The 54,687-nt window shown below is 66.2% G+C and carries 59 protein-coding genes (1 of these 59 only partly in view); 30 read left to right on the plus strand and 29 right to left on the minus strand.

Features of this window, described 5'->3' with window-relative positions:
• Positions 1-132 precede the first annotated feature (132 nt).
• Positions 133-309: a hypothetical protein gene (locus C491_RS23135; RefSeq protein WP_005554178.1), complete on the plus strand. Its 177-nt coding sequence runs from the start codon at positions 133-135 to the stop codon at positions 307-309.
• Here the strand turns inward: C491_RS23135 and C491_RS04710 are convergent.
• Positions 287-676, minus strand: a complete 390-nt coding sequence (locus C491_RS04710) for a DUF7522 family protein (protein ID WP_005554179.1) — start codon at positions 674-676, stop codon at positions 287-289. The two genes, C491_RS23135 and C491_RS04710, sit on opposite strands and share 23 nt — an antisense overlap.
• A 130-nt stretch (positions 677-806) precedes the next feature.
• Complete coding sequence (locus tag C491_RS04715) at positions 807-1,805, minus strand: DHH family phosphoesterase (protein ID WP_005554181.1); 999 nt, start codon at positions 1,803-1,805, stop codon at positions 807-809.
• Between the two features lie 158 nt (positions 1,806-1,963).
• On the opposite strand from C491_RS04715, the gene C491_RS04720 reads away from it, so the two are divergent.
• Positions 1,964-2,593, plus strand: coding sequence for a TetR/AcrR family transcriptional regulator (locus C491_RS04720; protein WP_005554183.1), 630 nt, complete (start codon positions 1,964-1,966; stop codon positions 2,591-2,593).
• Positions 2,594-2,635: 42 nt separating this feature from the next.
• On the opposite strand, the gene C491_RS04725 is transcribed toward C491_RS04720, so the two are convergent.
• The 4 genes from C491_RS04725 to gpmI all read right to left on the minus strand — a co-directional run bounded on the left by C491_RS04725 (position 2,636) and on the right by gpmI (position 6,904).
• On the minus strand, positions 2,636-2,884 hold the full coding sequence (locus tag C491_RS04725) for a hypothetical protein (protein ID WP_005554185.1): 249 nt from the start codon (positions 2,882-2,884) through the stop codon (positions 2,636-2,638).
• Between the two features lie 112 nt (positions 2,885-2,996).
• Positions 2,997-3,758, minus strand: coding sequence for a polyprenyl synthetase family protein (locus C491_RS04730; RefSeq protein WP_005554186.1), 762 nt, complete (start codon positions 3,756-3,758; stop codon positions 2,997-2,999).
• 245 nt (positions 3,759-4,003) lie between these two features.
• Positions 4,004-5,290 (minus strand): O-acetylhomoserine aminocarboxypropyltransferase/cysteine synthase family protein, encoded by a 1,287-nt coding sequence (locus tag C491_RS04735; RefSeq protein ID WP_005554188.1) that lies wholly within the window; start codon positions 5,288-5,290, stop codon positions 4,004-4,006.
• A gap of 90 nt (positions 5,291-5,380) precedes the next feature.
• Entirely contained in the window at positions 5,381-6,904 is a 1,524-nt protein-coding gene (gene gpmI / locus C491_RS04740) for a 2,3-bisphosphoglycerate-independent phosphoglycerate mutase (RefSeq protein WP_005554190.1), read from the minus strand.
• Positions 6,905-7,004: 100 nt separating this feature from the next.
• On the opposite strand from gpmI, the gene C491_RS04745 reads away from it, so the two are divergent.
• Positions 7,005-8,276, plus strand: coding sequence for a DNA double-strand break repair nuclease NurA (locus C491_RS04745; RefSeq protein ID WP_005554193.1), 1,272 nt, complete (start codon positions 7,005-7,007; stop codon positions 8,274-8,276).
• A gap of 44 nt (positions 8,277-8,320) precedes the next feature.
• On the plus strand, positions 8,321-9,118 hold the full coding sequence (locus C491_RS04750; protein ID WP_005554194.1) for an alpha/beta fold hydrolase: 798 nt from the start codon (positions 8,321-8,323) through the stop codon (positions 9,116-9,118).
• A 130-nt stretch (positions 9,119-9,248) separates the two neighbouring features.
• Here the strand turns inward: C491_RS04750 and C491_RS04755 are convergent, their stop codons facing one another.
• Positions 9,249-9,902, minus strand: a complete 654-nt coding sequence (locus C491_RS04755) for a ribonuclease HI family protein (RefSeq protein WP_005554196.1) — start codon at positions 9,900-9,902, stop codon at positions 9,249-9,251.
• A 349-nt stretch (positions 9,903-10,251) separates the two neighbouring features.
• A complete protein-coding gene (locus C491_RS04760; protein ID WP_005554198.1) occupies positions 10,252-10,581 on the minus strand; it encodes a DUF7113 family protein in 330 nt (109 codons plus the stop codon).
• Positions 10,582-10,811: 230 nt separating this feature from the next.
• Here C491_RS04760 and C491_RS04765 point away from each other — a divergent pair, with 230 nt between their 5' ends.
• Both C491_RS04765 and C491_RS04770 read left to right on the plus strand, forming a co-directional pair.
• Positions 10,812-11,414 (plus strand): DUF7344 domain-containing protein, encoded by a 603-nt coding sequence (locus tag C491_RS04765; protein WP_049891470.1) that lies wholly within the window; start codon positions 10,812-10,814, stop codon positions 11,412-11,414.
• Positions 11,415-11,495: 81 nt separating this feature from the next.
• Positions 11,496-13,301, plus strand: coding sequence for an ATP-binding protein (locus C491_RS04770; protein WP_005554201.1), 1,806 nt, complete (start codon positions 11,496-11,498; stop codon positions 13,299-13,301).
• Positions 13,302-13,323: 22 nt separating this feature from the next.
• Here C491_RS04770 and C491_RS04775 read toward each other — a convergent pair whose 3' ends face one another.
• The 3 genes from C491_RS04775 to C491_RS04785 all read right to left on the minus strand — a co-directional run bounded on the left by C491_RS04775 (position 13,324) and on the right by C491_RS04785 (position 15,802).
• A complete protein-coding gene (locus tag C491_RS04775; protein WP_005554202.1) occupies positions 13,324-14,118 on the minus strand; it encodes a polysaccharide deacetylase family protein in 795 nt (264 codons plus the stop codon).
• Complete coding sequence (locus C491_RS04780) at positions 14,111-14,872, minus strand: WbqC family protein (RefSeq protein WP_005554203.1); 762 nt, start codon at positions 14,870-14,872, stop codon at positions 14,111-14,113. The genes C491_RS04775 and C491_RS04780 overlap by 8 nt, the downstream gene beginning before the upstream one ends.
• A gap of 303 nt (positions 14,873-15,175) precedes the next feature.
• A complete protein-coding gene (locus C491_RS04785; RefSeq protein WP_049891471.1) occupies positions 15,176-15,802 on the minus strand; it encodes an alpha/beta hydrolase in 627 nt (208 codons plus the stop codon).
• Positions 15,803-15,988: 186 nt separating this feature from the next.
• Between C491_RS04785 and C491_RS04790 the strand changes: the two genes are divergently transcribed.
• Entirely contained in the window at positions 15,989-16,822 is an 834-nt protein-coding gene (locus tag C491_RS04790; RefSeq protein WP_005554206.1) for a PspA/IM30 family protein, read from the plus strand.
• 97 nt (positions 16,823-16,919) lie between these two features.
• The gene (locus C491_RS04795) at positions 16,920-17,252 is read left to right on the plus strand and encodes a Cdc6/Cdc18 family protein (RefSeq protein ID WP_005554207.1); all 333 of its coding nucleotides are present in this window, start codon (positions 16,920-16,922) and stop codon (positions 17,250-17,252) included.
• A 12-nt stretch (positions 17,253-17,264) separates the two neighbouring features.
• Here C491_RS04795 and C491_RS04800 read toward each other — a convergent pair whose 3' ends face one another.
• Positions 17,265-17,816, minus strand: coding sequence for an FxLYD domain-containing protein (locus tag C491_RS04800; RefSeq protein ID WP_005554209.1), 552 nt, complete (start codon positions 17,814-17,816; stop codon positions 17,265-17,267).
• A gap of 138 nt (positions 17,817-17,954) precedes the next feature.
• Positions 17,955-18,530 carry an HPP family protein gene (locus C491_RS04805; protein ID WP_005554211.1) on the minus strand — a complete coding sequence of 192 codons (576 nt, stop codon included), beginning with the start codon at positions 18,528-18,530 and terminating at the stop codon, positions 17,955-17,957.
• A 157-nt stretch (positions 18,531-18,687) separates the two neighbouring features.
• Here C491_RS04805 and C491_RS04810 point away from each other — a divergent pair, with 157 nt between their 5' ends.
• Positions 18,688-19,239, plus strand: coding sequence for a cupredoxin domain-containing protein (locus C491_RS04810; RefSeq protein ID WP_005554212.1), 552 nt, complete (start codon positions 18,688-18,690; stop codon positions 19,237-19,239).
• Between the two features lie 41 nt (positions 19,240-19,280).
• On the opposite strand, the gene C491_RS04815 is transcribed toward C491_RS04810, so the two are convergent.
• The gene (locus tag C491_RS04815; protein WP_049891506.1) at positions 19,281-19,775 is read right to left on the minus strand and encodes an FxLYD domain-containing protein; all 495 of its coding nucleotides are present in this window, start codon (positions 19,773-19,775) and stop codon (positions 19,281-19,283) included.
• 193 nt (positions 19,776-19,968) lie between these two features.
• Between C491_RS04815 and C491_RS04820 the strand changes: the two genes are divergently transcribed.
• From C491_RS04820 to C491_RS04830, 3 genes are all read left to right on the plus strand, one after another.
• Positions 19,969-21,051, plus strand: a complete 1,083-nt coding sequence (locus C491_RS04820; protein ID WP_005554216.1) for a hypothetical protein — start codon at positions 19,969-19,971, stop codon at positions 21,049-21,051.
• Positions 21,052-21,116: 65 nt separating this feature from the next.
• The gene (locus C491_RS04825) at positions 21,117-22,154 is read left to right on the plus strand and encodes a hypothetical protein (protein ID WP_005554218.1); all 1,038 of its coding nucleotides are present in this window, start codon (positions 21,117-21,119) and stop codon (positions 22,152-22,154) included.
• Between the two features lie 63 nt (positions 22,155-22,217).
• Entirely contained in the window at positions 22,218-22,706 is a 489-nt protein-coding gene (locus tag C491_RS04830) for an ATP-binding protein (protein ID WP_083909286.1), read from the plus strand.
• A gap of 12 nt (positions 22,707-22,718) precedes the next feature.
• Here C491_RS04830 and C491_RS04835 read toward each other — a convergent pair whose 3' ends face one another.
• Positions 22,719-23,729 carry a hypothetical protein gene (locus C491_RS04835; protein ID WP_005554221.1) on the minus strand — a complete coding sequence of 337 codons (1,011 nt, stop codon included), beginning with the start codon at positions 23,727-23,729 and terminating at the stop codon, positions 22,719-22,721.
• A gap of 117 nt (positions 23,730-23,846) precedes the next feature.
• Here C491_RS04835 and C491_RS04840 point away from each other — a divergent pair, with 117 nt between their 5' ends.
• The gene (locus C491_RS04840) at positions 23,847-24,620 is read left to right on the plus strand and encodes a sulfite exporter TauE/SafE family protein (protein WP_005554222.1); all 774 of its coding nucleotides are present in this window, start codon (positions 23,847-23,849) and stop codon (positions 24,618-24,620) included.
• 2 nt (positions 24,621-24,622) lie between these two features.
• Here C491_RS04840 and C491_RS04845 read toward each other — a convergent pair whose 3' ends face one another.
• The 5 genes from C491_RS04845 to C491_RS04865 all read right to left on the minus strand — a co-directional run bounded on the left by C491_RS04845 (position 24,623) and on the right by C491_RS04865 (position 29,489).
• Positions 24,623-25,603 carry a dipeptide epimerase gene (locus C491_RS04845; RefSeq protein ID WP_005554223.1) on the minus strand — a complete coding sequence of 327 codons (981 nt, stop codon included), beginning with the start codon at positions 25,601-25,603 and terminating at the stop codon, positions 24,623-24,625.
• Positions 25,600-26,613 (minus strand): DUF1611 domain-containing protein, encoded by a 1,014-nt coding sequence (locus C491_RS04850; protein WP_005554224.1) that lies wholly within the window; start codon positions 26,611-26,613, stop codon positions 25,600-25,602. The genes C491_RS04845 and C491_RS04850 overlap by 4 nt, the downstream gene beginning before the upstream one ends.
• A 171-nt stretch (positions 26,614-26,784) precedes the next feature.
• A complete protein-coding gene (gene udk / locus C491_RS04855; RefSeq protein WP_005554225.1) occupies positions 26,785-27,501 on the minus strand; it encodes a uridine kinase in 717 nt (238 codons plus the stop codon).
• 663 nt (positions 27,502-28,164) lie between these two features.
• Complete coding sequence (locus C491_RS04860; RefSeq protein WP_005554226.1) at positions 28,165-29,076, minus strand: Vms1/Ankzf1 family peptidyl-tRNA hydrolase; 912 nt, start codon at positions 29,074-29,076, stop codon at positions 28,165-28,167.
• Positions 29,077-29,105: 29 nt separating this feature from the next.
• Positions 29,106-29,489, minus strand: coding sequence for a DUF5802 family protein (locus C491_RS04865; protein WP_005554228.1), 384 nt, complete (start codon positions 29,487-29,489; stop codon positions 29,106-29,108).
• A 383-nt stretch (positions 29,490-29,872) separates the two neighbouring features.
• On the opposite strand from C491_RS04865, the gene C491_RS04870 reads away from it, so the two are divergent.
• Both C491_RS04870 and C491_RS04875 read left to right on the plus strand, forming a co-directional pair.
• Positions 29,873-30,490, plus strand: coding sequence for a hypothetical protein (locus tag C491_RS04870; protein WP_005554229.1), 618 nt, complete (start codon positions 29,873-29,875; stop codon positions 30,488-30,490).
• A gap of 73 nt (positions 30,491-30,563) precedes the next feature.
• Positions 30,564-31,232 (plus strand): ArsR/SmtB family transcription factor, encoded by a 669-nt coding sequence (locus C491_RS04875; protein WP_005554232.1) that lies wholly within the window; start codon positions 30,564-30,566, stop codon positions 31,230-31,232.
• A 55-nt stretch (positions 31,233-31,287) separates the two neighbouring features.
• Here C491_RS04875 and C491_RS04880 read toward each other — a convergent pair whose 3' ends face one another.
• On the minus strand, positions 31,288-31,476 hold the full coding sequence (locus tag C491_RS04880) for a hypothetical protein (RefSeq protein WP_005554234.1): 189 nt from the start codon (positions 31,474-31,476) through the stop codon (positions 31,288-31,290).
• A 116-nt stretch (positions 31,477-31,592) separates the two neighbouring features.
• The gene (locus C491_RS04885) at positions 31,593-32,165 is read right to left on the minus strand and encodes a hypothetical protein (RefSeq protein ID WP_049891508.1); all 573 of its coding nucleotides are present in this window, start codon (positions 32,163-32,165) and stop codon (positions 31,593-31,595) included.
• An 85-nt stretch (positions 32,166-32,250) separates the two neighbouring features.
• On the opposite strand from C491_RS04885, the gene C491_RS04890 reads away from it, so the two are divergent.
• Genes C491_RS04890 through C491_RS04900 form a run of 3 tightly spaced genes read left to right on the plus strand, consistent with a single transcriptional unit; the run spans position 32,251 to position 34,657 of the window.
• Positions 32,251-32,448 (plus strand): hypothetical protein, encoded by a 198-nt coding sequence (locus C491_RS04890; RefSeq protein WP_005554237.1) that lies wholly within the window; start codon positions 32,251-32,253, stop codon positions 32,446-32,448.
• 51 nt (positions 32,449-32,499) lie between these two features.
• Complete coding sequence (gatD, locus tag C491_RS04895) at positions 32,500-33,753, plus strand: Glu-tRNA(Gln) amidotransferase subunit GatD (RefSeq protein WP_005554238.1); 1,254 nt, start codon at positions 32,500-32,502, stop codon at positions 33,751-33,753.
• A 1-nt stretch (position 33,754) separates the two neighbouring features.
• Positions 33,755-34,657, plus strand: coding sequence for a GNAT family N-acetyltransferase (locus tag C491_RS04900; protein ID WP_005554239.1), 903 nt, complete (start codon positions 33,755-33,757; stop codon positions 34,655-34,657).
• Between the two features lie 664 nt (positions 34,658-35,321).
• On the opposite strand, the gene C491_RS04905 is transcribed toward C491_RS04900, so the two are convergent.
• From C491_RS04905 to C491_RS04920, 4 genes are read right to left on the minus strand one after another with little or no spacing between them, the layout of a single operon-like run.
• Entirely contained in the window at positions 35,322-35,858 is a 537-nt protein-coding gene (locus C491_RS04905; protein ID WP_005554240.1) for a GNAT family N-acetyltransferase, read from the minus strand.
• A complete protein-coding gene (locus C491_RS04910) occupies positions 35,858-36,136 on the minus strand; it encodes a ubiquitin-like small modifier protein 1 (protein WP_005554241.1) in 279 nt (92 codons plus the stop codon). Before C491_RS04910 ends, C491_RS04905 begins: the two co-directional genes overlap by 1 nt.
• A 31-nt stretch (positions 36,137-36,167) precedes the next feature.
• Positions 36,168-37,316, minus strand: coding sequence for a TrkA C-terminal domain-containing protein (locus C491_RS04915; RefSeq protein ID WP_005554243.1), 1,149 nt, complete (start codon positions 37,314-37,316; stop codon positions 36,168-36,170).
• Positions 37,317-37,353: 37 nt separating this feature from the next.
• Positions 37,354-38,628, minus strand: coding sequence for a TrkA C-terminal domain-containing protein (locus C491_RS04920; RefSeq protein WP_005554244.1), 1,275 nt, complete (start codon positions 38,626-38,628; stop codon positions 37,354-37,356).
• 97 nt (positions 38,629-38,725) lie between these two features.
• On the opposite strand from C491_RS04920, the gene C491_RS04925 reads away from it, so the two are divergent.
• The 6 genes from C491_RS04925 to C491_RS04950 all read left to right on the plus strand — a co-directional run bounded on the left by C491_RS04925 (position 38,726) and on the right by C491_RS04950 (position 47,586).
• Positions 38,726-39,715 carry a patatin-like phospholipase family protein gene (locus C491_RS04925; RefSeq protein ID WP_005554245.1) on the plus strand — a complete coding sequence of 330 codons (990 nt, stop codon included), beginning with the start codon at positions 38,726-38,728 and terminating at the stop codon, positions 39,713-39,715.
• A 24-nt stretch (positions 39,716-39,739) separates the two neighbouring features.
• Positions 39,740-40,921, plus strand: a complete 1,182-nt coding sequence (locus C491_RS04930) for an NAD-binding protein (protein WP_005554247.1) — start codon at positions 39,740-39,742, stop codon at positions 40,919-40,921.
• A 203-nt stretch (positions 40,922-41,124) separates the two neighbouring features.
• Positions 41,125-41,451: a hypothetical protein gene (locus C491_RS04935; RefSeq protein ID WP_005554249.1), complete on the plus strand. Its 327-nt coding sequence runs from the start codon at positions 41,125-41,127 to the stop codon at positions 41,449-41,451.
• A gap of 169 nt (positions 41,452-41,620) precedes the next feature.
• Entirely contained in the window at positions 41,621-43,486 is a 1,866-nt protein-coding gene (locus tag C491_RS04940) for a PQQ-binding-like beta-propeller repeat protein (RefSeq protein WP_005554251.1), read from the plus strand.
• A 144-nt stretch (positions 43,487-43,630) separates the two neighbouring features.
• A complete protein-coding gene (locus tag C491_RS04945; protein ID WP_049891477.1) occupies positions 43,631-45,508 on the plus strand; it encodes an outer membrane protein assembly factor BamB family protein in 1,878 nt (625 codons plus the stop codon).
• Positions 45,509-45,651: 143 nt separating this feature from the next.
• Positions 45,652-47,586 (plus strand): PQQ-binding-like beta-propeller repeat protein, encoded by a 1,935-nt coding sequence (locus tag C491_RS04950; protein WP_049891479.1) that lies wholly within the window; start codon positions 45,652-45,654, stop codon positions 47,584-47,586.
• A gap of 72 nt (positions 47,587-47,658) precedes the next feature.
• On the opposite strand, the gene deoC is transcribed toward C491_RS04950, so the two are convergent.
• Complete coding sequence (gene deoC, locus C491_RS04955; RefSeq protein ID WP_005554255.1) at positions 47,659-48,294, minus strand: deoxyribose-phosphate aldolase; 636 nt, start codon at positions 48,292-48,294, stop codon at positions 47,659-47,661.
• Positions 48,295-48,365: 71 nt separating this feature from the next.
• Here deoC and C491_RS04960 point away from each other — a divergent pair, with 71 nt between their 5' ends.
• Entirely contained in the window at positions 48,366-49,346 is a 981-nt protein-coding gene (locus C491_RS04960) for a ribose 1,5-bisphosphate isomerase (RefSeq protein ID WP_005554256.1), read from the plus strand.
• Between the two features lie 64 nt (positions 49,347-49,410).
• On the opposite strand, the gene C491_RS04965 is transcribed toward C491_RS04960, so the two are convergent.
• Positions 49,411-50,580, minus strand: a complete 1,170-nt coding sequence (locus C491_RS04965; RefSeq protein WP_005554257.1) for an RNA-guided endonuclease TnpB family protein — start codon at positions 50,578-50,580, stop codon at positions 49,411-49,413.
• A 2-nt stretch (positions 50,581-50,582) separates the two neighbouring features.
• Positions 50,583-50,972: an IS200/IS605 family transposase gene (tnpA, locus tag C491_RS04970; protein WP_005554258.1), complete on the minus strand. Its 390-nt coding sequence runs from the start codon at positions 50,970-50,972 to the stop codon at positions 50,583-50,585.
• Positions 50,973-51,135: 163 nt separating this feature from the next.
• Between tnpA and C491_RS04975 the strand changes: the two genes are divergently transcribed.
• The 5 genes from C491_RS04975 to C491_RS04995 all read left to right on the plus strand — a co-directional run.
• A complete protein-coding gene (locus tag C491_RS04975; RefSeq protein ID WP_160167140.1) occupies positions 51,136-51,897 on the plus strand; it encodes a cupin domain-containing protein in 762 nt (253 codons plus the stop codon).
• Positions 51,898-51,961: 64 nt separating this feature from the next.
• Entirely contained in the window at positions 51,962-52,774 is an 813-nt protein-coding gene (locus tag C491_RS04980) for a DUF63 family protein (protein ID WP_005554260.1), read from the plus strand.
• A gap of 37 nt (positions 52,775-52,811) precedes the next feature.
• Positions 52,812-53,705, plus strand: coding sequence for a carbohydrate kinase family protein (locus C491_RS04985; protein WP_005554263.1), 894 nt, complete (start codon positions 52,812-52,814; stop codon positions 53,703-53,705).
• A 187-nt stretch (positions 53,706-53,892) separates the two neighbouring features.
• On the plus strand, positions 53,893-54,189 hold the full coding sequence (locus C491_RS04990) for a HalOD1 output domain-containing protein (protein WP_005554265.1): 297 nt from the start codon (positions 53,893-53,895) through the stop codon (positions 54,187-54,189).
• 100 nt (positions 54,190-54,289) lie between these two features.
• On the plus strand, positions 54,290-54,687 hold the 5' portion of the coding sequence (locus C491_RS04995) for a nucleoside phosphorylase (RefSeq protein ID WP_005554267.1). The gene runs 331 nt beyond the window's last position; only the first 398 of its 729 coding nucleotides appear in the window; its start codon is at positions 54,290-54,292; its stop codon lies beyond the right edge, outside the window.

Genomic DNA, 54,687 nt, shown 5'->3' on the forward strand with positions numbered 1-54,687 from the left:
GATGTGTATAAGAGACAGGTCGAAAGGATGTTGCGTTTCTCGCGGGTTCATCGACCCGTTTCGCGACGAAGTCCGGCGTTTCCCGGAAAACGGTCCACATTACTATCCTCGACTCGCCCGTCGTAGCTCGGCATGAGTCTCGATAGACACGCCGCGGATCGACGACGGTTCGCTCGACTGCTCGGTCTCGACGAGCGCGACGGCCTGGGTCTGCCGATCGGTCTCGACCGATCCGTCGGCGACGAGCCCACGGATCCGACGCGGGCCGACGAGTCCGAACCTGACCCTACTGGATCGCGCGATCGCTGAGAACCGTCTCGACCGCGGTCGCGACCTCCTCGAAGTCCTTGATCGTGAGCCCGTCGGTGGTGACGAACACGCCCTCCCTGTCGCTCGTGACCCGGATCAAAAAGCCGTTGTCGAACACGCGGATCGTGTAGTTGTAATCACCGAGCTCGGACTGCTGGTAGGCCGTCTGGGCCGTCTTGAATCCGCGCCACTCGTGACCGATGAACGTCGAGAGGTCGGCGTCGCGCTCGAGATCCTCCCGGAGGTACAGCTGCTCGTAGTCGTCCCGCGTAAAGTAGGTGACCGAGCGGAGACTGTCGCCGATCGCCGTTCTGCAGGTCGTTTCGATCTGGTCCGCGATCTCTGCATTGAGGAGCCCCGTTGCCATATCCGAGCAGTGAACGCCCGATACCTTAACCCCGGGGGCTGGTGACAGGGTTCGGAGAGGTGATCCAGGACCGCACCCGGAGCGGCTGTAAGCAGTGGTTTCGGCCGAGGCCGGCGATCGTAGCTCCCGATTACGCGCTCGAGACCGCCTCGAGAAACTCGCGGCCGATCCGGTCTCGAACTTGGTCGACGAGCACCGCCTCATCTTCGGCCGTTCCCGCGACGGGGGTGAGCGGAAGCTGCCCCCCTGCCATGTCGTCGTGGCCGCCGACGTTCCCTCGGTCGTCGAACAGTTCGATGAGTGTTTCGCCGAGATCGAGATCCGGTCTGTTCGTCCGTCCGCTCAGGTGGATTTCCTCGCGGATGATTCCGCAGACGAGAACGGTGTCGACGCCGTCGATGTTCAGGAGGAAGTCGGCCCCCTGGGCCAGGGCGACCCTGTTCTCCAGGCGGCCGATACAGGAGGCCAGACAGGAACCCCACCGAACCCGGTTGTGGATTACGTCACCGAACGCGTCGACGCTGTCGGGGAGAAAGGACACGCCGTACAGCTCGCGGAGCCGGCTCGGATCCGACCGCTCGTGGAGGTAGTCGGCGACCGCGTACTCCCGGTCGGTCGGCTGGCGATAGAAGTCGAGCCGTTCCCGGTGGATCCCAAAGAGAAGCGCGGAGGCGATCCGCGGCGTGGGCTCGGTCGCCGACTCCCGAAAGTACTCCGCGAGGATCGTCGCCGTCGCCCCGTAGGACTCGCGGACGTCGACGACGTCGGCCGGGATCGGCCCGTCGGTGGGATGGTGATCGATCACGATGTCGACCGTCTCCTCCGGTGGGACCGAGTTGTGGTCGCCGGGAACGGAGTGGTCGACGAACGCGACGATGTCGTTCGCCTCGAGTTTCGCGTCGCTGTAGCGCTGTGGCGTGACGTCGAACAGTTCGACGAACGCGCGGTTCTGCTGGTGGACGATCGTCCCACCGTACAGGATGTCGACGGTGTCGACGCCGCGGGCTCGAGCGAGCGACTCGAGGGCGATCGCCGACGCCAGCGAGTCCGGATCCGGATCGTCGTGACAGACCACGGTAAGCGACGAGGCCGACCGCAGCCGGGTGAGCACCGCGGCAGCGTCCGACATAGACTGGAGTTTGCGCTACACCGGTGTTAACAATTGTCGTCTCTCTCCTGAGAGTCACGGCGATCTGATACCGGCGAGACGGCGCTGAACCGCCGCAACGCTCCGAAGCCGCGACGAGAGATCCTGAAGTATTTATGGGCTATAGACGATCGTTCGCTATGGGCGGAACCTCCGGCGAGGAACGGTCGACGACGCTCGGCGAGGATCTCGACGAGACGACCGCGGCGATCATGGACGCGGTGTACCGGGCGCTGTCACACAACGGCTACCCCGCGACGACGATGTCCGAGATCGCCGCCGAGTTCGAGAAGAGCAAGTCCCTGCTGTACTACCACTACGAGAGCAAGGAGGAGATCCTCAACGACTTCTTCACTCACCTCTGTGAGCGGCTCGAGGCGACGCTCGTCGAGGACCCCTACGACGACCCGCACGAACAGCTACTGGCTCTGATCGACCGACTGCTGCCCGCGGAGATGGACGACGAGTCGCTCCGATTCCGGCGGGCGTTCTTCGAGATTCGGTCGCAGGCCCCGCACAACCAGTCCTACCACGAACAGATCGAGCGCTCCGACGAGATCATCCTCGAGGCGCTGACCGAGACGGTCCGTCGAGGCGTCGACGAGGGTCGGTTCGCCGACGTCGACCCCGAACGGGAGGCCGAACTCCTCTTCTCGACGATCTACGGCATCATGGAACGGGGCGTCACCCTGGAGGACCGAGCGCTCATCGAGCGGAACAAGGAGACCCTCCACGACCGCATCGACCGCTGGCTGCTCGAGTCCGAGTAAGGCGGACCGTGCCGTATTCGGCGGAGCGCTCGGAGCCGCCCCTTAGAACACGAACAGCAGCCAGACCACCCACATGAGGAAGTTGACGGCGCCGAGGACGCCGATCATGACGCCGACCCACCGTCGCTCCATGATCTGAACCAGATTGTACCCGCTGTAGGCCGCAAGCGCACCGAGCAGCGGCACGAACAGCGAGGCGATCGCCGCACCGATACCGTTCCAGACGTGGAACTTCGACTCGTCGTGTGCTCGCCTGAGGTCGTCCGAGAGACTCGCCTTCGAGTTGCTCATGAAACGTTCGTCCTTCGCGCCGCACGCATATAAACTGACCGTTCAGTCAGGATTGGCAGGCGGCGTCGGTCGTGCTCGATGGCGAGCGCAGAAATCGCCCGGACAACGGGAGCTACGCGATCGGATCGGCCGGCTCCCGATCGATGCTAGCCTCGAGAACCGCCGATAGCTGCGTCCGAACCGCCGCTTTCGAATCCGGCGGACAGCACTCGACGATCGGCTCGAGCCACCGCGACCGGTCCGTGGGACAGTGCCGTCGATCGGTCGAAACACCGTTTCCGGGCCGGCGAGAGCGGGCGCAGTAGCCGAGCGTGTTGCCGTGCCGTGCCAGCTCCCGTCGCGGTTCGACGTCGGCGAGAAGCGCCGCGAGTTCGACCGCACAGCCAGTCAGCGAACCGATCCGGCGAACCGCGTCGGTCTCGAGAACCGACGACTGCGGCTCGGACGCGAGCGACGCTTCCCCCTCCTGGACGGCTCGCGTCGCCTCGGCCAGTGTCTCGAGACAGCGTTCGACAAGCGCCGGCTCGGCGTCGAACCTCGCCGTCAGCGCGAACGCCTTCGACTCGAGGAGATCCCCGAGCAGAACGTCGTCCGTCGGCTTGTGTCCGGTCCGTCGGCCGTACTCGGCGGCGCTGCGGTGGAGACGCACCTGCAGCGAGACGAGCTCCAGCGACGCGGCGATCGGCACCAGTTCCTCGAGCGGACGCTCGTCGCCGAGCCCGTCGGCCATCGCCAGGAACACCTGGCCGCGGGTCCGCGGCCGGCCGAGCTCAAGCAGTTCCTCGGGGGAGCGATCGAACGCACCCGCCTCGGGCAGATGCGTCCGGAGCGCGTCCTCGATCGCCGCTCGTCGCCGCGCGATCGTCCGTCTCATGGCCGTCCCCGCTGTGGGTTCCCTCGCAGGGGACGCTTCGAAGTGAGGTCGGTCCCGCCGACAGTTCGTTCCAGGATTCCAATCACGTGAGTACGTTTCTGTGGATCGAGTACGATCGACATCGGTTCTCCGCGCTGATCCCGACCGATACCGCCGTCGGTCGGCTCCTACTGACCGAACGGTTGTTCAGGAGGGAGGATAAGTATTGCGTCGTTCGATCGCCCCGGCGAAGGCACGAGTGGAACTCAGATCGACTCGATCGCCCGGTCGAGATCGGCGATCACGTCTTCGGGGTCCTCGATGCCGACCGAGAGCCGGACGAGGTCGTCGGTGACGCCGCTGGCGAGTTTCTCCTCCGCGGAGAGCTGCTGGTGGGTCGTGCTCGCGGGGTGGATGATCAGCGTCTTCGCGTCGCCGACGTTCGCCAGCAGGCTCGTCAGGTCGACCTCGTTACAGACGGTCTCGGCGGCGTCGTACCCGCCCTCGAGGCCGAACGTGATCATGCCGCCGTAGCCGCCGTCGAGATACTCGCTGGCGTGCTCGTGGGTCTCGTGGCTCTCGAGGCCGGGATAGGTGACCCAGTCGACCTCGGGGTGGCCCTCGAGGTACTCCGCGACGGCCATCGCGTTCTCGCAGTGTTTCTCCATTCGCAGCGGGAGGGACTCGAGTTTCTGCAGCGTGACCCAGGCGTCGAACGGCGACTGCTGGTTGCCCAGATCCCGCAGGCCGCGGGTGCGGGCGGCGATGGCGAACGCCTGCTCGCCGAACGTTTCGTGGAAATTGATGCCATGGTAGGCCGGGTTGGGTTCGGTGAGTTCGGGGTAGTCGCCCTCGTCCCAGGGGAACGTGCCACCGTCGACGAGCACGCCGCCGACGGTCGAGCCCGCGCCGTGGAGCCACTTCGTCGTCGAGTTCCAGACGAGGTCGGCGCCGTGTTCGATCGGCCGGCACAGATAGGGCGTCGCGAACGTGTTGTCGACAAAGAGCGGGACCCCGTGGTCGTGGGCGACATCGGCTACCCGCTCGATATCCGGGGTGACCAGCGCCGGGTTGCCGATCGTCTCGAGGTGGACGAACGCGGTGTCGTCGTCGATCGCCTCGGCGTAGGCGTCGTAGTCCAGCGTGTCGACGAACGTCGTCTCGATCCCACGCTTGGCGACGGTGTGGGTGAGGTAGGTGTAGGTGCCGCCGTACAGCGACGACGAGGAGACGATGTTGTCGCCGACGTCGGCGAGAATGAACGTCGCGAGGTCGAACGCGGCCATCCCCGACGAGGTGGCGAGTGCGCCGACGCCACCCTCGAGGGTCGCGATGCGCTCCTCGAGCATCGCGTTCGTCGGGTTCATAATCCGCGAGTAGATGTTGCCGAACTCCTCGAGGCCGAAGAGGGCGGCCGCGTGGTCGGTGTCCTCGAACTCGTAGGAGGTCGTCTGGTAGATCGGCGGCGCCCGCGCGCCCGTCGTCGGATCGGGGTCGTGGCCGGCGTGGACGCTGTTCGTTGCGAACCGTCGGTCGTCCTGCTCGTCGCTCATGGCTGTGACCTCTGTCCCGTAGCTAATAAAGTCACCAGTCGATTATGTTCGGGAAACCGACGGACGTGAACGGCTCGAGGGGTAAAAGGACTACTCGAGCAGCGGCTCGCCGGTCATCTCCGGGGGCTGGTCGAGCCCGATCAGCTCGAGGATCGTCGGGGAGATGTCGGCGAGGGTGCCGCCCTCCCGAACCGACCGTCCCCCGCCGGTTCCGTCGGGGGAAAGGTAGACGAACGGCACCTCGTTGTACGTGTGGGCGGTGTGGGGCTCCTCCTCGGTGCCCATGTCGTCGGCGTTGCCGTGGTCGGCCGTGATGAGGACGTGCGAGCCGGCCGCCTCGAGCGCGTCGACGAGTCGTCCGAGCTGGGTGTCGACGGCCTCGACGGCCTCGATCGCGGCCTCGTAGTTACCGGTGTGTCCGACCATGTCAGGGTTGGCGTAGTTGAGCACGAGTACGTTCGGATCGTCGGTCTCAGTGCCGTCGATCGCCGTCTCCGTCACCTCGGGTGCGCTCATCTGTGGCTGGCGGTCGTAGGTCGGAACGTCCGGGCTCTCGACGATCTTTCGAACTTCGCCGTCGAACTCGACCTCGCGGCCGCCGTTCAGAAAGTAGGTGACGTGGGCGTACTTTTCGGATTCGGCGATCCGGAGCTGGGTCTTCCCGTGATCGGCCAGCACCTCCCCCAGTACGTTCTCGGGCTGGTTCGGCGGGTAGGCGACGGGAAGGTCGAACGTCTCGTCGTACTGGGTGAGCATGACGACCTCGACGTCCGGCGGGTAGGTCTCGATCTCGTCGGTCCAGTCCTCGGACCGGATGTCCGCGAGCATCCGGGTGAGCTGGCGCGCGCGATCGGACCGGAAGTTGAACCAGACGACCGAGTCGCCGTCCTCGAGAGCGGGCTGGTCCGCTATCACCGTCGGATCGACGAACTCGTCGGTCTCGCCCCGGTCGTACGATTCTTCGACCGCCTCGAGCGCCGAGTCGGTCTCGTACTTTGCTCTGTGCTCGACGATGGCGTCGTAGGCTCGTTTGGTTCGCTCCCAGTTCTGGTCGCGGTCCATCGCGTAGTACCGACCCGAGACGGTGGCAACGTCCCCGGTGCCGTGCTCGTCGACGACGTCCTCGAGGGTCGCGAGGTACTCCCGGCCCCCGGTCGGCGACGTATCGCGGCCGTCGGTGATCGCGTGGGTGACGGCCTCGACCTCGCGGTCGCCGGCCAGCTCGATCAGTGCGTGGAGGTGTTCCTGGTCCGAGTGAACCCCGCCGTCGCTGACGAGGCCGACGAAGTGGACTCGACCGTCGTTCTCGCGAGCCTGCTCGAAGGCGGACTCGATCGCGGCGTTCTCGCGGAAGGAGCCGTCGGCGATCGAATCCGACACTCGAGTGTACTCCTGGTAGACGACCCGCCCGGCGCCGATGTTGAGGTGGCCGACCTCGCTGTTTCCCATCTGCCCGTCCGGCAGGCCGACCCGTCGGCCGGCGACCTCGAGGCGACCGCTGGCGCCCACCTCCGAGAGCCGATCGAACGCCGGCGTGTCGGCCGTTTTCACCGCGTCCCGTCCCGTGTCGTCGCCGAGCCCCCAGCCGTCGAGGATGATCAGCGCAGCGTCCATACCCGAGGGCTGCGCGGCCTCCCGTAACTAGCTGTCGCTGTCGGCCAACGTCGCGGCGCCGACCGCGAGATATTTGAAAGCGGGGCGAAAGGTCACTGCCATGACCCTCGATCCGGTCCACTTCGACGGCATCGCCGAGCTCGCGGGACGGATCGACCACGGCGCCGACGAGCGGGATCGGCGGGCCTTCGCCGAGACCGTCTGGGAGGAGTTCCTCGATCCGCTCCGTCAGAACGGCCGGATCGTCCTCGAGCCGATTGCCGAACAGTCCCGGCGGCTGGTCGACTGCGAGGACGTGGCGCTGACCGAGCGACCGTTCCCGACCGAGCACGGCCTCGACGCGGGAACGATCAACCCGACGACGTTCAAAAACGGCCTCGTCATCGACGTCGCCCAGGCGGCGATGAGCGCGACGCCCAGCGACCTCGAACTCCACCGCTCGCGAACCGCAGTGATGACGGTTCACTCGAGCGACGCGACTGCAAGCGTCGACAACGAGGACTGGGACCGCTTCGACGAGGAGACGAGCAGGCGGCGGGTGATCCGAATCGGCCGTCTGGATCGGTTCGCCGAGGGCGTCGTCCACGCGCTGGCGCTGTATCTCGCCGAGAGTGAACACGCCCACGAGCACGCCGACGCGGTGTCGGACCTGCTCGTCCTCGACGGGCCGCTCTACCCGCGCGGGCTGCTTCGCTGGGCCGACCAACACCCCGACCTCGCCGACTTCCTGCTCGAGGATCCCCGGCCGACCACGGTGCTCGAGAACTACGTCCGGCTCGTCGAGCGGTTCGTCGAGCGCGACGTCCCCCTCGTCGGGTTCGTCAAGAACCCGGCGACGAAGGCGATCACCCGGGCAGTCCGGGAGACGACCGACGCCAGCGCGCCCTGGACGAACGACGCCGCGATGTTCACCCGGCTGCTCGAGCGCGGCGAGTACGTCGACGACGTCGACGGCGAGCGCTGGGAGCGGGACACCTCGGCGCTGACGTACACGAACTGGTTTCGCTCCCGGGCCGGGGTCGACCGCCCGCTCTCGGTCGACGGCGACGCGCTCGGGATCGACCGCGAACTGCCGCCGGAGGCGTACGAGGTCACCTTCTTCGTCGTCTACGATCCACGTGACGACCTGCTGTACCGGATCGAGGCACCCTACGCCGTTACCCGCGACCGAGAGACCCGCGAACGGCTCGCGATCCAGCTGCTCCAGGACGTCGCCGTCGCCCACGGGCCGCCCACGATCGTCGGCAAGGCCGACGAGCTCGCCCGGATCAGCGCCCCCGAGAAGCGCTCGCTGCGCGAGACCCTCGAGAGCCGTTTCGAGACGAGTCAGGACCGCAGCTACGACGAGCACCGCTGGCTCGAGGACTACTGAGCGTCTTCTAGAAGCTATAACTCCAATCTACTACGACAACCAGTATGGCTGAATTCGAGGGCCGTATCGCCGGCCATCCAACCGTCCGCTTCGGAAACGGCGACCAACCGTTGGTTATCATTCCCGGGTTGAGTGATTCGCTGCAGGGTGACGAGACGTCTCGATTTACTCGACTGCTGCTGAAGCGATACTACATGCGGGCGTTCGCCGACGACTACGACGTCTACATCGTCAGTCGCCCACGCGAACTTCCGGACGATACGACGACCCGTAAACTCGCTGCGAACTACGCGGCGGTACTGGAGGAGATCGGTCAGGCGGCCGTCCTCGGCATGTCGATGGGCGGGCTCATCGCCCAGTACCTCGGTAGCGATCACCCCGCCAACGTACAGAAACTCGTCGTGTCCCTTGCGGGGCCACACCTGAGCGAGTCGGGAGCCGAGCACGTTTCGAAGTGGCTCGACAGCGCGCTCGAGGGGCGATGGAGCGAGGTCTACCTCGGATCCGTCGAAGCCACGTATTCGTCGACCGGAGCGCGTGCTGCCTACGGCACGCTGCTACAGCTTCCCGGGGTCGTGAGGCAACCGCCGTACCCGAACGATTTCATCGCGTCGGCGCAGGCTTGTCTCGATCACGACTCGACCGCAGTCCTCTCGTCGATCGAACCTGAAACCCTGGTTCTCGGTGGTGAACTGGACGTCCTCTTCGATGCCGACGACCTTCGATCGATGGGAGGGACGATTCCGAACGCCACCACCCGAATCCTCGAGGATACCGGACACGGAGCGTTCGAAGAGCGAAGAACGGCGTTCACCGAAGCGATCACCGCGTTCCTCCGGTAGATTCTCGAGAGAGCGTTCGGCGTCTGTACGTTCGGCTCGGAGAAGACGACCGCTCGAGCTTCCGGGCCGATGGGTAAGTCGTGGAAATTGCAACAGGAGCGCGGTTTGGATTTCGAGCGACGTAACTTCATTACCCCGGTCCGAACGCCGCGATATCGGCACCCACCGTCGCCAGCGCGTCGGCGGGGTTCGGATCGCTGTCGGCCAGGTGCGTGTAGCGGTGGTTCGGGACGCTCGAGAGCGCGTCCGCGACGGCCTCGCTGTACGTCCCGACGCCCGGCTCGGTCGGGTCCTCGCCGCCCCAGACGTCCCGGATGACCGTCATCGAGTCGATGCGCACCTCGAGCCTGTGCGGTTCGTAACGGGTCAACAGCTCGGACAGTCCGAGCTGGAGGGCGACGTACTCGGCGGTGTTGTTCCCGGCCCGGGAGCCGACGGGTCGGCCGAGACGGGCGAGTTGGTCCCCCGAGGTATCTAAGATGACGGCACCCGCACCCGCGGGACCAGGGTTGCCGCGGGAGCTGCCGTCGACGTAGAGGACGAAGGCGTCATCCGTGGGATCGGGAGTGGGTGGCGGGCTGAGCCCCGACGCCAGCAGGTCCTCGAGTGCGGAACGCAACTCGTCCCGGCTGGTCGCGGGATCGAACAGCCCGCCGTAGCCGGGGATGGCGTCGTCGACGGCGTCGGTGGCGGCCGCCACCTCGTAGCCGACCTCCGCGAGGACCTCGTCGACGAGCGCGGCGAGCGGCGGGAGGTGTTCGGCCGGGAGGGAGTCGTCGGTCACGTTGCACCCCACCGGACTCGGGCTTCAGTGCCCAAACGCTCATTTTCGGGCAGTCCCGTCGGCTGGTCGCACCACTGCATATCGGTCCTCGGTGGTCGAACGGGATAACCCCTTCAGGTGTCACCGGCAGCAAGCCGTTTCGAACCGGTCGGCTCCTCGAGCCCTCGGGAGCTCCCTCGAGTGATAGTAGAGACGGGTAACTGGTATCGTCGTACGTCCCGCGAAAGCCGCTGGCCTTCTCAGCCCTACCCAGGAGTGGATAGCCGAGGCTACGCACTCGAGGCCGGACGTTCCGTTCGAACTCCTCCGTGACGATCCGACGAACCCAGGTTCGACGTGATCAGGGCTATCAAGGGTCCCGTTCGACCTCGAGCTCGACCGACTCCGGGTCGACGCCGATCCGGGCGAACTGGGTGCGGACGTGTTCTTTCGCGGCCTCGAGGGCCTGTTCGCGGGTGTCGAACCCGCGGGGCATCGGCGACTCGAAGGCGAGGTTGACCTCCCGGCCGTCGACGACCTGGACGCTGCCGCCGCTGTCGACCTCGTAGAACTCGTCGCAGATCCAGACGTACGCGGCGTCCTCGTCGGGTGCACCCCGGAACGATGGGGGCCGTTCGCCCCGCTCGTACACCGTTCCGGTGAGTTCGGTTCCGCCCGCTCGACCGCGTACGATGAACATGCGTTCAGGTACGGCCCCAAGATGCAAAAAATACCCGTACTCGAGTCGCTTCACGCTCGAAACCCAGGCGGGTCCGATCGATGGCGTTTCGGTGCTGCCTCAGTCGGTGGGGTCGCCGTCTGTCGACGGCCAGCGGCGGGATTTCGCGTGATTATCGCAAAAGTATAATAATACTAACCCAAACTGTTTCGGGACCGGGTTTATTCCCGTAGCAGTACTGCCTTTGTATAATGAGCTCGGACGCACAGACTAGTGGCGACGGGGCACAAGGGGGATTGGCAGCCGTCTCGCGGGAGTGGTACGACGCACTCCGGCATCCGAAACGGATTCACCTGCTGGCAGCCCTCGAGAACGGGCCACACACCCTCGAGGAGCTCGTCGACACCATCGTAGCCCGGGAGCCGGTCGAGCGAGACGAGATCCGGATCGAGCTCGTCCACAACCACCTGCCGCGGCTGGCCGACCACGGAATCATCGAGTGGGACGGCGAGACCGCCTGTCGGACCGTCGAGCGATCGTTCCCGATCGCCGACCTCTCGGAGCTGCTCGAAGGCGGCGACCGGGTTGACGGACGAACGCTCGAGACGCTCGTCCATCCTGTCCGGACCCAGCTGTACGCGATGCTCGCGGAGCTGGATCGGGCAGTCTCGGTCGAGACGCTCGCCGCCGAACTGGTTGAGCGAGACATCGACTCGCTCTCGGAGGGCACCGAGGCCCGCCTCGCGCTCTACCACGTCCACCTCCCGGCGATGACAGACGTCGGCGCCGTCGAGTTCGATCCCCGATCCGGGATGGTTCGGGGTCCGAACCGATCGACGCCGTCGACAAACTGAACGACTCCCGGCGTCCGACTTTTCGAACCCGTTCGCGACCGGAGGGAAACGCGTTTGTAGACGGCCCCTCATGGGCGTGATATGACGGATCTGGGTGATTTCAACGAGTTCGATACCGACGCGGACGCCGATTCGACGGCCGACTCGAGTGTGTCGACGTCTGCGTCGGCGACTGACTCGAGCGGGTTCGAACCCGCGAACGTCGAACCGCGGGGCGAGGACGTCGGCATCGGAACAATCTGTGTCTCCCAGGGACTTCGCATCGCCGAGGACGAGGACGACACCTCGCTGCGGGCGTACGTCACCAGCGGCAACCGCTCGTCGGTCCGGATCGGCAGCTACCTAGTCGCGCCCTACCCCGACGGCGAGACGCTGTTCTGTCGGATCACCGGCCTCGAGTACGCCCAGCAGTACCACGCCGACGACGCGACGGAGATCCACGCCCGCCGCGCGATGCGTCAGGACGACGTCGACGAGGCCGACTACAAGTTCGTCGCCTCGCTCGAGCCCGTCGCCGTCCTCTACGACGACGACGGCGAACTCAAACGGCGGATGACCGACCGCGTCCCCAAGCCCCAGACGGTCGTCCGGCAGGCAAACGACACGACCGAGATCAAGACCGGGCTGAAGATGCCCGAGGACGGCGTCTTCCTGGGTCATCTCTCGGTCGGCGGCGAGAAGGTGCGGACCGCAGCCACCCCGCCGACGATCGACTACCGGCTGAAGGACGACTACGAGGCGGGCGATCCGCTCGTCTTCCGACACACGCTGGTCGCGGGCGGGACTGGCTCGGGAAAAACCCACGCCGCAAAGAACGTCCTCCGGCAGTACCTCGCCGACGAGCGCCGGTACCCGATGGAGGACGGCCGCACCGTCGGCCCCGCTGTCGTCCAGTTCGACCCTCAGGACGAGTACGCCCAGATGCACGACGACAACCCCGATCTCGACGACGAGTTCGCCCGTCGGCTCGAGCGCGAGGGCGTCGCCCACGGCGGCGTCTCGGACACCACGGCGTTCGTGCCGAAGGTCGGCGACGCCAGCTACTCCGCGGGCCACCACCGCGCCGAGTGCGTCGAGTTCACGATCCCCTTCTCGATGTGTCGAAGTCGTCCGTGGCTCGTCTCGGGCGGCTCGCTCAACGACAACCAGTACGGCGCGCTGACTTACCTCCTCGATCGCTTTTTCACGGAGGCCGGGAACGACGGCTCCTACGCGGGGTTCAAATCGTTCCTCGACGATCCCGCCCTGCGCGAGGAACTCGACGAGTCGGGTCGGGTCCACGAGGCGACCTACGACGCCGTTCGCCGCCGGGTGTTCGGCTTCGAGGACGTCTTCGACCAGGACGCCCGCCCGATCACGGAGCTGATCCACGAGTTCGTCCGCCCCGGCGGCCTCACCGTCGTCCCGACCTACCACGTCTCGAACACCCGCGCGACGGAGGCCGTCGTCCTCGCGCTCTCCTCGCTGCTGATCGACGAGAAACTCTCGAACGACCCGACCTACGACCGAATCAAGGAGACGCCCCTCGTTCTCGGGATGGACGAGGCCCACAACTTCCTCACCGACGCCGACAGCGTCCAGGCCCGGAAGGTAATCACGAAGTTCACCGAGGCCGCCAAACAGGGCCGCAAGGAACGGCTCGGCCTCTTCCTGATCACCCAGGACCCCCAGGACATCGACGACGCCGTCTTCAAGCAGATCAACACGACCGTCGTGCTCAACCTCGGTGACGAGGACGCCATCAAGAGCGTCAACATCCCCGCCAATCTCGAGTCGAAGGTCCCATACATGGAGAAAGGGCAGATGGTCGTCTACTCGCCGGATAATTCGGAGCCCGTCGAGCTGATCGGGCTCCCGAAGTGCGTCACTCGACACGGCCGGGACTGAGACGGGCCCCCTTCCGATCGCGTCAGACGAGGACCCGATCCGCGTCGATCCGCTCCCCGTAGGGCGGATAGATCGAGACGAGCTCCTCGTACGTTCGCGGGTCGCTCGCGTCGAACCGGTCGGCGACCGCGGCGAATCGCTCGAGGGGCGGCTCGTGCTCGGCCCCCCACCAGACCGGGTGGGTCAGCACCTGCAGTCGGTCGGCGTCAGCACTCTCGAGGATCGACTCGAGGGGGTCGCCCTCGCGCCACCGGCCGCTCGAGTCGGAGACGTACGCCGAGAGCAGATCCGGATTGTAGGCGTTCACCATCCCGGCGATCGTCCGCGGCCCCTCGAGCACTCGTTCGGACGGACGGTGAAAGGAGACAGAGGCGACCGAGTCGATTCCCACTGCTTCCAGGTGTCTTTTTGCCGCGTCGACCCGTCGGCGCTCGCTCGGCGTCAGTCCGTCCCGGTCGACGGGCTCGTCGGACTCGACATCGGAGAGATCGCAGTGCAGGGCGATCTCGTGACCGAACTCGTGGATGAGGTGGAGCAGGTCTCGCTCCTCCTCGAGATCGTACAGCGGGGTATTGGGAAGGACCATGTACGTCGATCGGACGCCGAGTTCGTACTCGAGTTCGGCCATCTCGACGGCCCGTCTGAGGCAGACGTCGACGTCGTGGCGGACGAACGCGACCCGGGCGCCCGCCGGGCGATCGGGTCGGTACTCCGAGAGCGTCCGGAGTTCGAAGGTCGCCCGCAGCGTCTCCAGTAGCGTCCGGTAGTAGTCGTAGCTGAAGTCCTCGGCCCACCCCTCGAGGTTGGCGTTACGCATCGCCGCTTGCCTCCTCCAGCAGCTCTCGCGTTCCCACGGCTCCGAGGTTCATGAGCGGGTCGACGATCGAGAGGTTCGACAGGAACTCCCCGAAGCGCTGCTCGTACCGGGGCGGATCGAACGACTGGTACTCGAGGGCGATCCCTGCGTCCTCGAACCGCGCGTGGTCGTTGTAGGATCGGGCACCCTCCCCCGAGTAGTACCGATCGGCGCCGAGTTCCTCGCAGAGCCGGACGATTCGCTCGCTCCCGGCGGCGTCGACCTCGAGGGTCGACGCGCGGACGAACTCACAGTCGAGCCCGAGTCGGTCGGCGAGCTGTCGAACGAGGTGGACGTTCAGCTCACACAGCGACTCCCAGGAGCGCGCGTAGGTCGCCGCGAAGAAGGCCGCGAACTCCTCGTAGTGGGCCGCGCCGCCATAGCTCGCCTGTAGACTCTTTCGGTGGGTCTCGCGCCAGCCGTCGTCGACGATCTCGACGTCCGCGATCGCCCCGCTCGTCCCTCGGACCGGGACGGTGAGCCACGTCCAGTCGTGTGGCGTCTTGATCCTGTTCCGGTTGATCCAGGACCCCGACGTGTACTCGGCGTCGTCGAGGAGGACGAAGACGTCGCTCCGCCGGATTTTCTCGAAGTAGCCGAGCCAGGGCAGGTAGTTCGGCTGGTGGATCGCGACGGTACACCCTCCCTCGCGGGCAGCCGACGCCGCAGCATCTGACTCGAACGCGTCCCTCGGTCGATCGAACGATTCGCTCACGACACACCACCCCACCGTTCCCTCCTCGGGACGACCCCGTCCGCTCGACGGGCGTCGAGTCCGACCGGGCCACGGTCCCGAAGTGTCTTCAGGTTCATTGATACACCAGGCGATCGGAACAGTCCCGGAACTATTGTTAAGCGCTCGAGGAAGACTCGCTTCTCGAGGGATGTGATAGCGTAACGTGGGGCGCGAACGCCTGAGCGGGTTTTCGCCCGCACGGGGGCCGAGCCGGCGAACGCCGTCGACGCAGACGGCGATTACTCGGCCGTAGTCGGTGGTTTCTCCCGTGCCGAGACCGGTTCAGGGTTCGGCGAGCAGGCGGCCGAAGAACTCGCCGACGCTCCGTGCGATCTCCTCGCGCGTCCCGAGGAAGAAGTGATCGGCCGGCAGCGCCACGGTCTCGTCGCCGCGCTCGCGGGCTCGGTCGACGACGGGCTCCCAGTCGACGGTAGTGTCGCGTTCGCCGTAGAGGATCAGGGTCGGCGCCTCGAGGGTCGACAGCGCGGCGACAGCGTCGAGGTCGTCCTCGCTCCCGTCGTCGCCCGTTCCCAGCGACGCGGTGGGCGCCAGCGAGGCGATCCCGAGGAGCGGTCGGTCGACGTCCCCGGCCGCCAGCAGCGCCTGGGACGCGCCGAAGCTGTAGCCGAAGACCCCGACCCGATCGTACCGGTCGTCGGCCCACCGGATCGCGTTGCGGACGTCCTCGCGCTCGCCGTCGCCGTCGTCCCACGGGCCGTAGTCGAAGCGCAGACAGGCGACGCCCGCCTCGCAGAGCGCCTCGCTCACCGCCACCAGTCGTCCGTCGCTGCGGGAGCCGCCGTGTTGGGGATGGGGCGGGCAGGCGACGACGACGGCTTCCGGTTCGCTGTCGGGCTCCTCGAGCGTTCCCCGGACGTCTCGAGCGCCGGGAACGAGTACGTCGGTCATAGTCGTCGGTCGTGTTCGGACCGTATAGTAGGTACTGCAGTCGACTCTCCCGCCCGCCCGAACGGCGGAGTTCGATCGGGTCGAGCGCCTCGAGAAATCGTCGGCGAGAAACCTCACACGGCGTCGATCTCCCGACGACTGTCGCCGATGTGATGTTTTTAAGGGCGGGGAACCATACGTAGGCGTATGGGCATCCTCTCTCGGACCTCCTACGTCATCCGCTCGAAGATCAACTCGGTGCTCAACCGGGCCGAGGACCCGACCGAGACGCTCGACTACTCCTACGAGCAGATGCGCGATCAGCTCCAGCAGGTCAAACGCGGGATCGCGGATCTGACGACGCAGAAAAAGCGCCTCGAGATGCAGAAAAAGCGCCTCGAGGAGAACGTCGAGAAACACAACGACCAGGCCCGGACCGCAGTTCAGCAGGACCGGGAGGATCTGGCCCGGCGCGCCCTCGAGAAGAAGAAGACGAAGATGAACCAGATCGAGGATCTGGAGCGCCAGATCTCGAAGCTCCAGAGCCAGCAGGACAGTCTGATCGACCAGAAAGACGAGCTCCAGAACCGCATCGAGGAGTTCCGCACGAAAAAGGAGACGATGAAGGCCCGTCACGAGGCCGCCAAGGCGAGCTCGACGGTCTCGGAGGCGATGACCGCTACCGGAGACGAGTTCGAGGACGTCGGCCGCGCCATCGAGCGCGCCGAGGAACAGACCGAGGACATGGAGGCCCGCGCCGCCGCGCTCGACGAACTGCAGGAGTCGGGTGCGTTCGAGGACGTCATGTCCGACAAGGACTCGATCGACCGCGAACTCGAGGAGCTCTCGACCGACAGCGGCGTCGAGGCCGAACTCGAGACGCTCAGATCGGAGGTCGGTGGCAGCGCCGAAACGGACGCCGAACCCGAGCCCGAACCCGAGTCGGTCGACGAGGAGGAACTCGAGGATCTCGAGACCGACGTCGACGACACCGAGATCGACGCCGAACTCGAGGAGCTACAGGAAGAAGAGAACGCCTAATCGACGGGCTTCGAGCGGAGTCCCGGTACGGAAGCCGTGTTTTCACGATCGTAGAGCAAGGGTAACTGCTACCATCTATCAGTTCATACGGCCGCGTATGGTGGCATCAGAAGCGATCGACTCGCTCTCGCTGACCGAACAGCTGGTACTGCTCGCCGTCGCCGACGCCCATCGAAACGACGAAACGCCCGCACAGACCCACGAGGTCCGTCGGAGCTGCCGGGAGCGGCTCGAGGACCTTGAGTCCGAGGTCGTCGGCACGGTCACGGAGGCCGACGTCATGCGATCGCTGTACCGACTCGAGGACGAGGGGATCGTCGAGGAGGTCGGGACCGGGGAACGGTCGCCGACGGGGAAGGGACGGCCGAGCTACGCGCTCTCCGGATCGGCGGAGACGGTCTACGAGGACGTTTCCGACCGGCTGTTGTAACTCGCCCTCGAGCTACGAGGGCGTCCCCAGCACCGCGATATCGTACTCGGCGATGTCCTCGGGTGACTCCAGCAAAATAACCTCGAACTCCCACTCCGAGCCGTCGTCGAGGTCGACGGTGCTATCGAGGTAGTGGCCGAGCCGCGCTCCGGCGTCGTCGTACACGCGGACCCGAACCTCGACGGTCTCGAGGCGGTTGTCCCGATTGTTCTCGACGGTCCCCTGCACGGTCGGTCCCCGGTAGTCGTCCTCGAGGACGAACTCGTGGTCCGCGATGACGAGGTTGTCCCGCGGCGCGACGTCCTCGTCGATTTCCTGGTCGGCGAACTGTTCGGCGATCGCCTGCTCCTCGTCGGTTCGTTCCTCGCCGTCGGCGTCGACCGTTCCGCTCTGGTACTCCGGATCGGTACCCCCTAACCCAACGCCGTCCACGAGGTCGACGCCGCCGACGTCGACGTCCTCGATCTCGTCGACGGCGTCGGCACAGCCGGCGAGGGATAGCGTGACCCCGGTTCCAAGCGACGCGAGCACGGTGCGTCGACTCGGTCGGCCCCGTTCGGTCATCGCGATGTCCTCCGGCGACGAACGCGCTCTCTACAGTTGCGACGGCTGCTCATGACAGAACGGAGGACACGGCCGCATTTCAACGTGGGCCTTGCTCGACCCGTCCTCGAGGCACTCGCGGACGGATCCCGACGGATCTCACTCCGCCCGGGCGTCTCGGGGGACGAAGCCGTATCGGTGGGCCAGCGGGGAGATGACTTTGTCGTGGAAGTACCACAGGATGGCGACGGCCACCACGATGATGACGCCGTCCTCGAGGCCCCCCATCAGCCCCAGCGCGACGATCAGCGTCGTCGCACACGCCGCGGCGTGATTCGTCTTCGTCACCAGCATCGCCGTCGTCGTCAGGATCATCGCGACCGTTCCGCTGGCCCAGAGGTAGACGACCTCCATGCTGAAGGCGGGATCGGGACGGGCGAACACTACGTACGCACTGACCTCGTTGCCGAACAGCGCGTAGGCGATCATGCCGCCGGCGACCGCGATCGCGTGGCCGCCGATGACGTGATACGGCCCTTCCGCGCGCGGCTGCTCGCCGGTCGCAATCAGGTACGCTGACGGACCCAGACTCGGAAACAGGAACGGACGACCCGACACCAGCGCGATCACGCCGAGGACGGTGAAGTGCAGGAAGACGTTAACCGTCGCGCTGTACTCGTCCTTGAGGTCCAGGACGTAGTCAGGGTCGTCCGGATCGAAGCTAAACCCCAGCAACGTACGCTGAGCAACGAAACGCACCACTAAAAGCACTCACTCTGCAGCTATTTTTCTACCTGGTAGGTGCGGATTTATTTGGGGCAGGCGGTCAGTCCGGGCAGCCGTAAGGCGGTAATCCGATGTCCTTTATCGTTTCGAGCCCGACGAGGCGGTAATGAGCGGACTGCAGTCGAGTCGGCGGCAGCTGTTGACGGCCGTCGGCGCGCTCTCCGCGATCGGGATCGCCGGTTGTATCGACGATGAGCTTGGGGTAGACGATCCCCTGATAGGCGACCCCGAGGCCCACGTGGAGGTCGAACTGGCGGACGAGGGCGGCGAGCCCCGTCTCGATCCGCCCATCGCCCACGTCGTCGACGGCGGCACCGTCGAGTGGATCGCCGAAAGCGGCGTCCACGATACGACGAGCTATCACCCGGAGACTCACCGTGATCAGCGACGGATTCCCGAGGACAGCGAGCCGTGGGCGAGCGAGGTCACGACGTCGAACCCGTTCGACCGGATCTTCGACGGCGAGGGTGTTTACAACTACGCGTGTACGGTCCACGAGCCGGAGGGCATGGTCGGAACGGTCCTGGTCGGTCTCCCGGATCCGGACGAACAGCCGGCTCTCGAGCCCGTCTCTATGGAGTATCCCGACGTCGTGCGCGAGGAACTCGAGTACCAGAACGATCGGGTTCGGGAGGTACTGACGGAGGCTCACGAGTAGCCGTTCGTCCGGTAGTCCATCCAGAGACGGCCGGGAAGGATCTACGCCGGGGTACCGATCGCGGCGACCTCGTACTCGTCGATGTCCGCCAGCGGTTCGAGGATGATGGCGGTAAACGACCAGCTGGCGCCGGGGTCGAGGTCGCCCCCGACGTCGAGGTACCGACCGACCTGTTCACCCTCGTCGTTGTACACCCGCACGCGGATCTCGACCAGCTGGATCCGGTCGTCGCCGGTGTTCTCGACGGTTCCCTGCACGGTTGCCCCCCGGTAGTCGTCCTCGAGGACGAACTCGTGGTCCTCGAGTGAGAGCGACTCGAGCGTCGTCACGCCCTCGTTGGGCTGGATTTCGGCGAGCGATTCGGCGGCGGTCATCTCCTCCGCCGATCGGTCCTCACCGTCGATATCGCCGATTTCGCCGGACTCGTAGTCCGGCGCGTCGCTCCCCGTAATGTCACCGCATCCCGCGAGGGCGGTCACGGCGCCCGCACCGACGGCGCCGAGCACGCGCCGTCGCGTCGATCGATTCCCGGTCATCGTCGGCAGCACCACGTTCGGGGACCCCCGTCGTAACTGATCATGCCCGAACGAACGGGACGAGCGTATTTCAGTCTAGCCTGATGGATCCGTCTGACGGGGCGACCGACCGCATGCGGTCGTGTGAGCCCGTGACATCGGGTTGTCGTGTGCAACGGAGTTCCTTATTGCCGGGCGCACTGAACCTGTAGTTATGAGTTCGTCGCAGTCCGAGGAGTCTCTTCAGTCCTACGGGGCGGAAGTCGGGAGATGGACGAGTTCGTGGGCGCGCGTCCGTGACTGGTTTCTCGTCGAGGGGGATCGGCTGTTCCTCGCGATCGGAATCTCTGCAGCGGTGTTTCTCACGTTTCTCGTGCTTCAGGATATCGGCATCATCAGCGTTGTCAACGACGACTCCATCACGCGGGCGGCCGGCGGTATGATCGCGGGCACGTTCTCGCTGGTCACGCTCGTCGTCTCGATCAACCAGCTCATCCTCTCCCGGGAGTTCACCTCGGCTAGCGAGTCGAAGGACAAGCTCGAGGGCGTGATGTCGTTTCGCGAGGACGTCGCCAGGGTTACGTCCGTGCCGGCGAGTCCGGCCGCACCCACGCGACTCATCCGACTGCTCGTCAATGCGATGCACGACAGCGCTGGTGACCTCGAGGACGCCGTCGCCGACATCGAGGACGACGACGTCAGGACCCAGGTGACGCAGTACGCGACCGACGTCAGAGAGAGCACCGAGCTGATGGACGAGACGCTCGGGAAAACGTCATTCGGGACGTTCAACACCGTCGCCGCGACGATCAGCTACGACGAGTCCTGGCACCTCTACGTCGCCAGACACCTCTGTAATCGCCACCACGACGAGCTTCCCGAGGCGGCCCACGACGCGATAGACGACCTGGTCGAGTCGTTGATGCTGTTCGACATCGCTCGCGAGCACTTCAAGACGACCTACCTGCAGCGAGAGCTCACGCGGTTCTCGCAGCTGACGATCTACTGCGGCGTCCCCTCGATCTTCTCGGCGATGCTGCTTGGGTTCATCTACGCGGACTTCGCGGGCCCGTCGATCAGCCTCGTCTACCTGCCGTACGTCGTCGCCGGACTCATTTCGGTCGTCGTCCTGCCGCTTGCACTCCTCACGACGTTCATCCTCCGAACGGCGACGATCACCCGCCGGACGGCGTCGACGGGACCGATGGTCCCCCAGAAGGACCCCTCCGAGGGACCGTTCGAGGTGACGTACGGCGAGGACTCCGAACCCGGCTCGTCTGCCTCGCAGTCGGACTGAGACCACACCTGCTCGCTGCCGGCCGCACGTATTTTTGACCGATACCCGTACCACCGTTCGAAGCGATGAGCGACGACAGTTCGCAGCCCGCCAATACGATGGTTGAACGGAGTTCGAACCCGAAATGGAAGCTATGGCTACTGCTGAACGGCAACCGGTGGCTCGTCACGGCCCTGCTCGCTGCGTTCGCGTTCGTCGGGCTGCTCGTGATCAGTCAGGTGAGCCCGGTCTCCTTGCGGGCACTGATGGGCGAGAAGGAACCGGTCCACTTCCTCTTTCAGGCGCTCGTCACCTCGCTGATCACCGGCGTCACGCTCGTCCTGACGATCAATCAGCTGGTCCTCTCCCAGGAACTCGGCGCCGTCGACGACCAGCGCGGACGCCTCGAGGGCTCGCTCAAGTTCCACGAGGACGTCGAGGACGTGATCGACGCGCCGATCAGCCCGCCGGATCCCGCGTCGTTCCTGCAGGCGATCATCGACGCCTCGCTGGATCGGGCGGTCGAGTTCCGCGAGGCCGTCGACGACAGTCGCGACGAGGAGTTCGAGGACCGAGTCAACGACTTCGTCGACAACATCAACAGCCACGCGGAGACGGTCCACGACGAGCTGGACGACGCCCAGTTCGGCACCTACGAGGTCATCAAGTCGGCGCTCGACTACAACTACTCCTGGAAGATCTTCCGCGCTCGTCGGTTGCGCAACGTCCATGCCGACTCCTTTACCGACGAAGCCCGTGACGCACACGACCAGCTGCTCGAGTCGCTGAAGCTGTTCGGGCTCGCCCGCGAGCACTTCAAGACGCTGTACTTCCAGTGGGAGTTGATCAACCTCTCGCGGGGGATCATGTACGTCTCGGTACCCTCGCTGATCGTGGCGATGTCGATGATCGCCTTCTTCGACGCCGACGCGGTGTCGGGTACTGCCCTCGGAATCGACACCGTCGTCTGGGTCGTCGTGGCGGCAGCGACGGTCTCGATCGTGCCGTTCCTGCTGCTCGTCTCGTTCGTCCTGCGGCTCGGAACGATGGCCAAGCGGACGCTGGCGATCGGCCCGTTCATCCTCCGGGAGTCGAACCGCAACGAGGAGATCGACTGGGACTGAAACGGTTTGTCGATCGCCAGTTTCGACATGGCCGTGACGCGCGTCGCCTGATCCGTCTCGACGATCCGAACGCGGAAGGGTGCTCGGCACCTCTCCGAGCCCGTGATCGTCGTCATCTGCGGGTCACCCGGTGCGGGCAAGACGACCGTCGCGACCCGCGTCGCCGACCGCCTCGAGGCCCGCGGCGAGCCGGTTCGACTGGTACACTCCGACGACTTCTCGAGGCGGACCTACGAGCGCCTCTTCGAGCGGGTCGCCGACGGCCCCGACGACGTCACCTGGCTCGTCGACGGCACCTTCTACCGCCGCGAGTGGCAAGAGCGGTTTCGAACCCTCGGCGACGTTCGGTTCGTCCTCGTGACCGCGAGCCTCGAGACCTGTCTCGAGCGAAACCGCCGTCGCGAGGACGCGATCGACGAGCAGGGGGTCCACGTCGTCTTCCGGGAGTTCGACGAGCCCGCGGCCGATCTCGAGGTCGACACCGACGAGCTGTCGGCTACGGAAGCGGTCGAACGGGTACTCGAGGCGCTCGATCGGTGGCGCTCGGCGTAGCGAGCGGGGCGGCTACAGCCCGAGCCCGTCGGCCAGCGAGAACGACTCGGGGAGCCGATCCGGGACCTCCTCGTCGGGGAGTACGTCCCAGCCGAGCTCGTCCTCGCCGGGCTCGGAGTCGGTGTCGAACCCCGGGTCGTCGGCCGGCTCGCGCTCGCGGTACTCCGGCGGCGGCCCGCCGTGGGCGTAGACGCCCTCAGGGTGGTCGACCGTCCAGACGTGCATCATGCAGGGCGTTCGGCAGGGGGGCGCCAGCTCGCCCTCGCGGTAGGACCCCTCGTATACCGTTCGGTAGTACCACCAGGCGAGTCGTCCGGGGGCTCCGGCGTGGTAGTGCCACGGCGAGCAACGGTCCGGATCGCCGTCGGGGTGGTGATCGTGGTCGTCGTGCGGGTAGTGATCGTCGTCGCCGTGCGGATGACCGTCTCCGTGGTCGTGATCGCCGTGTCCGTCCCCATCGGAGTCGTCGTGGTGATCACCGTCGTCTTCAGGTGGACCGTCCCAGCCGTCGTCGTCGTCGACCTCGTACACCGCTGGCGGCGGAGAGATCGCCTCGCCGTCGCGGGTCGCGATGAACATGACGCCGATCGAGCGCCAGGAGTCGTTGTCGACCAGCACCGACTCCGGGCGCTCCGGGTCGAGGACGGCGTCGTCGCCGATATACTCCGGGTGCAGCCAGTGGGACCAGCCGTCGTCGTCGCCGTCGAGCGTGTCGAAGTAGGGTTTAAAGCCGGCCTCGAGCAGGGCCCCTGCGTCGGGGTACCGGTCCTCGAGCGTCTCCGAGACCGCCTCTCGAAGCTCGAGCGTAACGGGGTGGTCGTCGGCACATCCCTCCATGCTCGCACCCACGCAGTGGCCCATACTCGGTCGGAGCGTCGCGTCGGGACACCGCCCGGAGAGCAGTCCGCGTGCGCTCTCCCCGTCGGCCTGTACGGTGCCGACAGTCGAGAGCGCCACCGTCCCGGCGCCGGCCCCAAGCAGTGCTCGCCGCGTGAGTCTCGCGCCGTCGTCGCTGTCGTTCATGGCACTGCGTGCCACGAGAGGCGTCCTGTTAAACGATGTTGGCGGTCGCGACGACTGTCGTCGGCGCTGTCGTCGCTTCGCCGACCGATTTACCGCGCGAGCCCGTAACACCGCACCATGGTTCCAGTTCCGCTCGAGGTCCTCCTCGCGTTGCTCCTCGTCGCTCTGCTGTCGGGGATCGGCTGCACGACGGTCGGCGCGGGCGGGATCTTCGTGACGATCGCGCTCTACCTGCTGACGCCGCTGTCCTCGGCGGAGATCGCGGGCACCGCCCACGTGCTGTTCGTCCTCGTCGGCGTGATCGGCGTCGTCGGCTACGCGCGTTCGGGCGAACTGCTCGGACGGGAGGGACGTGCGCTGGCGACGGTGCTCGCGGGCTCGAGCGTGCTGGGTGCGCTGGCCGGGACCGTCCTGAACGCGTTCGTCTCGCGACGACTGTTCGGGATCCTGCTGGGGATCCTCATCGTCTGTACCGGGATCTTACTGGCGTACCGCCGACTCCGAGGGCTGCCGTCGCTGGCCGCCGTCGACCCGGAATCGAGGGGCGGACGGCTCGTCTTCGCGGGGCTCGGGCTCGCGTTAGGTGCCGTCGCCGGACTGGTCGGCGTCGGCGGTCCCGTCCTCGCGGTGCCGGCGCTCGTCCTGCTGGGCGTCCCGATGCTCGTGGCCCTGGGAGTCGCACAGCTCCAGGCGATCTTCATCTCCGGCTTCGCCGTGGGCGGCTACTACCTGCAGGACGCCGTCTCGGTCGCGCTCGCGGGACTGCTCGCCGTGCCGATCGTCGCCGGTGCCGTTGCCGGCTGGCTGGTCGCCCACCGGGTCGATCCGGCCCGGCTCGAGCTGGTCCTGGGGATCGTCCTCGTCCCGACCGGGGTCTACCTCGTGCTCTGACGCTACTCGAGCGCGGCGCCGGTACCGGCTCGCTCGAGCCCCGCGAGATCGATCTCGCCGCCGGGCATCGGAACGCCCGAGTACGGGTCCTCCTCGAGCAGCAGCGAGCCGTCCAGGTCGGCGTAGTCGAGCAGCGGCACGAGCTGACAGGCCGCCGCGATGGAGGCGTTCGATTCGGTCATGCAGCCACACATCACCTCGAGCCCGTGGGCACGGGCGGTGTGGATCATCCGCTTCGCTTCGCGGAGACCGCCACACTTCATCAGTTTGAGGTTCGCGATGTCACAGCGATCGGCGATCCGCGGAACATCCTCGACGGTGATACAGGACTCGTCGGCCGCGATCGGCAGCGACGAGCGCTCGTAGACGAACCGCAGTCCCTCCGGATCCTCGGCGGCGACGGGCTGTTCGACGAACTCGAGGTCGAACTCGGCGAGGCGGTCGATCTTCGACACCGCCTCGCGGGGCGTCCAGGCCTCGTTGGCGTCGACGAACAGGTCGACGTCGGGTGCGACCGAGCGGATCGTCCGGACGATCTCGACGTCGCGGTCGGTGCCGAGCTTGACCTTCAGCCGTCCGTGGCCCCGCTCGAGGGCCGTCTCGGTCTTCTCGCGCATCGTCTCGNGCCCGCTCAGAGATGTGTATAAGAGACAGGCCGCGAGGTCGTGGACGGCGATACTGACCGCACAGCGGGCCGCGGGGTTTCGGTTGACCGTCTCACGCATACGACGCTCGATCCGCTCGAGCTGGTGGGGATCGCCGACGTCCTCGACGACCGCGAGCAGCTCCGGAAGAACGGCGGCGACGGTGTCGGGCGTCTCCCCGTAGTGCGGCGAGGGACCCGCACCGCCGACCCCTACCCGCCCCTCATCGTCCTCGATCCGGACGGTGACGACCTCGGCTTCCGTCGCCGTTCCCCGGGCGATCCCGAACGGGAACTCGAGGGGAAGGCTGTGGCGTTCGAACGTCGTCTCGAGGCTCATTCGAGCAGTTCCTCCAGCAGGTCGTCCGTACCGAACCGGATCACGTCGCTTGCGGGCGCGCCGAGCTCCTCGGCGTACTCGTCGACGGCCTGTCTCGCCTCGTCGTCCTCGAGGTGGCTCGTGTTGAGCGCGCCCGCGGTGATCGTGGCGTCGGCAACGGGCTCGGCGAGGTCCTCGTAGAGGTCGACGTAGCTCTGGATCGAGGGGAGCTCGAAGTCTTCGTAGCCGTGGATCGCCTCCTTGCCGGCCTCGTGACAGAGCACGAGCTGATCGGCCATCGAGCCGTGGAGAATGCCGCAGGTGACCGCCGAGTAGGCCGGGTGGACGATGCTCCCCTGGCCCTCGACGAAGAGGTAGTCGTGCTCGTCGCCCTTCTCAAGGATCATCTCCTCGACGGCGCCCGCGGTGAAGTCGGAGACGACGCGGTCGATCGGGTTCCCCCAGCCCTCGATCATGATACCGGTCTGGCCCGTCGGGATCACGGCGGCGTCGTAGCCGGCGTCGCGGGCGTCGCGGGCCAGCTCCATCGAGACGGTCATCTTGCCGACCGAGCAGTCGGTGCCGACGGTGAGGATTACCTCGGCGTCGACGTCGCCCGCGACGCCGTCGGCAACCGTCAGCTCGTCGTGGGGTTTGCGGACGTCCCACAGCTCGCAGTCGTTTTCGGCGGCGAGCGCGGCGAACTCCTCGTCCTCGGCGAGGAAGAAGTGCAGTCCGGAGATGACGTCACAGCCGCGCTCGAGGGCCGTGCGAACGTCCTCGCGCCAGCTCTCGTCGAAGCCGCCGCCGATGGGGGCGATCCCGATCAGCAGGGCGTCGACGTCCCCGACGTCGTCCATCCCCTCGACGATCGGGGCGTCCTGAACGTCGGAGACGTGATCCTGTACTCGGCTGCCGGCGCTGTCACGGTCGAGGACGGCTTCGACGTCGTAGTCGGCGTAGCGCAGCACTCCAAGGGCCGTCTTGGCCCGGTCCGGGAACTTCTCGTGGGCGAGAATCGCGATCTGCATACCGGCCATCTGACGAGCGATCACTTAACGATAGATATCTCGGCGGCGGACTGGCAGTCCGGTGACAGCACGCGGTCGATTCGAGAGCTCATACGGTTTACTGTAAGTCAGTACCGGCGTAACCGCGATCCGTGCGGCGGTTGCGCCGGTACATCGTTACAGTAATCCGTATCAGTCGTCGGGACGGCTCGAGGGGTCGGCGTCAACCCGTGTCGGTCGACCCTCGCCGACCTCGAGGGGGAACGTCTGATCGCCGTCGGCGTCGGAATCGCCGGGGGCGAGTTCGGCCTCGACCTTCTCGACCAGCAGGTCGACGGCCATCCGGTTCGCCCCCTCGGGAATGATGACGTCGGCGTTTTTCTTCGTCGGCGCGACGAACTGCTCGTGCATCGGCTTGACCGTCTCTAAGTACTGGTCGATGACGCCCTCGAGCCCGCGGCCGCGGTCGATGACGTCGCGCTCGATCCGCCGGAGGATGCGGACGTCGGCGTCAGTCATCACGTACACCTTCAGGTCGAGCATCTCGAGGACCTGCTCGTCGAACAGCGAGAGGATTCCCTCGAGGACGATCACGTCCGACGGCTCGACGGTGACGCGCTCGTCCTTGCGGTTGTGGACCTCGAAGTCGTACTGGGGCATCTCGACGGGCTGGCCCATCAACAGCGAGTCGAGTTGCTCGCGCAGCAGTTCCCACTCGAAGGCGTCGGGGTGGTCGTAGTTGACCTCGGCGCGCTCCTCGTAGTCGAGGTGGGAGAGGTCCTCGTAGTAGTTGTCAAGCGGGATCCGCGTGACGGCCTCGCCGACCGTCTCGGCGACGGTCCGGGAAACCGTCGTCTTGCCGGCCCCCGTGCCGCCGGCGATGCCGATGACGAACGACGGGATACTCATCACTCGAGTCTCGGACGGCGCGCTAATGAATGCCCTGATGTCCGCCCGTTGGTAGGCTCGACGGGAGAGAGTAGTTCTGCGATCGGGTGAGACTCACGTTCAGCACAGGCGGACTATGTATTATCGTGAGTTGCCCACCCTTCCGACGGCGGCGCGCGCTGTCGATCGGCCGAACGCCAGTGAGGATGGTCGACGATGCTGCGCGAGGGGTGAGCGAGGGAGCGACGCGACCGAGCGAGTCGGCTGGGGAGGACGTGGCGATCCCCTGTGTTCGTGCGAGCAGAACGTGCTCACGTCATNGACGCGACCGAGCGAGTCGGCTGGGGAGGACGTGGCGATCCCCTGTGTTCGTGCGAGCAGAACGTGCTCACGTCATCAACACCACGAAAGCCCCTGGTCCGCTCGAGGGCTGCGGCTCGCTGCGCTCCTCGGTCGCTTCGCTCTCTGCGGTGCTTGCATCCCCTCGCACCTCGAGCGGCGGGAGAGCTTCGCTCTCCCGAGCATCGCGGACGCGAAGCGTCCGCTCAACGCGTCAGCCCCTTTCAGTCCCACCCAGCAGTGGTCAGTTAGGGCTGCAGACTTGAGACCGAACGTTCCATTCGTACCTCTAGGTAGCAGTTCGGGCAGTTCGGACTGAACAGCAACAGCGTAACCAACCCACTGTTAAATCACTGTCAGCGTCGTCGTCCAGAACGACCGATAGGCGTCCTCGAGCGCCGGCTTCGGATCTCCGGTCGCATCGACGGCGGCGGTCGCGGCGGGCTCGGGGTTGGCCTCCTCGACCAGCGTATCGACGACGCCGCGCTGGCCGACGACGTAGAGGCGGTCGGCCTCGCGCTCCGCGAGGGCCTCCCGGCAGCGCTCGAGGTGATCGTCGATCTGGTCGTCGCGGATGCGCTCGAAGCGAGCTTGCGAGAACCCACCCTTCGAGTGGTTGCCCTTGACGTCGCTCTCGAAGCCGCGGTAGTCGACGCGCTCGTCGTCCTCGTAGGTTCCGAGCGCGAACAGATCCGCGCGCACGAGCGCGAGCGCGTGGCGGCCGGTCGGCAGGAACCACTCCCGCTCGAGGTCGAAGCGGTCGTCCCAGGTCGGCTCGAGGGACGGCCGAACGGGCGAGTCCAGCGCGACCGAGACGAGCCCCGCGTCGTCGACACAGCATAGACAGGGCGCGGCGTCCTCGAGCAGCGCGGTCCGTTCACCGAGGACGTCCGAGAGATCCTCGCGGACGGAGCCGGGGATCTCCGCTTCGAGACTCGCAGTGAGCGCGCCCTCCGGAGCCGTTCGGATCGACTGAAGCCGCTCGAGGACGTCCTCGAGGCGGGCACCGCGCAGGTCGACGCGTCGGCGGATGGTCGGCCCAGCATCGTCGGCCTCGACGCGCTCGAGTTCGCCCTCGAGCTGGGCGATCCGGTCCTCGAGCCGGTTCTGTTGCTCCTCGGCTTCCTGACGGGCCGTCGCCGCGTCGGCTCGTCGTTCGGATTCGGCCTCGTACCGCTCCCGCAGCCGCTCGTTTTCCTCCTCGAGTTCGTCGATGCGCGCCTTCAGGGGGGCGCGGCCGAGCAACTCGTCGATCATCTGACCGAACACGCGAAGCGGGAGTACTTCTAGGTTCCGGCGCCGGGGTAGTCGTCGGTGTCGGGGCCGGAGGGCTCCCAGCCGGCGAAGGAAAGCAGCTGCCGGGCTCGTTCGCGCCGTGCAAGCAACACCTCCTGTAACGAGGGCGGGCTCCGGACGTCGGTGTCCTCGAGCATCGACTGCGGAAGTGCGAGGGTGTTCGTCGGGACGGCCGAATCGCCGTGGACCGGAAAGTGCTGGGACTCGAGTTTCATCACCAGCGGGGCGTCGAGCCGTTCGACGCCCTCGCCGGTCGTGTACACTTCCTCGTTGAGGCGTTCGTGCTGTTCGTCGTGTATGAGGGCGTGTTGCCGGTCGGTCGGGGTCACGTAGAGGCGACCGAGGTAGTAGCTTCCGGAGAACACTTCGAACATGTCACTAGATACCATGGACCGAGGCAGTATAACTTTTCTGTGGGCTGTTTCGTGCACACAGTGCAATCGTCAACCGCTCGTTTCGGGCGGTCGGCGGTACCGTCGCGCGATTACAACAGTTCATAACGCCGATGATAAACGCGACGAAAACGGCGTCTGACGGCGGTAAATCCCGACTGTCCGGCAGATGAACGGTTTGAACGATCCGGATGAAACCGGATCGTTTCGAGCCGTCGACGACGAGTCACTCGCTACGTACGACCGCTGCAACGCGACTAAAGCCAGTGTAAATCCACCGGGTCTTCCGAACGGCCGAACCGAGGGCGTAAACGGTTCCGAACGAAGGCCCGACTTTTTAGGCCGGTCGACGGTCGAACAGGGTGATGAACTCCACCCGGTCGGCCGCCCTCCTCGCTGCGGTCCTCCTCGTCGGGCTGACGGTCGCCCCCGTCGCCGGCGGGGCCTTCATGAGCGTCGGCGCCGACGATCAGTCGGACGAACAGGACGACGAGCAACACGATTCGGAAGTCGAACGCGGCGTCACCACGTTCATGCAGTCGAGCGCGACTGACACCTCGAGCACGGTCGAATCCGAGATGTTCGAAGCGAAGTACGAAGCCGCCGACGACGACACCCGGGAACGGCTCGTCGACGAGCGAGCGGACGGCCTGGAAGCGCAACTCGAGAGCCTCGAGCACGAGCGCGACGAACTCCGCGAACACGGCGACGAGCTCTCGACGCCGCAGTACCAGGCCCGGATGACCCGGCTGACCGTCGAGATCGTGGCTCTGGAGCGGGCGATCGAGCAGACCATCCCGTTCGCGGACGACAAGGAGGTCGGCGTCGACCGCCTCGAGGCCCTCGAGGAGAACGTCGTCGACCTCGGCAGCGAGCAGATCGCGGCCGTCGCGACGGAGCTGCTGGGCTTCGAGGGCTACCTCGAGGGAGAACCGATCGGTGACGACGGCGACGAGACGGACGCTGCGGACGGCGGGGAGTAACTGCGATCCGCGGGACCGAGCGACCCGCTGAGAAGACACGCTTTTCAGCGGCGCCACCCAAACGCTGCTACGAATGGACTCCGCCGCCCTGTTGGACCTCCTCGGGAACGAAAACCGGAGACGCATCCTCCGATTGCTCGCGCGAAAACCCTGCTACGTGACCGAGATCTCGGAGTACCTCGGCGTGAGTCCCAAGGCGGTGATCGAACACCTGCGCAAGCTCGAGGAGGCCGGCCTGATCGAGAGCCGGATCGACGACCAGCGCCGGAAGTACTTCCACATCGCCCGCAACCTTCGTCTCGAGGTGAGCCTCTCGCCGTATGGCTACGTGAGCAAGAGCGCCTACCCGGCAAACAGCAGCTTCGACATCGCGACCTGTCGCCACCTCGAAATCGACGTCTCCTGGGACGACACCGACGACTTAGAGGAGCTGCTGGCGACCTTAGAGCAGCTCGAGCAGCTCGAAAACGAGCTGTCGCTGGCCCAGCGGTGGGTCCAGCGCCACGTCTGTGACGTGCTCGATCGGATCTCCGAGACGGTCGGCACCGGTCCCGAGAGCCGGATCTACGCCGACGTCCTCGCGAGCATCCGCTCCGAGCCAAAATCAGTCTCCGAGTTGGGCGAGGACGTCGACGCGCCCCGCGAGGTCGTCGCCGAGATCCTCGAGCTGATGGCCGACGAGGGGATGGTCCGACGGACGAGACGCGGCTGGGAGCTCGTCCCCGAGCCCGAGGAGTCCTGACGTCGGCTCACGGCTACAGACGTCAGCGCTCTCCGCTCCCGTGTAGTCGGTGGCCTTACTCGACGAGCAAGTCGTACAGCATTAGCACTCCAGTGGCGAGGAAAACGGCGCCGCCAGCGAGAGCGAACGTTCCGGCGTCGAGCAGCAGGTAGTACCCAGCAAAGCTGAGGACGATTACGGCCCCGATAGCCTGTGCGGTCCGGGTTCCCCAGGCGTCGACCAGCTGCCGTGTGAGCGTGGACACGATCGAAAGATCTGTCACCGATCCACAAAATAGTTTCTAGCGGCTGAGGCGTACGTGACCAGCAGAACCGACTCGAACGATGTGTCCCAGTAGCGAGCTGGGCTCTTCGGCTGTCCTTATTCGATCTCCTGAAACAGCCCGTTTCGAAGGTCCCGACCGAGGTAGTAGCCGACGAGACAGGCGACCAGTCCGGCCGTCACGCCGACGGCCAGCACCGCCCGCCCCGACCCGGCGACCGCGAGCACCGCGTTGCTCACCACCGCGGCGATCCCGCCGACCGAGGCGCCGGCCGCTCCCACCTCGAGGTAGCGCCGTTTCGACGTGGCGAGCCCGATCGCGAACGCGACGGCGAACATGCCGACGATCTGGCCGGCGATCGGAATCGTTAGCTCGCCGGCGAAGAAGCCGACCCCGATTGCGAGGACGAGCGCGAGAAACGCCTTGGGGGAGAACGCCGTCTCGAGCGAGGGGCGGGGAAGCGACGGCAGGCGCGACCGGAGCGAGCTGCTCTTGGTCGCGTTCGCCTCCGCTTCCGTCTCGGGCGAGGCCGCGGGGGGCGCGTCAGCGCTCGAATCCGTGTCGACCTCCGCGTCGGAGCCCGAGAGCAGTCGCTCCGTCTCCTCGAGGAGGTCGTCGGTCGAACGCTCCCCGCGGTCGGCCTCGACGAACTCGTCCGAACGATCGCCCATACGCGAGTCGAAGCGTTCCGAGACCATGGCCTTTTCCCACGGGCGACGGGCGTTCTTTTTACCCTCCCCGACGTACTGGGTGGCAGTGACTACCGAGCTGATCGTCTTCGGGGTGATCTCGATCGCTCTCGGGGGAGGGTTGCTGTACGCCGGACGCCACCTCTACCCGCGGCTCGATCTCACCCGTGAGGCGCTGAGTACCGTCCGCCTGCTGACGGCGGTCATCGCCGGCGTGCTCCTCCTGATGGGAATGGGGCTCGTCGCGGTCGGTCTGGTTACCTAGACTCGACGCCGAAAGAGTGCCTTCAAGTCCGGCGCCGCGCAACGGAGAGGTATGAATCCAGGCGACCGCGTTCGCGTCGATCGCGCGGACCGCAGCTACGAGGGCGTCCTGTTGCCCTCGAGTACGGACCAGCAGCTCGTGGTGAAACTCGAGGGTGGGTACAACGTCGGAATCGACCGCGAGGACGCCGCGGTCGACGTGCTCGAGGAGGACGTCTACGAGATCGACGGCTCCAGTGCCGACGACGAGGGCGGCTCGGCGGTCGAGTTCGACGCCGATCTGCCGACGATCGCGCTGATCTCTACTGGTGGAACGATCGCCTCGACGGTCGACTACCGCACCGGCGCGGTGACCGCGCAGTTCGACGCCGAGGACGTCCTTCGAGCCGTCCCGGACCTAGCGGGCCGTGCGAACTACAGGGGGAGAGTCGTCGCCAACATCCTCTCGGAGAACATGGAGCCCCCGATCTGGCAGGACCTCGCCCGTGCGGTCCGCGAGGAGATCGAAGACGGCGCCGACGGCGTCGTCGTCATGCACGGCACCGACACGATGCAGTACTCCGCCTCCGCGCTCGCCTTCATGCTCGAGACGCCGGTGCCGATCGTCTTTACGGGCAGCCAGCGCTCGGCGGATCGGCCGTCCTCCGATAACGTGATGAACGCCGTCTGTGCCGTCGAGGCCGCCAAGAGCGACTGCGCGGAGGTCATGGTTTGCATGCACGCCTCCGAGAGCGACGACCGCTGTGCGCTCCACCGCGGCACCCGCGTCCGTAAGAACCACACCTCGCGCCGGGACGCCTTCGAGACGATCGGTGCCGAGCCGCTGGGCGAGGTCGACTACGACTCCGAGGAGGTTTCGTTTCGCCGGGAGTACCAGCAGCGAGACGAGAGCGAGGTGGACCTCGCACTCGCCGAGGACCTCGAGGAAGACGTCGAACTGCTGAAGTTCACGCCCGGAATGGATCCCGCCTTTCTCGACGTCGTCGAGGGAAGCGAGGGGGTCGTCCTCGAGGGGACCGGACTCGGCCACGTTCACACCGACCTCATCCCCCGCATCGAGGCGCTGATCGAGGACGGCACGACGGTCGTCATGACCAGCCAGTGTCTCGAGGGACGGGTCTGTGACCGCGTGTATGACACGGGTCGGGACCTGCTCGAGGCCGGCGTGATCGAGGCCGGCGACACGCTGCCGGGAACGGCGAAAGTCAAGCTGATGTGGGCGCTGGCGAACGCCGACTCGGTCCCGGAGGCGATGGAGACGTCGCTGGCCCGCGAACTGCAGGAACGGTCGACCCCCTGGGAGTGAGATGTCGGTAGGTATCGAGATCCGACGAGCGACGCACGACGACTACGAGGGCGTGAAGGCGTTCACCGAGGATCTCTGGGAGGACCGCGGCGGCGACTACATCCCCGAGATCTACCACGACTGGCTCGAGGACGGCGACGAGCGAAAGAAGACGTTCCTCGCCGACGCTGGCGACGAGGTCGCGGGGATCGTCCAGGCCGTGATGCTCTCGGACGACGAGGCCTGGTTCCAGGGGATGCGAGTCAACCCGGCCTACCAGCGCCAGGGACTGAGCGGTCGGCTCAACGAGGCCTGCTTCGAGTGGGCCCGCGAGCAGGGGGCGACCGTCGGTCGGATCATGATCTTCTCGTGGAACGCCGCCTCGCTGGGCGCCGCACGCACTGGCGGGTTCGAGCCGCTGACGGAGTTTCGCTTCGCTCATCCCAAGCCGGATTCGGACGCCTCGAGTCCGGACTCGGTCTCGAGCGATCCCCGGCGCGCCTGGCGCTACTGGACCCACAGCGACGCCCGTGACCACCTGCGGGGACTGGGCTTTGCCCCCGAGGAGTCGTGGGCGATGCGCGAACTCGCGCGAGAGGACTTCGAGCGCCTCGCCGACGAGACGGCCGTCTTCGTCGCCGAACGGGAGTCGGCCCCGGTTGGGGTGTCCTACCGCGTCCGAACGTACGACCGCGAGGGCGACGACGGCGAAACCGAAACGTGGGCCGAGTACGGCGTCGGCGCCTGGGACGACGTCGACGCCGCGCGGTCGCTGTTCGGCGCGATCGCCCGGGACGCCGCCGCCATCGGCGCGGACCGAACCCGCGTTCTGATCCCCGAGACTGCCGAGTACGTTAGCGATGCCTCCTACGCGGGCGCGGAGATCTCCGAGGAACCGGACTTCGTGCTCGGGATCGAGCTCTAACGCAGTCTACTGTAAGCCATTGCCAGTGCAACCGCGACCGCCCTGCGGTTGCACCGATAAAACGTTACCAGTAGTTGGTAGTACGATTTCTTTCTTCACAGGCACCCGTGAAGCTCGCGTTACGTACAGGTGGACCATGTATCAGTTCGGTCCGACCGTTCTTCCTGTGGTGGCGTGCGCTGTCGACCGAGCGAGCGAAAGCGAGGGCGGTCGATGATGTCGCGCGAGGGACGAACGAGCGCAGCGAGTGAGTCGGTTGGGGAGGGCGTGGCGATTCCCTGTGTTCGTGCGAGCAGAACGTGTTCACGTCATCAACACCACGAAAGCCCCTGGCCCGCTTGGGGGCTGCGGCTCGCTGCGCGTGGTTCGAGAGAGCAAAGCTCTCTCGTCATCAAGCGAAACCGTCGGTTTCGCGGAGATCGCGAATCGAAGATTCGCTCACTCACGAAAGACGCTTCGCGTCTTTCGAACGACTTCGCTCACTCCGTTCGCTCCAGTGCTTGCCTCGCCTCGCTCCTCGAGCGGGCCAGCCCCTTTCAGTCCCACCCAACGGTGATTAGCCGGGGCTGCAGACTCGAGGCCGACGGTCCAAACGCAGACGTAGTTACCGGAGCGCTCGAGCACCGGAACCGACGCCAATCCTCGAGAATCGCGTCGTAGTCGTTCAGCCGTCGTCGATCGGGAGCGACAGCTGGCGACGGTCGGTCTCGAACCCGTGTCGCTCGTAGACGGCCATCGCCCGGTCGTTGTCGACGTCGACCTCGAGCGAGAGTGCTTCGCAGTCGACCGCTCGAGCCCGCTTCGCGGCGCGCTCGAGGAGGGTGTCGACGAGGCCCGTTCCGCGATAGGGCTCGAGAACGTAGAGATCGCCGACCGTCAGCCGATCGGGACGGTCGAAAACGGCGGGGGACTCGTCGACGTCGGTAGTGACGAATCCCGCGAGGTCGCCGTCGCTATCGGGGCGAAACATCGGATCGATTGATCCGTCGGCGTCGAGTCCGTCGACGGCGATCCACGTTCGGTGGCCGTCGGTCGCGAGTCGCTCGAGCCGATGTGCGACCTCCGCAGCGGCGAGGTCGACGTCGTCGGCGAGCGCGTGGCCGTCGACGATCGACTCGAGCTCGCGGTGGTACGGGAGCCACAGCGCCTCGACGTAGCGACGGACGGCCGCCTCGTCGGGCCGAAGACGCCGGAGCTCCATCAGCCGCCGCTGACGGGCGGGAACAGCGCCAGCTCGTCTCCCTCCTCGAGCTCGGTCTCGAGACCCTCCTCCTCGACTAAGACGTTCGTTCCGTTGCGCAACACGTTAATCTGGGAGCGCAGCTCGCCGTCCTCGAGCACGCGGTCCTCGAGTTCCGGACGTCCCTCGAGGAGCTCCTCGAGGGCGTCGCCGACGGTGTCGCCGGCATCGGCCTCGACCGCGACGTGTTTGTCGCCCGCTCGTTCGGCGAGATCCGCGAACAGCTTCCACTCGGTCATGGATGGCGCTATCCGTGCCGAGGGCAAGTAGCTACCGCTCCGGGAGCCGACGGAGGGCCTCCGGACGGCCGAGCACGTACGCGACGTCGCCGGCGGCGAGACGGAGGTCGTCGGACGGGAGCGCGACGGCGTCGTCGCCGTTCCGATCGACTGCGAGCACCAGCGCCGGCAGCGAGTCGACGGGCGTCCCCTCGAGGGAGCCGCCGGCGTCGACGGCCAGCGCGGTGACCGTCTCGTCGGCCGCACGGAGCGCGGACACCAGCTCCCGTTCCGCGTCGAGGGTGCCCGGAAGCGTGACGAGTCGGTACGATCGGTCGGCCTCGAACGCGCCGACGTCGTCGTCGTCGACGGCGACGGTCGCCGCGTCGGCGGCCGTTCCCCGCAGTTCGCCGACCGCGAGCGGTCGGGGTCCGTCGTCGCTGGTCCAGATCTGGACGGCGTCGCCCGGGCTGGCGTCCGCGGCGGGATCCGCACGAATCGAGAGGGCGACGGTGCCGGGAGCCAGCGTCGGCCCGATCCCCGCGGGCCGGCTCCCCAGTCCGAGGTACTCGATCTCGCCGTCGGCCCCGAGCTCGACGTCCACGTGGCCGATCCCGTAGTCGCGCTCGAGGCGCGCGGTCAGCCGATCGCGTAGCTGTTCGACCGGCAGGTGTCGCGGGAAGAGAAAGGTCTCGCCGGCGAGAGCCGCCTTCGTCTCCGCGTCGACGGGATCGTAGCCGTCGACGTCCTCGATCGTCTCCGGCAGCTCCACCGCGGTCACGCGGCCGGCCGAGCGGACGAGCTGTCCCACGTCGTCGATCGTCCGCGGCGCGGCGAGCGCGAACACGTCCCGGCCGAGGTAATCTCCGACCCGTCGCCCGCCGTCGGCGGCGATCGCGCTCGTGGCGAAGACGACGACGGTGTACACCGCGGTCTCGATCTCGAGCAGCGGCGTCGTGCCGATGATCGCGTCCTGGAGGGCGGTCTTCGTGTTCAGCCAGATCGCGACGGCCGTGATACCGGCGAGGACGCCGACACCCTCCGGAAGTTCGTCGGCGCTGTACCACCGGAAGGTCACGGCCGCGGCTGCCGCCGTTCCGGCCGCGAGGACCGTAAAGCCGAGTATCCTACCGAAGACGTCGAGCAGCGAGTCGACGGCGGGGTCGGGCTGGGCGAGCTGCGCGACGAACGGATCGATCACGCGCGAGCACCCCGCCGACGGTCGAGCGCCGGGCGACTCATCGTCCGATCGCCTCCGCGAAGGCGTCGGCCGTCACTTCGGGGCCGGCGACGAACACCTCGTCGCCGGCTTCGAGTCGGTCCCCTCCCCCCGGAACGAACCGCCACCCCTGGCGACGGTCGCCGAGATCGGCGTCCTGCCTGCGGACCGCGAGCACTCGCACGTCGGACGGCGGATCGACGGGCGCCGACTCCGCGGTCGCGCCCACGGTCAGCCGACGGATCGCGTACCCGGCGCGTTTGACCAGCGCGAACGCCTCGAAATCCCGGTTGGTTCCCCGCGAGCGGACGATCAGTCGCGGCGTCTCCGTCTCGAGCAGCGGCTTCACGGCCGACCGGTCGACGGTCATCGTGACGAGGCCGACGCCGCCGGGGCTCGCGACGCTCGAGCCGCCCGGGGCTGGAGACGAGGATAGAGATGGGGAGTCCGTCGGTTCCCGCTCCGCGTCCGACGCGGCTTGGTTCGCGTCGGATTCCGCCGACGGCTCTTGGTCCCACGGTTGCTCTTGGCCCTCGTCCCGGTCGACCCGTGCGCTCAGTACTCTCCCCGCGATCGATCGGGAGTCCCCCTGTACGGTCACCCGATCCCCGCGTGCCAGCCCCGTCGGCACCAGCGTCGCGATCGACACCGCCCGCTTTCCCTCCGGCACGCGCCGCGAGAGCCCGCCGGCCGACGGCGCCGCGGCGATCGTCGCACGTCCTCGCTCGTCGATCGAGACGGTGACGTCCGCGAGCTCGTGGTCGGTTCGCAGGCGCTCCTCGAGGCGCACCTCGAGCTCCGACAGCGGAAGGTCGGCCGGGAGCCGCCAGGAGCCGGTCCGGAGCGTCCTGCGGAGATCGGCCGACAGCGGGGGATACCCCTCCATGTCGCGGATCTCGCCGGTAGGGCGGATCGTAACCTGTCCGGCCGCGCCGACGAGCTCGATCACGTCGGCCGAGAGGGTCCGCTGACGCAGTCCGGACAGCGAGAGCCGTCGCGGCAGCTCGGCACCGAGTTTGTCGCCCTCGTTGTGGGCGTACAGCGCGAGCATTAGAACGACCAGCACGGCGACCAGCAGTCGGGGGGATTGGGCGATGTCGGGCTCGACGAGTCCGAGCAGGCCGCCCTGGACGCTGGCGATCGAGAGCGCCAGCACGACCACACCGAAACCGGGCAGTGTAACGCCGGTCACGTACCGAACGAGAAATCCGAGCGCGCCGGAGACGAACGCGGGCACGATTCCGGTCAGGAGGCCGAGGTAGAGACCGAGCAGTACTTCGACCGGCAACGTCATTATCGGCCGATCGGCCGGAACCGTTAAACAGCTACCGGCTCGCAGGGCTGCAGCCGGAACGAACTTGGGCCGCGGATGGGAACGAACGAGGAAGACGATGAGTTCAGATCCACAGCGCGTCGCAATCGCGTGCCAGGGCGGCGGCAGCCACACGGCGTTTACCGCCGGTGTCCTCTCTCGCCTACTCGAGGACGAGGCCCTCGCGGACGACGTCGAGATCGTCGGCTTCAGCGGGACCTCCGGCGGAGCCGTCTGCGCACTGCTCGCGTGGTACGGACGCCAGCACCCCGATCACGAGCCCGGAGCACTGCTGGCCGACTACTGGGCGGACATGGCCGCCCGCGGGCCGATCGACCGGCTGGCAAACGAGACGGTCCGCTGGACCGGCCGACTCCAGCGGATGGGCGTCCCCACCCCCGAGGTCAGCCCCTACCAGTCCCCCGCCGCGCTCTGGGGTCGTCGGGAGTTCCTCAGCCTGCTCGAGCGCCACGTCGACTTCGAGGGGATCCCCGAGCTGCTGGATGGGAGCGAACCGGCGCTGTTGATCAGCGCCGCCAACGTGCTCTCGGGCGAGTTCAAGCTCTTCCGCGAGGACGAGCTCTCGGCGGAGGCGGTCCTGGCGTCGGCCGCCATCCCCTACGCCTTCCCGGCCGAGGAAGTCGGTGGCGAGTACTACTGGGACGGCCTGTTCTCGAAGAATCCGCCGATCAAGGACTTCGTGAGCAACCGGGAGACGGCCGACCCCGACGAGATCTGGGTGATCAAGATCAACCCGCAGGAACGACCCCGCGTCCCGAAGTCCCAGGAGGGGATCGCCGACCGGCGGAACGAACTCTCGGGTAACAAGTCCCTGAACAGTGAGGTGAGCTTCGTCGAGCAGCTCAACGACTGGATCGAGGCGGGCTACCTCCCCGAGAAGTTCACCCACACCGAGATCGAACGCATCCGCTTTCGCCGACCCGATCTGGGCTGGCGGACGAAGCTCGACCGGAGTCCGGACTTCCTCGAGGGGTTGTTCGAAGACGGCGAAGAGGCCGCAGCGGAGTTTCTCGCCGACCGGGAGGCGACCGCGAACGAAGAGGTTTAATCGGCCACGCCTCCGAGCGGGGGTATGGTCGGCGAACGCATCGTGGAGCGGCTGCCCGAAAACTGGCGCTGGGTCGTGACGACGCGGGCGGCCGTCGTCCTCGCCCTGCTCGTCGCCCTGCTCTCGGTTGCAACGGGGATCCTCAGGATCGATCAGCAGGCGGCGGACTTCGGCCCCTTCGCGGCCCACGTGCCGATCGTCGTCCAGAACGCAGTCGGCTTCACGGGAGCACTGACCGGTTTTCTGATGCTGGCGAGCGCGCTCGCCCTGCGGCGGGGGCTGCGGGCCGGCTGGTGGGCGACATTTCTCCTGTTGCCGATCACGGCCGGGCAGGGACTCCTGCAGGCAAGCCCGTACTCGCTGCCGCTGGTCGTCCTCTCGGTGTGTGCCCTGCCGACGCTGTTGCTCACTCGACGACGGTTCGATCGCTCGCTCGAGCTGACGACGACCCAGTTAGCGGCTGGCGGCGCGCTCGTCGGGGTCCAGGCCTACGGCACCTTCGGCGCCTACGCCCTGCGCGAGCAGTTCGACGGGATCGACCACCTGCTCGACGCCTTCTACTTCACGCTGATCACCTCGAGCACGGTCGGCTACGGCGACATCGGGCCGGAAACGGAGGTCGCCATGCTCTTTACGATGTCCGTCGTCGTGCTGGGCGTCGCCAGCTTCGGTATCGCCATCGGGGCGCTCGTCGGCCCCGCGATCCAGGCCCGAATCTCGAAAACCCTCGGAATTATGACCGATTCAGAACTCGAACTCCTCGAAGACCACATCCTCGTGCTCGGCTACGGGGACCTGACCGAACCGATCGTCGACGAACTCCACCGGGCCGAAACGCAGTTTCTGGTCGTCACCCGCGATCAGACGGCCGCAAACGAGCTTTCCGACCGCGACATCCGGGTGCTGACGGCCAACCCCAGCGACGAGGACCCGCTTCGCCGGGCGAAGATCGAAACCGCTCGGGCCGTCCTCGTCGCGACGGACGACGACGCCCAGGACGCGATGGCGGTGCTGACCGCTCGCGAACTCCGACCCGACGTCCGGATCGTCACCGCCGCGACAGATCGCCAGAACACGCGAAAGCTCGAGCGAGCCGGTGCCGACGACGTCATCAGCCTCGCCGAACTCGGCGGCCACCTGCTCGTGCAGTCGGCGCTCGGCACCGACGAGTCGCCGCTCGTCTCGAAACTGCTCGAGATGGAGTAACCCGTCCGTAGCGGTGTAACGTCACTCGACCATCCGATTACAACCAATCTCACCGCAAAAAATATAGTGTGCTGGGGATGAGTGTGTGAGTACAGGATATGACACAAATGATACGTGAACGGACCGTCAGCCGGCTCGGTGGTCCCGGTTCGAGACGAGGCGTACCGGATCGGTCGACGCTCGATTCGGTGGAGGGAGCGTAGATGCTACAGCTACTCAACGCCGCGGTCGTGCTTCAGGCGGAGGGCGAGGAGTTGCCGATGGACGAGTCGACGTTCGTTCTCATCGCACTGGCCGTCTCGCTCGTCTTCCTGGTGATCACGATCGGCGTCGCCTACTGGATCTACAAGGACGCCTCGAAACGGGAGAACAACGAACTCCTCTGGGCGCTCGGCACCGCCGGGCTGTTGTTCCTGTTCTTCCCGCTGGGCGTGGTCGCCGCAATCGCGTACTTCGTCGTCCGCGGGGAGAAGACGTCCGAGGACGAGGGGGAACCACGGCAGGCCGAACCCGCCGGCCAGGAGTGGTAACGGCCGGAAGCCGCTTCGCTCGAGCCCGCGAGTCCGTCCTCGAGGGTCGATGCCGTCGGTTCCGTTCCGTCGAGTAAGCTCGGTGCTCGTCCGTCTGAAACAGTTGCAGGAAGGACAAGTCAGCCGTAGCAACTGGATAGTAATCCGATATTCTGTCGTCGACACCCGTATGACGAAGTGGCGACGGCGTTCGGTGCTGGCGACCGGTGCAACGCTCACTGCAGGGGGAGCCCTCGCGTCGATCGGTGCCGGGGAGGAGTCGACCGACGATCTACCGGATCCGGACCGCGATCCGAACCCAGGGATGGACGAGGACTGGCCGTCGTTCGACGGCGACGCCGGGCACGCGAGGTACGTCCCCGACGGGACCGCGCTCGACGGCGACGCGCTCGAGGCAGCCTGGTCGGTCGACTTCGGCTTCGGACGAGACGCCGGCGTGGCCGTCGCCGACGACGTCGTCTACGCGACGAATGCGAACGGAGTCGTCGCGCTCGACGTCGCCGACGGTTCGATTATCTGGGAGAACACCGACGTCGACGCGAACGCGCCGTCGGTTGTCGACGACACCGTCTACGTTACCGGCGACGAACTGTTCGCGCTCGACATCGCCGACGGAAGCGTCCGGTGGCAGACCGAGTTCGAGCCGGAGGATCCGATTCAGAGTCAGACCGTCGCGTACGGAGGCGTCTTCGTCGTCGTCAACGGCACGCTGTACGCCCTCGAGACCGACGACGGGTCGGTGCGATGGGAGATCGACACGCTCACCGCTGAAACCCAACACGATGACGAGGGCGAACAGGAGTACGACTTCCTCGATACGACCGCCGCGGCGAACGGCGTCGTCTACGCCGGCGCGGGGGATCTGGAAGGCGGTGCAACGGTTGCACTCGACCCCGATACGGGTGATGAGGTCTGGCGAGGGGATTCGAATTTTTACACCGGAGGCGCCCAGGCACGGGCGACGTCGACCGCCGTCGTCGTGAGCCGGGTCGATTTCTACGCCCGGGTGCTCCTCGACGCACAGACCGGCGAGCATATTGCGAAGGTGTCGGCGGAGGGGATCTCGGTGACGCTCGGCAAGGAGCGCTACCTCAGCGGGTACGAGGCCGACCAGCTCACGGGAAGCGCCTATCACGGCGACGAGGACGACTGGGGTGTCGACGTGTCTCGCAACGTCGGCCGCGCGATCATCGCCGGCGACACCGTCTACGTCTACTTCAGGGGGACGGATGCGACGTACGGAGAATACGACGGCGAACTCGTCGCCCTCGACAAGGACGACGGAAGCGAGCGCTGGGCGATCCAAGCCGGGGAGCTGCCAGTCGGCAACGTCCTGGGTATCAGCGACGAAACGCTCTACGTCGAACACGAGGACAGTCTCGTCGCGCTTCGCGAGGAGGATGATGGGGACGAAGAGACCGGCGAGGACGACGAGGGTGACGAAGGTGATGGAGAAAACGGCGACGATGCCGAAGACGATGGAGAGGAGGACGAAAGTGAGGAAACGGCGGACGATGATCGCGGAGATGGGGACGACGAGGATGACGACGACGGTGAGGAGGAGAGCGAAGACCAGAGGGACGACCACGACGAGCAGTACGACGGAGATGAGGAGGGCGAAGCGGATGACAACGAAGGGGTGGCCGACGACGAAGACGAGAGCGAAAACGGAGACGACGAGCAGTACGACGGAGAGGAGTACGACTCGGATGACGACGGCGACGACGAGATAGACGACTCCGAGGAGGACGATATCGGCGACGAAGACGACAGTGACGATGAGGACGGCGATATCGGCGACGAAGACGACGTCGACGACTCCGAGGAGGACGATATCGGCGACGAAGACAACAGTGACGACGAGGACGGCGATATCGACGACGACGAGGCCGACTCGGTTCCCGGCTTTACGACCGGTGCCGGCCTTGTCAGCGGCGCGTTAGGGCTCGAGTGGCTGCGCCGACGGGCCGCGGCAGACGAACAGGCTGACGCCGCGGCCGAGCCGCCGACGTCTGGGGAGGAACGAACCGAGTAACCGGCAATTTGGGCCGGTGTTCCGCCAGCCGAACCGACGAGCTCCGTCCAGCAGTTCCGATCCGACCTTTGAGACGGTTGTTGAGCGTTCAATTCAGTGATAACGACCCGGTAGTAATCCACATGGGCTAATTTCCGGCCACGTATGACGACGTGGCGACGACGGTCAGTGCTGACGACGGGCGCAGTGTTCGCTGCCGGTGGCGTACTCTCCTCGGCCGTCTCCGCTGACGGCGAGGACGATGATGAACAGCTTCCGGACTCGGATATCGACCCGAACCCGGAGACGGATGCGATGTGGCCGTCGAACGACGGCGATGCCGGCCACGCGAGGTACGCCGCCGACGCCCCCGAGTTCGATGGCGAGGCGCTCAAGGCCGCATGGACGGTCGAACGTGCCGATGGAAAGCCGGCCGTCGCCGACGGCGTCGTCCACCTGCAAACCTTGGACGGGATCGCCGCGTTTGACGCTGCGGATGGCTCGACCATCTGGGAGATTGACGGGGATGACGACTATGACTGGATACGATCCGCCAACGGGATCGAAACGAGCGATCCAGCGGTCCTCGGAGACACCGTCTACTTCCGCAGCCTGGAACCCAAAGCGGACGAGTACGGCGACCGAGTCTACGAACCCAACGTGGTCGTTGCACTGGATGCTGCAGACGGCAGCGTCCGTTGGGCGGAAGACCTCGACGAAGTGGGTACCTTGACCGTCGCCTATGGGACCGTCTTTACCCTCTCCGGTGACACCGCCTCCGAGGACACGGACGCCACGCTATACGCCCTGGACGCGGACGACGGCTCGGTCCGGTGGGAACGCGAGTCGATTACTATCGGAGCTGAGGACGACGAGGAGTACGAGCTGTTTGGGGAGACGGCTGCCGCAAACGGCGTCGTCTACACCGCAGCGAGGAGCGAGTCAGCGGAGATTGTAGTCGCGCTGAATCCGGACTCCGGTGACGTGATCTGGCACACCGAGGACGATCTGGATGACACACGAGGCGCCGGCCAGATCAGGGCGACGGCGGGGGGTGTCGCCCTCGACGCGTCCGGGTCCGACGCCCGGTATCTGTACGATCCGGTGACGGGCGACAAGCGGGAGACGGTAACGGCCCGCAGGACCGACCTCGTTCTCGGCGAGGAGATCTACATCGCTGGCGACGGCGATAACGAGCTCAACGTCCGCTCTCACGACGACGAGAACGGCGGCTGGGACCTCGAGGTGGACGAAAACGTCACCGACGCGGCCGTCATCGGTGGCGACACCGTTTACGTCTACTTCGCCACGAGTGACTCTTCCGAGTGGGACGGGTACAGCGGGGAGCTCGTCGCCTTCGAGAAGGACGACGGGAGCGAACGCTGGACGGTTTCGACGGACGACCGCTCCGTTGGAAACGTCGTGGCCATCGACGACGAGACGCTCTACGTCGAAGACGGTAACGCCCTCGTCGCGCTTCGAGAAGATCTGAACGAGGGCGATACCGAGAGAGACGACGAGACTCCCGAGGAAGACGAGGATGAATCTGTCGACGAAGACGAGGACGGCGACAGGGATCCCGAGAGCGACGACGAGGATGCGGACGACGAAGGGGGAGAGACCGACGACGAATACGAGGGCGAGGAGGACGGAGACGACGAATCGGATGACGTCGACGACGGTGACCAGGAGGAGAGCTCCGACGACGGAGATGACGATCCGGATGACACCGAGGGAGACGGCGAACCGGATGACGACGACGGTGACCGGGATGATACGGACGGCGACGGGGACGATAGCCGGAGTGACATCGACGACGGTAGCGACGGCGATACTGATGACACTGGAACTGGAGACGACCCAGACGATACCACAGAAGACACGGACGCCGAAACCGACGATGACGCCGATTCCGTTCCCGGGTTCACGACCGGTGCCGGCCTCGTCGGCGGCGCGGTAGGGCTCGAGTGGCTCCGACGGAAAGCGGGGACGAACGATACCGTAGACGAGCCAACGGAGGCTGCGGAGGACCGAGCGGAGTAACTGGCAACTCAGATCGGTGGTCCGCCAGCCGAACCGACGGACCCCGTCCAGCAGTCCAGATCCAATCTTGGGACGGTTGTTGTGCGATCAATTCAGTGATAACAACCCGGTAGTAATCCACACGGTCTGAGTTTTAGGCACGTATGACGTGGCGACGACGGTCAGTGCTGACGACGGGTGCAGCGTTCGCTGCCGGTGGCGTACTCTCCTCGACCGTCTCCGGCGACGGCGACGCCGACGATAACGACCTCCCGGACCCGGCTATCGAACCGAATCCGGAGACGAACGCGGTATGGCCGTCGTTCGACGGCGACGCCGGCCACGCGAGGTACGCCGCCGACGCCCCCGAGTTCGACGGTGAGGCGCTCGAGGCGGCCTGGACGTTCGAACGCGCCACTGGAGAGGCAGCAGTCGTCGACGGCGTCGTCTACGCGTCGACTCCGGACGGAATCGTCGCGCTCGACGCCGCGGACGGCTCGACGATCTGGGAGAACACCGACGTCGACGCGAATAGGCCGTCGGTCGTCGGCGACACCGTCTACGTCGTCGAGGACGAGCTGTACGCGCTCGACGCCGCCGACGGTGACGTCCGCTGGCAGACCGAACTCGAGCCCGAGGACTCGTCCGGAACACAGACCGTGGCCTACGGGAGCGCGTTCGTCGTCGCCGACGGGACGCTGTACGCTCTCGATACCGACGACGGCTCGGTCCGGTGGGAACTCGAGTCGATCACCGCCGAGACCCAAGGGTCGGACACTGAAGAGGCGGAGTTCGAGTTCAGGAGTACGACCGCCGCAGCGAACGGCATCGTCTACGCGCTGGCGGCGGACGACGACGGTGGTGCGCGCCTCGCGCTCGACCCCGAAACGGGCGACGAGGTCTGGCGGGCCGAGTACACGCAACACGACGGCTTCGGAATCCCGCGGGCACGTGCGACCACGACCGCCGTCGCTCTCGGCGGAGTAAGCCACTACGCGCGAGACGTTCTCGACGCACAGACCGGCGAAGAAAAGGGGAAAGCGACGGCCGAGGGAATCGAGTTCGTTCTCGGCGAGGAGCTCTACATCGGCGGCTACTACGGCGACGCGCTGACCGCAACGTCAATTTCCGACGACGCCGACGACTGGGGTATCGACGTGCTTCGAAACGTCAACAACGCGGCAGCCATCGGCGGTGATACCGTCTACGTACATCTCAACGATGAGGGAGGGACCGCTGACACCACGGATGCCGACGAGCTCGATCACTCGGAGTACCACGACGAACTCGTCGCCTTGAACACGGACGACGGGAGCGAGCAGTGGACGATCTCGACCGGCGAGCTTCCGATCGGCCACGTCGTGGCTATCGACGACGAGACCCTCTACGTCGAAGACGACGACCACGAGGGCGAGGGCCTCGTGGCACTTCGCGAGGAAACCGACGAAGACGGAGACAACGGCGACGAAGACGGTCAGCAGGAGGATGACGATGGAGAGGAAGACAGTGAGGACGGAAGCGAGGATGAGGTGGACGATACCGATGAGGACGAGCGGGAGGGACCGGAGGAAGACGGCGAAGACGACGGAAACGATGGCGATGAAGACGAAGATGGTGACGGTGACGAAGACGAGCAAGACGACGGTAGCGAGGAGGATGGCAGCGGGGACGAACAGGATGAAGATAGCGAGGAGAGCGATGACGGTGGAGACGAGGACGACGAGCAGTACGGCGGGGAAGAAGGAGACGAGGACGAAGCCGAGCGTGATGACGGCGTCGGCGACACCGACGAGGACGACGGTATCGGCGAGGACGAAGACGATGAAACGGGCGAGGACAGTCCGAACGGAGACGACGAAGTCGAAAGCGAGGACGAGCCGGACGCCGACGACGAGGACGATGAAGCCGATACGGACGACGATGACGACTCGGACACCGAAACCGACGACGAGGCCGACTCCGTCCCCGGGTTTACTACCGGTGCGGGTATCGCGGGCGGTGCGTTAGGACTCGAGTGGCTGCGCCGACGGGCCGCGACCGACGCGTCGGCGGAGCCGGCGGACGAACGAACGGTGCCTGCGGACGAACCCGAGAACTAACGGATCCGTCGCGGTGCCGTCGATTCACTTCCCCGGACGGCTCGAGCGACGGACCCCAAAGTGATTGCCGTGTTACTCCGGCGCACCCTCGAGGATCTCGACCCCGCTCGAGGCGCCGATGCGTTCGGCGCCGGCCTCGAGCATTTCGATCGCCTCGTCGTAGCTGCCGACGCCGCCGCTCGCCTTGACTGGAAGGGACTCGCTCATGAGTTCGACGTCCGAGACCGTCGCGCCGCCGTCGGCGAACCCGGTCGACGTTTTGACCATCGCGGCGTCGGCCTCGCGGGCGGCCTCGCAGCCGTCGCGTTTCTCGTCGTCGGTCAGCAGGGCCGTCTCGATGATTACCTTGACGGGGATCGGGACGGCCGCGACGAGTTCGGCGAGTTCGTTTTCGACGGCCTCGAGCCGACCCGTTTTGACGTCCGCAACGTTGAGGACGACGTCGAGTTCGTCGGCGCCGGCCTTCCAGGCGAGGACGCCCTCGCGGCGTTTCACGTCGGGGGCGTTCTGGCCGTGGGGGAAGCCGATCACGGTCGCGACGGTGACCTCGGGCGCGTAGTGGGCGGCGTGTTCGACGGCGTACGGCGGGATGCAGGCGTTCATTCCGTGGTCGGCGGCGACGTCGAGGACGTCCTCGACGTCGGCGATCGTCGTTTCGGGGCCGAGGACGGTGTGGTCGATCAGGGGAGCGAGTTCGTCGCGATCCATACCGACCCGACTCGCCGAACGGTCAAAAATCCGTCCGATCCCTTATTTGGGTCCGGGGGCTACTGGCCGTCATGGACGAGGAGCAACCCGACGTCGCCCCCGTCGTCGAGGCGACGGCCGACGATATCGCGACGATGGAGATCCGCGGCGCGGCGGCGATCGGGGACGCCGCGGCGGAGGCGCTCGCGATCCAGGCCGAGCGCTCTGACGCGTCGACCCCGACGGCGTTTCGCGATCAGCTACGCGCCGCCGCCAGAGAGCTGTACGAGACCCGACCGACCGCCGTGAGCCTCCCGAACGCCCTCCGGTACGTCCTGAGAGGGATCGAGGGCGAGACCGTCCCGGAGCTTCGGGAGTCCACGATCGAACAGGCCCGGGAGTTCCAGGCCGACCTCGAGCAGGCCCAGGAACGGCTCGGCGAGGTCGGGGCGAATCGCTTGCGGGACGGCGATGTCGTGATGACTCACTGTCACTCGACCGACGCGCTGTCCTGCGTCGAGGCGGCGCTGGATGCGGGCAAACACGTCGAGGCGATCGTCAAGGAGACCCGGCCGCGAAAGCAGGGCCACATCACGGCCGAACAGCTCCGGGAGTGGGACGTCCCGGTAACGCTGGTCGTCGACAACGCGGCCCGACGCTACCTGGACGACGCCGATCACGTGCTGGTCGGGGCCGACAGCATCGCCGCCGACGGCAGCGTTATCAACAAGATCGGGACCAGCGGGCTGGCGGTCAACGCCCGCGAGCGCGGCGTTCCGGTGATGGTCGCCGCCCAGACGATCAAGCTCCACCCCGACACGATGACGGGCCACACCGTCGAGATCGAGATGCGCGACGAGTCGGAGGTACTCTCCGAGACGGAGTACGCCGACATCACCGGCGGCGACCGCGCCGACGACGGCCTCACGGTGGAGAACCCGGCGTTCGACGTCACGCCGCCGCGTCACGTCGACGCGATCGTCACCGAACGGGGCCAGTTCCCGCCGGAAAGCATCGTCACGCTCATGCGGGAGCTGTTCGGCGAGACGACCGGCGAACCCTGGGAGGTATAGCGGCGGAGCGACGGCTCGAGCCGCGAGCCCGTGGGTCATCCGACAGACGTGACTTCTCCCACGACTAAAGTCGTGGACTTCCCTCACTGAGGGTTAGGCCCACGTCTTTCGGGGAGTTCGCAGGTTCCATCTCACCGCTGGTTCCGTCGAGTACGACCTGCGTTTCGGGCTGAGCCACGGCAGCCCCCACCGTGGATAGCGGGCTCTGAATGTCCTTACCCACAGCTCGTTTGCCGATGTTCGACGCACCGTTCTTGTCCGCATTATCGTCCAACCCACAATCACAACACTCTACCCGCCCCTGCGCCCCACGGCTCGTGTTCTGCGAGCCACATCGCCAGCACGTCACAGACGTGTCGTACTCCGACACCGGGATGCACTCTCGCCCGTCGAGGTGAGATTTGTACGTGAGGATGTTCGCCAGTTTCGCGTACGGCATCTTGTGGGTCTTATCGTTCACATACCGTCCCTCATCGTTGTCGAAGCGCAACCCGGTCATATCACCGAACACGATGACGGCGTTTCGCTCGCGAGCGCGAGCGATGAGTTCGTTCGCCACTTGATGCAACTCGTGTTCGACTGTCCACGATTCCTTGTCTCCGATTCGTTCGATCACCTGTGCGCCCTGTCGAACCTTCGCCTTCCCGATTGACTTTCGGAGTTGTTTGTAGTGTTCACGGACACGCCGGACTTCAGCGCCGTGGAACTGTGTGTCGCGGTCGGAGAGAAACGTGCTGACGGCGATCCACTTCGCACCCATATCGACGGCGAGAACGTCGTCGTATTCGTCTGCGACGGCCACAGACCGCTTGCAGACGAGATGAACGTACCACTCGCCGTCCCGATGGACGAGTTCCGAGTCACGGATGTACTCATCGGTGAGCAGGTGCGTGTCTTTCTCGGGGACGTGAACGGGCACCCAGATGCTATCTCCCCGTTCTCGCTTGGGATTGTAGATTGGGAGTTTGAACCACCACGACGAGAGCACGGTGTCCTCGTCGTGTTCAATGGTGATGCAGTCGTTGCGGAGGACGACGGGCTGGTCGGTGTCCTCTCGCGGATTCTTGTTCGACCGGACTTTCCCCGCCTGTTGTTTGGTGGCGGAGTAGAGGCTCGCGTCGCCACCGTGAACGGCGTCTTGGAACGCCGTATACTCGCGTTCGATGAGGCGGGCTTTCCGCTCGGTGAGCGAGTGGAGTTTGACACGTACTGTGGTAGTGACTTCGCGGTGCATCGCTATTGCCCAGTCTGTGCTTCGATGTACTCCTCGATGGTCTGACTCGACACTTCGCCCGCCGAGGAGACGAAGTACGAGCGTGTCCACAGCGACGGGAGGCCGAAATCAAACTCGTCGCGAAGGTTCCGCGAGGTGTAGCCCTTGACCTGTTGGATGATTTTGTTCGGTGAGAGTGTCGGGTTGCCCGTGATGAACAGGTGTACGTGGTCGGGCTGGATTGCCAGCCGGAGGATGGTGAGTCCGAGTTCGTCGGCTTTCTCCTCGATGAGGTGTTCGAGGCGGTCGGCAACCTCGTCTGTCAGTACCGGTTTACGATACTTCGGACACCACACGAAGTGGTAGTGGAGGTTGTGAACCGACGTTCGCTCTCGGCTGTACCCCCGTGGCATACTGTTATATAGACGTCAATCTATATTAGATGTTATGATTCTATCAACCTTCGGTCGGCTATTGAGGATGGATTGTGTCGTATTTGATCGGATTCATCCCACGACTGAAGTCGTGGGCTTTCTCCTCGAACCTCTGTAACCCGACCCCATCGGTACAATGAACATGAGCGACGAGATTCAGGTAGTTGACCCGGCGGCGATCGAGCCGACGGAGCCGGTGTCGGGATTACTCGAGCGAACCGCGCTTCACGCAGGCGGCCGCGGGTTAGTCGTGTTTCGCGTCGACGATGAAACGGCACGGTTCCGCCGCGAGGGGACGACGTACGGATGGGTCCGTGCGGGTCACGGAACCGTCGCCCGTCCCGACGACGAACGGCCCGCCGAGCTGTCGGCCGGCGACTTCCTGAAGATTCCGGCGGGCACAACTCGGCGGTACGTCGCCGAATCTACGTCTCTCGACGTCCTCGTGGTCGTGGACGGCGAGCCGGAGCCAACGGGCACCGATTCCCGGATCGCCGTCGGCGAGGGATCCCTCTCGGTCGTCGGACCTGACGAACTCGAGCCGACCGCCGAGAGTCCGGAGCTAACCCGAGAGACGCCGTTTCCCGACGAGGACGTTCTGCCAATGCGGGTCCGAGCCGCGGGCGGGGCGGCGGCAGGCTGGCACCACCACAGCGAGAACGTCTACTTCGGCTACGCCGTCGACGGCCCGAGCGAGACGGAGTACGGGCCGGACGGCGAACGCGTCGCGCGCATCGAACGCGGCGAGTGCTTTCACGTCCCACCGGGGCTGGTTCACCGGGATACGAACCCGACAGACGAGGCCCACACCGGAATCGTCTGGCTCTGCGGGGGTGAGCCGTGGGTCGTGAACGTCGACGAGCCCGGCGGTTCCGAAACGGTTTCGGCCGCCGAGAACCGGTAGTGACACCACCTTCGAGGCGGTCGGGATCGGAAGCGGTTAGTCGCTGCTGTGTTCCAACTCGAGTATGGTGCTTCCCGAGGGGTTCGCGCTCCCGCCCGCGCAGTTTCTCGTCCCGCTCGTAGTGGCGGCCGTCGCCGTTGCCGCGGCGCTGTGGTCGGCCGATCCACCCGTAACCGATCGGACGGTGCTCGCTTTCGTCCCCTGGATGGTGTTCGGCTCGAGCCTGCACGTTCTCCACCGGCTCGACGCCTACCCCGAGGACCTCGCCGTGCTGTTCGGAACGCCGAGCGTCTACGTCATAACGGGGATCGCGGCCGGCGCCGTCTGGCTCGGCGGGATCGCGCTCGAGCGAACCGGAGCCGCCTCGAGCGAGTCTCTCGTCGCCGCCGTCGGCACGCTCGGCTTCGTCGGCGCTGCAGCGACCGCCGTCAGCGTTCAGGGCGGGTTCGGCAACGTCTTCTGGCCGCTGCTCTCGGTCGTCCTGACGGTGCTGGTCACGGCCGGCGTCTGGGCCGCGCTCGGCCGGCGCTACGAGCGGGTCGCCGCAGTCACGGGCGCGACCGGCGCGCTGGTCGTCTTCGGTCACACCTTGGACGGGATCTCGACGGCGATCGGCTTCGACGTTCTCGGCGCCAGCGAGGAGGTTCCGCTCTCGCTTCTGATCCTCGAGGCCGGCCACGCCCTCCCGACGGCCGACTACATCGGCGGCGGCTGGCTGTTCGCCGTCGTGAAGGTCGCACTCGCAGTGGTCATCGTCGGCCTGTTCAGAGCGTACGTCGAGGACGCCCCGCGACAGGGTCGGGCGCTGCTCGCCCTCCTCGCTGCGGTCGGGCTCGGACCGGGCGCGCACAACGTGCTCCTGTTTCTCGTCACCTAGACTTTTTGCCCCCCGCGCCCTCTGTTGATAATCTGTTATGGTTACCGTCCTCACCGCGGGTCACGTCAACTGGGACGTGACGCTCCGTATCGATCGACTCCCGGTCGCCGACGGCGAGGCCTCGATCCGCTCCCAGCAGCAGTCCGGTGGCGGCAGCGCGGCGAACGTCGCCGCGACGCTGGCCGGACTCGAGGTCGATGTCGGTCTCGTCGGCAGCGTCGGCGACGACGACAACGGACTGCTCGCCCGTCACGAACTCGAGGAGACCGGGGTCTCGATCGACGGCGTGCGAATTGTCGAGGACGCCGAGACGGCCGTCAAGTACCTGCTGGTCGAGGACAGCGGCGAGGTCGCCGTCCTCGGCAACGACGGCGTCAACGAGGCCGTCGAGCCGGCCGACCTCGAGCCCGAGCGGATCCGGGCGGCGAGTCACGTTCACCTGACGAGCCAGCGTCCCGACACCGCCGCCGAGATTGCGTCGATCGCAAGCGAGGCGGGCGTCACCGTCAGCTTCGATCCCGGCCGTCGCCTGGGCGAGCGGGACTTCGGCGATGCGCTCGCGCTCGCCGACGTGATCTTCGTCAACGACCGCGAGGCCGAGGCGATGCTCGAGGCCGAGTACAGCGACTCGGCGTTCGACGATCGGTTCGTCGTCGTCAAACACGGCGCCGACGGCGCGTTGCTCCACACGCCCGACGGCGACCACGTTCACCCCGGGTTCGAGGTCGAAACGATCGACACCGCGGGCGCCGGCGACGCTTTCGCCGCCGGCTTCCTCGCGACGATGGTCGCTACCGGCGACGGCGAGTTCGACCCCGAGCGAGCACTCGAGTACGCGAACGCCTGCGGTGCGCTGACTGCCGGACGGAAGGGGGCACGAAGTGTCCCGTCGGCCGCCGAGGTCGAGGCGTTTCTCAGCGATCGACACTGACGGGTTATTTTATATGATCGAGTATGATAGATATCGGTAGATGTCTGACACACGAATGACGGCTGTATGACGAGCGGATGAGAGCGTCCGCGTCCGGCGGTTCTCATCGAGTGTTTCCCGGCGGTACCTATTTGTCGAGTGCCGTTGGCCAGTGGTCTAGGGAGTCACGGCGACGTGACTGAGAGACATGAACGAACGAACGACACCCAACACCCCTGGATGTGGGTTCGGTCAGCGCGTCCAGTACGACCGAGACGACAACGAACCGCCCAGTATCGCCGTCGCGACGGCGCTCGCGACCTATCACGGTGAAGACGTCACCGACTCCAGCATCCGGCTGTACGACTACATCGATCCCGAGGCGCTCGACTCGCTGTTCGTCCGTACCTACAGGGGCGGCGATCGGTCGACCGGGACGGTCGTCTTCGACGTCGACGACGTCACCGTCACCGTCACCCCGGACCAGGTAGAGGTAACCGGGTAGGCCGACTGCGCGCTCGAGGGTCGACGGCGGCTCCGGGGGGTGCTCTCGAGGCCGTGCCGGCCTCGAATCTTTTTTCTCGTCGCCCGCGGAACGCGAGGCTATGGCAACGCAGCCACACCTGCTGGTCGAGGAGGGAGACCTGACGGACGTCGCGCTGATTCCGGGGGATCCGGGTCGCGTCGATCGGATCGCCGACCACTGCGACGAGTCCGAAGTCGTCGCCGAAAACCGCGAGTACAAGGTCGTCAACGCCACCTACGGCGACCGTGAGCTCACGATCTGCTCGACGGGGATCGGCTGTCCCTCGGCGGCGATCGCGATCGAAGAGATGGCCAACGTCGGCGTCGAGACGTTCATCCGCGTCGGAACAACCGGTGCGCTCCAGTCCGACATCGAGATCGGCGACATGATCGTGGCGACCGGCGCCGCGAAAAACGAGGGCACCTCGAAGCGCTACGAGGACGCGGAGTACCCCGCCGTTCCCGATTACGGGGTGCT

The organism is Natronococcus amylolyticus DSM 10524 (assembly GCF_000337675.1).
Taxonomy (GTDB): Archaea; Halobacteriota; Halobacteria; order Halobacteriales; family Natrialbaceae; genus Natronococcus; species Natronococcus amylolyticus.

What these genes read in the sequence shown, in the direction of transcription:
- C491_RS23135 (WP_005554178.1), top strand. Translation starts at nt 133, where the DNA reads ATGAGTCTCGATAGACACGCCGCGGATCGACGACGGTTCGCTCGACTG.
- C491_RS04710 (WP_005554179.1), bottom strand. Translation starts at nt 676, where the DNA reads ATGGCAACGGGGCTCCTCAATGCAGAGATCGCGGACCAGATCGAAACG.
- C491_RS04715 (WP_005554181.1), bottom strand. Translation starts at nt 1,805, where the DNA reads ATGTCGGACGCTGCCGCGGTGCTCACCCGGCTGCGGTCGGCCTCGTCG.
- C491_RS04720 (WP_005554183.1), top strand. Translation starts at nt 1,964, where the DNA reads ATGGGCGGAACCTCCGGCGAGGAACGGTCGACGACGCTCGGCGAGGAT.
- C491_RS04725 (WP_005554185.1), bottom strand. Translation starts at nt 2,884, where the DNA reads ATGAGCAACTCGAAGGCGAGTCTCTCGGACGACCTCAGGCGAGCACAC.
- C491_RS04730 (WP_005554186.1), bottom strand. Translation starts at nt 3,758, where the DNA reads ATGAGACGGACGATCGCGCGGCGACGAGCGGCGATCGAGGACGCGCTC.
- C491_RS04735 (WP_005554188.1), bottom strand. Translation starts at nt 5,290, where the DNA reads ATGAGCGACGAGCAGGACGACCGACGGTTCGCAACGAACAGCGTCCAC.
- gpmI (WP_005554190.1), bottom strand. Translation starts at nt 6,904, where the DNA reads ATGGACGCTGCGCTGATCATCCTCGACGGCTGGGGGCTCGGCGACGAC.
- C491_RS04745 (WP_005554193.1), top strand. Translation starts at nt 7,005, where the DNA reads ATGACCCTCGATCCGGTCCACTTCGACGGCATCGCCGAGCTCGCGGGA.
- C491_RS04750 (WP_005554194.1), top strand. Translation starts at nt 8,321, where the DNA reads ATGGCTGAATTCGAGGGCCGTATCGCCGGCCATCCAACCGTCCGCTTC.
- C491_RS04760 (WP_005554198.1), bottom strand. Translation starts at nt 10,581, where the DNA reads ATGTTCATCGTACGCGGTCGAGCGGGCGGAACCGAACTCACCGGAACG.
- C491_RS04765 (WP_049891470.1), top strand. Translation starts at nt 10,812, where the DNA reads ATGAGCTCGGACGCACAGACTAGTGGCGACGGGGCACAAGGGGGATTG.
- C491_RS04770 (WP_005554201.1), top strand. Translation starts at nt 11,496, where the DNA reads ATGACGGATCTGGGTGATTTCAACGAGTTCGATACCGACGCGGACGCC.
- C491_RS04775 (WP_005554202.1), bottom strand. Translation starts at nt 14,118, where the DNA reads ATGCGTAACGCCAACCTCGAGGGGTGGGCCGAGGACTTCAGCTACGAC.
- C491_RS04785 (WP_049891471.1), bottom strand. Translation starts at nt 15,802, where the DNA reads ATGACCGACGTACTCGTTCCCGGCGCTCGAGACGTCCGGGGAACGCTC.
- C491_RS04790 (WP_005554206.1), top strand. Translation starts at nt 15,989, where the DNA reads ATGGGCATCCTCTCTCGGACCTCCTACGTCATCCGCTCGAAGATCAAC.
- C491_RS04795 (WP_005554207.1), top strand. Translation starts at nt 16,920, where the DNA reads ATGGTGGCATCAGAAGCGATCGACTCGCTCTCGCTGACCGAACAGCTG.
- C491_RS04800 (WP_005554209.1), bottom strand. Translation starts at nt 17,816, where the DNA reads ATGACCGAACGGGGCCGACCGAGTCGACGCACCGTGCTCGCGTCGCTT.
- C491_RS04810 (WP_005554212.1), top strand. Translation starts at nt 18,688, where the DNA reads ATGAGCGGACTGCAGTCGAGTCGGCGGCAGCTGTTGACGGCCGTCGGC.
- C491_RS04815 (WP_049891506.1), bottom strand. Translation starts at nt 19,775, where the DNA reads ATGACCGGGAATCGATCGACGCGACGGCGCGTGCTCGGCGCCGTCGGT.
- C491_RS04820 (WP_005554216.1), top strand. Translation starts at nt 19,969, where the DNA reads ATGAGTTCGTCGCAGTCCGAGGAGTCTCTTCAGTCCTACGGGGCGGAA.
- C491_RS04825 (WP_005554218.1), top strand. Translation starts at nt 21,117, where the DNA reads ATGAGCGACGACAGTTCGCAGCCCGCCAATACGATGGTTGAACGGAGT.
- C491_RS04835 (WP_005554221.1), bottom strand. Translation starts at nt 23,729, where the DNA reads ATGAACGACAGCGACGACGGCGCGAGACTCACGCGGCGAGCACTGCTT.
- C491_RS04840 (WP_005554222.1), top strand. Translation starts at nt 23,847, where the DNA reads ATGGTTCCAGTTCCGCTCGAGGTCCTCCTCGCGTTGCTCCTCGTCGCT.
- C491_RS04850 (WP_005554224.1), bottom strand. Translation starts at nt 26,613, where the DNA reads ATGCAGATCGCGATTCTCGCCCACGAGAAGTTCCCGGACCGGGCCAAG.
- udk (WP_005554225.1), bottom strand. Translation starts at nt 27,501, where the DNA reads ATGAGTATCCCGTCGTTCGTCATCGGCATCGCCGGCGGCACGGGGGCC.
- C491_RS04860 (WP_005554226.1), bottom strand. Translation starts at nt 29,076, where the DNA reads ATGATCGACGAGTTGCTCGGCCGCGCCCCCCTGAAGGCGCGCATCGAC.
- C491_RS04865 (WP_005554228.1), bottom strand. Translation starts at nt 29,489, where the DNA reads ATGTTCGAAGTGTTCTCCGGAAGCTACTACCTCGGTCGCCTCTACGTG.
- C491_RS04870 (WP_005554229.1), top strand. Translation starts at nt 29,873, where the DNA reads ATGAACTCCACCCGGTCGGCCGCCCTCCTCGCTGCGGTCCTCCTCGTC.
- C491_RS04875 (WP_005554232.1), top strand. Translation starts at nt 30,564, where the DNA reads ATGGACTCCGCCGCCCTGTTGGACCTCCTCGGGAACGAAAACCGGAGA.
- C491_RS04885 (WP_049891508.1), bottom strand. Translation starts at nt 32,165, where the DNA reads ATGGGCGATCGTTCGGACGAGTTCGTCGAGGCCGACCGCGGGGAGCGT.
- gatD (WP_005554238.1), top strand. Translation starts at nt 32,500, where the DNA reads ATGAATCCAGGCGACCGCGTTCGCGTCGATCGCGCGGACCGCAGCTAC.
- C491_RS04900 (WP_005554239.1), top strand. Translation starts at nt 33,755, where the DNA reads ATGTCGGTAGGTATCGAGATCCGACGAGCGACGCACGACGACTACGAG.
- C491_RS04905 (WP_005554240.1), bottom strand. Translation starts at nt 35,858, where the DNA reads ATGGAGCTCCGGCGTCTTCGGCCCGACGAGGCGGCCGTCCGTCGCTAC.
- C491_RS04910 (WP_005554241.1), bottom strand. Translation starts at nt 36,136, where the DNA reads ATGACCGAGTGGAAGCTGTTCGCGGATCTCGCCGAACGAGCGGGCGAC.
- C491_RS04920 (WP_005554244.1), bottom strand. Translation starts at nt 38,628, where the DNA reads ATGACGTTGCCGGTCGAAGTACTGCTCGGTCTCTACCTCGGCCTCCTG.
- C491_RS04925 (WP_005554245.1), top strand. Translation starts at nt 38,726, where the DNA reads ATGAGTTCAGATCCACAGCGCGTCGCAATCGCGTGCCAGGGCGGCGGC.
- C491_RS04930 (WP_005554247.1), top strand. Translation starts at nt 39,740, where the DNA reads ATGGTCGGCGAACGCATCGTGGAGCGGCTGCCCGAAAACTGGCGCTGG.
- C491_RS04935 (WP_005554249.1), top strand. Translation starts at nt 41,125, where the DNA reads ATGCTACAGCTACTCAACGCCGCGGTCGTGCTTCAGGCGGAGGGCGAG.
- C491_RS04940 (WP_005554251.1), top strand. Translation starts at nt 41,621, where the DNA reads ATGACGAAGTGGCGACGGCGTTCGGTGCTGGCGACCGGTGCAACGCTC.
- C491_RS04945 (WP_049891477.1), top strand. Translation starts at nt 43,631, where the DNA reads ATGACGACGTGGCGACGACGGTCAGTGCTGACGACGGGCGCAGTGTTC.
- C491_RS04950 (WP_049891479.1), top strand. Translation starts at nt 45,652, where the DNA reads ATGACGTGGCGACGACGGTCAGTGCTGACGACGGGTGCAGCGTTCGCT.
- deoC (WP_005554255.1), bottom strand. Translation starts at nt 48,294, where the DNA reads ATGGATCGCGACGAACTCGCTCCCCTGATCGACCACACCGTCCTCGGC.
- C491_RS04960 (WP_005554256.1), top strand. Translation starts at nt 48,366, where the DNA reads ATGGACGAGGAGCAACCCGACGTCGCCCCCGTCGTCGAGGCGACGGCC.
- C491_RS04965 (WP_005554257.1), bottom strand. Translation starts at nt 50,580, where the DNA reads ATGCACCGCGAAGTCACTACCACAGTACGTGTCAAACTCCACTCGCTC.
- tnpA (WP_005554258.1), bottom strand. Translation starts at nt 50,972, where the DNA reads ATGCCACGGGGGTACAGCCGAGAGCGAACGTCGGTTCACAACCTCCAC.
- C491_RS04975 (WP_160167140.1), top strand. Translation starts at nt 51,136, where the DNA reads ATGAGCGACGAGATTCAGGTAGTTGACCCGGCGGCGATCGAGCCGACG.
- C491_RS04980 (WP_005554260.1), top strand. Translation starts at nt 51,962, where the DNA reads ATGGTGCTTCCCGAGGGGTTCGCGCTCCCGCCCGCGCAGTTTCTCGTC.
- C491_RS04985 (WP_005554263.1), top strand. Translation starts at nt 52,812, where the DNA reads ATGGTTACCGTCCTCACCGCGGGTCACGTCAACTGGGACGTGACGCTC.
- C491_RS04990 (WP_005554265.1), top strand. Translation starts at nt 53,893, where the DNA reads ATGAACGAACGAACGACACCCAACACCCCTGGATGTGGGTTCGGTCAG.